The sequence below is a fragment of the Marinobacterium maritimum genome, from assembly GCF_039523155.1.
Lineage (GTDB): Bacteria > Pseudomonadota > Gammaproteobacteria > Pseudomonadales > Balneatricaceae > Marinobacterium > Marinobacterium maritimum.
This window is the reverse complement of record NZ_BAAAET010000002.1, coordinates 982987-1039157: the sequence shown is the minus strand read 5'-3', so window position 1 is coordinate 1039157 and position 56171 is coordinate 982987. Positions and strand designations below refer to the sequence as shown.

Here is a 56171-nt window from a genome sequence, read left to right as displayed (position 1 = left end):
GGATCTGCTCCTGGCAGGCCTTGGGACCGATGGACACGACGACCACTTCAGAGGCCGTGCCGGCTTCCTTCAGGCGTACGGCTTCTTCCACGGCGATTTCACAGAAGGGGTTCAGGGCCATTTTGACGTTGGCCAGATCCACGTCGGTGTTGTCCGACTTGACGCGCACCTTGACGTTGTAGTCGATGACGCGCTTTACAGCTACGAGTACTTTCATCAAATCCTCACTTCAGATTTCATGCGCCCCGGCTCGCGCGGGGCGGGTATTATTGTCGAGCCTGCGAAGGTCAGCGGCCCGGTGCTGACCCCGCATAGAGAGTCTGGACTCAGGCGTAAAAGGGACGGGACTCGGCCGCTCGCTGACGCAGCTCGTCGGTGACCCTATTAAGCTCACCCTGCCCCAGATGGCGGTCGGCCTGCTCACAGAAGACCTCCAGCCCCAGCGTCTGGATATGGCGCAGCGGGCCGCCACGGAAGCGCGGGAAGCCCAGCCCCAGCACCAGACCCATGTCCACTTCAGCCGCGCTGCCGACGATACCGTCCTCCAGACAACGCACGGCTTCCAGGCAAAGTGGCACCATCAGACGCTCGATGATCTCGGCATCGCTGACCTCAACCGGAGCCTGCCGGCACGCCGCCTGGAGTTCGCGCGCCTGGCCATTCGGTTCCTTGAAGCGACGGCCATTGTCGTCAACGCCGTAGAGGTAGAAGCCCTGACCATTTTTCTGGCCCAGACAGCCGGCCGCCAGCAGGCCTTCCATGATCACTTCGCCGTCGTGCAACATCCGCTCGGGGAAACCGGCCTGCAACACCTGATCGGCATGCACCATGGTGTCGATGCCAACCACATCCGCCAGATAGCCCGGCCCCATCGGCCAGCCGAAGGCTTCCATGACACGATCGATGCGCTGGAAGTCGACACCGTCGAGCAGCAGTCGGTTGAAGCCGTTGAAGTACGGGAAAAGGATGCGATTGACCAGAAAGCCCGGGCAGTCGTTGACCACGATCGGCGTCTTGCCCAGAGCCGTCGCATAGGCCACGGTACGGGCAATGGTTGCGTCGCTGGTCTGGCTGCCGCGAATCACTTCCACCAGCGGCATCTGATGCACCGGATTGAAGAAGTGCATGCCACACAGCTGTTGCGGACGTTCCAGCCCCCGAGCCAGCTGATCGATGGAGATGGTCGAAGTGTTTGAGGCCAGCACCGCATCCGCAGGCAGCTGCTGCTCTACCTCGGCCAGCACGCTGGCCTTGATGGCCGGATTTTCCACTACTGCCTCGACCACCAGATCCACCTGATCAAAGCCGTTGTAATCCAGACTTGGAGTGATGCCAGCGAGCACTTTGGCCTTGCCCGACTCGTCCAGGCGTCCCCGCTCCACCTGCTTGTCCAGCAGGCGGGTGGCGGCATCGAAACCCAGATCCAGCGCCTCGGTACGGATATCCTTCATTCGGATAGGAATACCGGAAGATGCTGACTGGTAGGCGATGCCGCCGCCCATGATGCCGGCGCCCAGCACCGCGGCCTGCTTGACCGGGTTGGCCTGTTTGCACCAGTGGCGGGCCTGTTTCTTCAGCAGCTGATCATTCATGAACAGGCCGACCAGGCTAGCGGCAACATCACCCCGGGCCAGTTCGACAAAGCAGTCCGCTTCGATCTCGAGCGCCTGAGTGAACGGCAGGTTGATGTGCCGGACAACACTGTCCAGAATGGCACCAGCCGCCGGGTAGCGAGTGTCCAGTTTCTTGTGCAGTTGTGCCGCACCTGCCTGCAAAGCATCATGCTCCAGCGGTTCCTGTGAAACCGGCGACTGTTTGCGCTGGCGGTATGGGCGGTAGTCGATCTCGCCATCGATCAGGCGCTGCAGCGTTGCCAGCGCCTGCTCATACAATTGATCAGCGGACGCGACCTGGTCGACGGCTCCCGCCGCCAGCGCCTTGGCAGCATTGCGCGGTTTGCCATCCAGCATCCAGTCCAGCGCGGCTTCCGCGCCCAACAGACGGCTCAGGCGTACCGTGCCGCCCCAGCCCGGGCAGATACCCAGACCGACTTCCGGCAGGCCGACACGTGTATCATCGGCCAGTACCCGTACATCCGCCGCCAGCGCCAGCTCGAAGCCGCCACCCAGCGCCATGCCGTTGATCGCCGCCAGCGTCGGAAACGGCAGGTTTTCCAATTGATTGAACAGCGCCTGAGAGGCCAGCACCCAAGCCTTGAGTTCCGCCGCATCACGGCGGAAGTGGTGTTGGAATTCGGTAATATCCGCACCCACGATAAACATCGGCTTACCGCTGGTGATCAGGCAACCGCGAATATCCGACGCGGCTGTCAGCAGATCGAGAACGGTCTTGAGCTCGCCCAACGTCTCGGTATTGAAAGTGTTGACGGAAGCGGATGCAGCATCGAATCGCAACTCGACGATGCCCGCCCCCCTGCGCTGCAGTGTTATTGTTGTTCCAGCAAACATAAGGCTAGCTCTCACATGGCTAAAAAAGAGCCGTCCCTGGCCCCAAGGTCCGCTCACATCATTCTGATGTGCATGAGGATGAAGCAATCGTTGTCACAAGCGTCATGTCAGACGTTTCAGATGCGCTCGATGATCAGCGCGATGCCCTGCCCGCCACCGATACACATGGTGATCAGGCCGTAGCGACCGCCGGTGCGCTGCAGCTCATACAGAGCCTTGACCACCAGAATCGCACCAGTCGCGCCAATCGGGTGTCCCATGGCGATGGCACCGCCGTTGGGATTGACCTTCTCGGCCGGGAATTCCAGGATCGACGCCACCGCACAGGCCTGGGCGGCAAAGGCTTCGTTCGATTCGATCAGGTCGATGTCGGCCAGTGACAGCTGTGCCTTCGCCAGTGCCTGACGCACGGCATCCACCGGCCCCAGCCCCATCACTTCGGGCGCGACGCCGGAGTGGCCGTAAGCCACCACCCGTGCCAGCGGCGTGGCACCCAGGCGGCTAACCGCCTCCTCGGTCGCCAGGGTAACGGCAGCGGCGCCGTCGTTCAGGCCCGAGGCGTTACCGGCAGTCACGCTGCCGTCACGCTCGAACACCGGGCGCAGGCCGCTGAAGTCTTCAATGGAAGCTTCCAGCCGCACATGCTCATCGCGGCTGAACACTTTTCCCGGGCGCTTGGGGTTGATCTCCAGCGGCAGGATCTGGGTATCAAAGTGACCCGCTGCAATCGCAGCCGCCGCACGCTTGTGGCTCTGCAGCGCATAGGCGTCCTGCTGAGTGCGATCGATCTCATACTGGCGCGCCACATTCTCGGCGGTAACCCCCATATGGCCGTTGCCGAAGGGATCGGTCAGTACGCCAGTCATCATGTCGATCGACTGAGCATCCCCCATCCGCTGCCCCCAACGCAGGTTCGGCAGCAGGTAACCGGCCCGGCTCATGCTTTCGGCACCTCCAGCCACGGCTGTTTCAGCGTCGCCCAGCTGCAGCATCTGGCTGGCACTGATGATCGCCTGCAGACCACTGCCGCAGAGGCGGTTGAGCGTCAGCGCACGTGAATGGGGCGACATGCCGGCCTCCAGGGCCGCCACGCGGGACACGTACATGTCCCGGGCTTCGGTGTGGATCACATTGCCGAACACCGCTTGCTCGTATACTTCCGCGTCCACGCCGGAGCGGGCGATAGCTTCACGGGTCACCGCCGCGGCCAGTGTCGAGGGCGCATGATTTTTCAGGCTGCCGCCGTAACTGCCGATGGCGGTACGGTTACCTGACAGGATATAAACAGGATTCAACATGAGGAGTCCTCCGACATTCGAACTCAGGCTTTGACCAGGGCTGCCAGACGCTGATTTATGATCGCCTTGGCATCATTAACGATGCCGGACACCAGCTGATCAACCGTCGGCACGTCATGGATCAGGCCCGCCGAGATACCGGCCCACCAGATGCCGTGTTCCAGGTCACCGCTTTCCAGTACCACCGCGCCACGCTTGCCCGATACCAGCTCGGCCACGTCACCAAACTCGGTCCCTTCGCGGCGCTCGATATTGGCTACTTCGACCGAGACGGTGTTCTTGAACACACGCGCGGTATTGCGGAACTTGCGGAAGATCAGCTGGGTATCCAGCTCGGATGCCTCAACCAGTCGCTGCTTCAGATTGGCGTGGGCCGGGCTTTCCTGGGTGGCAACAAAACGGGTACCCATGCTGATCGCCTCGGCGCCCAGCGACAGCGCAGCCACCAGGCTGCGACCATCACTGAAACCGCCACAGGCGATCACCGGAACGCTGAGCTCTTCCACCGCACGCGGCACCAGCACTAGGGAGGGGATATCGTCCTCACCCGGATGACCGGCAGCTTCGAAGCCATCGATGGTTACCGCGGCACAGCCAACCTGCTCGGCCTTCTTGGCGTGACGAACAGAGGTGCACTTGTGCACTACCTTGACGCCGGCCTCGTTAAACATCGGCATGAAGGGCTCGGGGCTGCGTCCGGCGGTTTCCACCACCTTGACGCCGGACTCGACTATGACACGGGCATACTCTTCATAGGGCGGCGGCGTCATTGATGGCAGAATGGTCAGGTTGACGCCGAACGGCTTGTCGGTCAGCTGCTGAGTACGCTTGATCTCTTGCGCCAGCGCTTCCGGGGTCGGCTGAGTCAGGGCGCTGAGAAAGCCCAGGCCTCCGGCGTTGGCCACAGCCGCCACCAGCTCGGCGGTGGATACGCGCTGCATGCCGCCCTGAATCACCGGATGTTCAATACCGAAAAGTTCGGTTACGCGTGTCTTCAACATGGTTCATTCCTCATGATGCGTGTCCTGGTCAGATCCAGGTTCAATTTATTGTTGTAGTGTTCGTACTCTCAGGCGGACAGGAACCGGGGCGCGCGGCGCTCCAGAAAAGCCGTCACACCCTCGACAAAATCATCGCTCTGGGCACAGTCGGCAAAGCTGTCCAGCTCCGCGTCCAGCACCTTTCTCAATGCATCCAGCCGCTGGCTGCGCAGCAGCATCAGCGTATTGGCCGTGGCCACACCCGGCCCGGCCCCCAGCTGCCCGGCCAGACGAGCCACCTCGGCGTCCAGATCCCCGGCAGCGACACGACTGCTGACAAGGCCCCATTGCTGGGCCTGTTCGGCATCGAAACCGCGGTTATTGAGCAGCAGATCCGCGGCCCGGCCTGCGCCGATCAGCCTTGGCAGGTTGTAGCTCAAGCCACCATCCGGGGTTGCCCCGAGACCGATATAAGCCGGCACAAAACGGCTGTTGTCGCTGGCCACCAGCAGATCGGCCAGACAGCAGAGGCTGAGGCCGAAGCCCGCCGCGGCCCCCTGAACCACCACCAGCAGCGGCACCTTCAGACCCGCCAACAGCTCGACCACCTCATGCGCCAGGCCGATATAGCGGCGCACCGCAGCCGGACGCTGAGACGCCGGCAACCGAATCAACTCAGCAAAAAAAACGATATCGCCGCCGGCACAAAACGCCTTACCGTTGCCTTTCAGAATCACCACGCGCAGATCCGGGTTGTCATGCAGGCCCAGCAGGGCCTGCTTGAGTTCACCGAACGCGGCTTCAGAAATGGCATTGAGCTCGGCTGGACGATCGATCGTCAGGGTGGCAATACCTTGATCGCACACCAGCTGGATACAGTCGTACATGTTCGGCTCCTTCTGTCCCGGTTCAGAGAGTTGGGTTTCAGGCTTCAGCGTTACGCAGCAGCTCACGGGAGATGATGTGGCGCTGAATCTCGGACGTACCCTCCCAGATGCGCTCGATACGGGCATTACGCCAGATACGCTCCAGCGGCAACTCGTCCATCAGGCCCATGCCACCGAAGATCTGCACCGCTTCGTCGGACACCTTGGCCAGGGTTTCGCTGGCAAACAGCTTGGCCATGCCAGCATCGCCGTCGGTCATGGTGCCCAGATCCATCTTCTGCGCGGTGAACAGGGTCAGCAGGTCCGCGGCACGGATGTTGGTGGCCATATCCGCCAGCTTGAAGGAGACACCCTGGTTCTTGCCGATCACCTGACCGAACTGCTTGCGCTCGGCAGCCCAGCCGACCGACAGATCCATGGCACGCTGCGCCTGACCAACACAGTTGGCGGCAACCATCACGCGACCAGCGGTCAGCCAGTCGTTGGCAACAGCCCAGCCCTTGCCGACTTCGCCCAGCACCTTGCTGGCCGGTACGCGGCAGTCATCGAAGAAGAGTTCGTACTGGTGGTAACCACGGTTGCTGACACAGGTCGGGCCACGGCGGATATCCAGCCCCGGAGTGTCGGTGTCGACCAGGAAGGCGGTCACTTCGTTGCGCTGACGACCATTGACTTCATGGGTGCCGGTCACGGCGAACACGATGGCAAAATCGGCATCGCCGGCGTGGCTGATAAAGTGCTTGCTGCCCTTGAGTACGAAATCGTCGCCGTCACGCACCGCACGGGTCTTGATACCGGCCGCATCGGAACCGGCATCCGGCTCGGTCAGGGCAAAGCAGTCGCTGCGTTCACCACGTACGCAGGGCAGCAGGTACTCTTCGATCTGGTGCCCGGTGCAAGCCATCAGGATCTTGCTCGGACGCGCCACGTAGACATGCAGCGCCCAGCTGACCTTGGACAGTTCACGCTCGATCAGCGCCTGAGACACGTAATCCAGACCGGGGCCACCGACCTCTTCCGGCATGTTGAAGGCGTAGAAGCCGGCTTCCAGTGCCTTGTTGCGAATCTGCTCGGCCAGCTCGGGGGAGACTTCACCCTTGGCCTCGACTTCGGCTTCGTATGGCAGCAGCTCTTTCTCGACAAAGGCGCTGACGGAGTCGATCAGCATCTGGTGTTCTTCAGTCAGTTGGAAATCCATGATGGCTTACCTCAAATCAAAAGTGTTTCTTATTGGTGTATGTACGGATGCGCTGACTCAGGCGCCCTGCCATTCCGGCTCACGGCCTTCCTGGAACGCCTTGGCACCTTCGGTGGCGTCGGAGCTGGCCAGCATCTTGCGGAATTCAGGCCAGGTTCCGGCACGCAGCTCGCGGTAGCTTTCGTTGAACGACAGCTTCTCCGTCTCGCGCACCACTTCCTTGATGGCGGCCACGGACAGCGGAGCAGACTTGAGAATGCGCTGGGCCAGCTGGCGCGCTTCGTCCATCAGCTGTGCCTGGGGCACGACGCTGTTGATCAGGCCCAGATCAGCCGCGTCCTGAGCGGTCAGGCGCTTGCCGGTCAGCAGCAGCTCCATCGCCTGTACGCGGGACATCATTTTGGGCAGCAGGAAGGTAGCGATATCCGGCGCCACCCCCACCTGAGCTTCCGGCAGCCAGAACTGGGCATTATCGGAGGCCAATACAAAGTCAGCGCGCAGCAGCATCTCGAAGCCGGCACCCAGGGCGTAACCGTTAACGGCGCAGATCACCGGCTTGAGCAGGCTGTCCATTTCCGGGAAGCCACCGAAGCCGCCTTCCCCGAAGTCACCGGTGTACTCTTCACCCTCGGCCACGGCATTCAGGTCCCAGCCGCCGCAGAAAAACTTCTCGCCGGCACCAGTCAGAATGGCCACGCGCATCTCGGGGTCATCGCGGAACTCGGCGAACACTTTGCCCATTTCGCGGCTCAGCTTGGCATCGATGGCGTTGCCCTTGGGACGGTCCAGGACGATCTCAAGCACCTGTCCGTTGCGGGTTACATGCAGATATTCGTTCATCACTGTTCTCCAGCTAGTGCGTGACCCGCGCCTGTTTGCGGCCACGCAGGGTTGTCTTGCAATCAGTCCAGAATCCGTACCAGGGCATCAGCCGCCACAGCTCCCTGCCCCTTGGCACGAAGCAGCAGCGGATTCACGTCCAGTTCGGCAATACGGTCGAAGTTTTCACGGGTGAAGTGGGCGATCGCCTCGATGGCATCGACCGCCGCTTCGATATCGGCCTCGGCACGACCGCGGAAACCGGTAAACAGGGCGGCACTGCGCAGCTCCATCAGGGCAGTGCGGATCTCTTCGCGGCTTGCCGGCAGCAGCAGCGACTTGCTGTCGCGCAGCAGTTCCACCAGCACGCCACCGGCACCGATCACCAGGTAGGGGCCAAACTGCTCGTCACGCGCTACGCCGACGATTACTTCCGCCACCACCCCATCAACCATCTTCTCGATCAGGAAACGATCGGCCAGAGACGCCATCTGCGCGATGGCCGCCGCCACTTCGTCAGCGCTGTGCAGGTTCAGCTTCACGGCGCCCACGTCGGTCTTGTGCGCTACTCCCAGGCCTTTCGCCACCAGCGGATAGCCCAACTGCTCGGCCGCGACCGCCGCTTCCTCCGCACTGGCGACAATGCGGTTTTCCGGCACGCTCAGGCCGTAGGCCGCCAGCATCTGCTTGGACTCGGCCTCATCCAGCATCTTGAGACGGGTGTCATCGAATTCCGGCGCCGGCTTCAGCAACGGCTGAACCGCTTCGGCAGCCCAAACACGGCCGATATCCGCGGCCGCTTCCACACCTTCCAGGCCAGCACCCAGCCCCGACAACGGTACCACCCCCTGCTTCATCAGCAGTTTGGCGGTGGCTTCGGGCATGTTTTCCGGCAGCATCGCCAGGACCGCCGCCTTGGCACCAGTGCGCTTGACTGCATCAATCAGTGCGTTCTGCGCCGGCTGCCAGGCATGGGCACTGCAGCGCTCAACGTGCGGGTAGTCGAACAGACAGAGGGACAGGTCGAACTCACGGCCGATGAAGGCAGCGAAGGTGTCGGTCAGTCGTGCCTGGTCAGCCCAGTCAAACAGCTGGTAATCGAACGGATTGGAGACGCTGACCAGCTCATGCACGGTGGTTTTCACCTGCTGCATGTGTGCGTCAGACAGTGCGGTCAGCTCCAGTCGGGTGTCCTCTACGGCATCCGCGACCAGCGCCCCGTCACCACCGGACGGGCTCATGGAACCCAGCTTGTAACCATCCAGGGGGCCAAAAAGGTGCAGTACCTTCAGCGCTTCGATCAGCGCCTCCATGGAACGCACTCGACCCACGCCGGCACGGGCGAACAGGGCATTGATCAGCGTGTCGGAGCCGGCCAGAGACGCCGTATGGGACAGCGCCATCTTCTGCGCGGCATCGGAGCGACCGGACTTGATCGCCACCACCGGCTTACCCAGTTCACGGGCATATTTCACTGCGCTCTCGAACGCCACCGGGTCCGCAATGCCTTCGATGTAGAGACCGATCGCGGTCACGCTGTCCTGCTGGGCGAACTCGCGAATGGCATCCTGGAGGTCGAACTTGAGCTTGTTGCCCAGCGACACCACATAGGCCATCGGCAGGCCACGCTGCTGCATGGTGAAGTTGACCGCCACGTTGGAGGACTGGGTGATGATCGCCACACCGGACTCAACCTGCTCGCCACCCTGCTGGTCCGGCCAGAGAATGGCCTGATCCAGATAGTTCAGCAGGCCGTAGCAGTTCGGACCCAGCAGAGGCATGTCGCCGGAGGCTTCGCGCAACCGGGCTTCCAGCTGCTTGCCTTCTTCACCGGACTCGCCGAATCCGGTGGCGTAGCAGATCACGCCACCCGCGCCACGCTCGGCCAGCTCGCCGACGACGGATACGGTAAGCGTGCGGTTGACCGCCACATAGGCCGCATCGGGCGCAGCGGGCAGATCGGCGACGGAGCGATAGACCGGCAGCCCTTCAACCTGATCCTTTTTCGGATGGACCGGCCAGATCTCTCCGGTATAACCCGCCTTGAGACACTGGCGAACAACTTCTTCGGCTTCACGACCGCCGATCACCGCAATGCTGCGGGGCCGAAGAAAACGGGCAAATGACATAGTTTCAGCTCCTGAAATCATCAGTTTTTATCTTTGTTGTGTGCATCGGATCCCAGACCCGTCTGGCCGAGCGTGTCGCCGCAGGAGCGTCCTGTCGGCAGCAGTTGCGTTGCATCATCGCCGAACGGCCGCCGGTCGATGTCGCGCTGACAGCCACAGTTGTCACATTTTTCGCCGAAATATCCTTCCCCCCTTTTGTGGGGGATCATTGTGTGGTCCAGAAAGCGACAATGACTGACGGGCTGAAGGCAGCCCTTGAGCGGGGATTCGGAAAGGGAGAAATGGAAGCGTGAAACACTACTGTTTTGTACTGCTGCCCGAGTACAGCAATCTCTGCCTGTTCAACTCACTGGAACCGCTGCGGGCCGCCAACAGCTTCATCCAGGGGTCGGGCTATCGCTGGACACTGGTGTCCATCGACGGCCAGCCCGCCACCAGCCCCAGCGGCTTTGACATCCAGCCACACTGCAGCCTGGATCAACTGCTGGACGAGGATAAGCCGGATGCCCTCTTCGTGCTGGCCAGCTACAACTACCAACGCCATACCACGCCGCAGGTAATCGCCAGGCTGCGTCAGGCCCGGCAGCAGGTGGGCCTGATCGGCGGCGCAACCCAGGCCAGTGCCGCAGGCCTGGCCAACTGTGCCCTCCGAGCGCCGGCATCCCATACCTGAAACCCTTGGTCCCCGGCCACGTTCATGCCGATAATGCTCTACTTCTGCCCCCCTCGACGGAGAACTCACAATGAAATACTGGCTGTTTCTGTCCATCGCCATTCTGTCCGAAGTCATCGCCACCTCGGCCCTCAGGGCCAGCGAAGGCTTCACCCGACTGGCACCCTCTGCCACGGTGATCATCGGTTACCTGATCTCGTTCTACTTTCTGTCACTGACGCTGAAAGTGATTCCGGTGGGGATCGCCTATGCGATCTGGTCCGGTATCGGCGTGGTGCTGATCGCTGCGGTGGGCTGGTGGCTCTATGGCCAGAAGCTGGATCTGGCCGCCATCTTGGGCATGGGGTTGATTCTGGCGGGCGTGGCGGTAATCAACCTGTTTTCAACTTCGGGCGGGCACTGAGTCCGCCGAGGTAGAAGCGCCTCAATAGCAAAGTTTGGCGCTTTTCCAAACAGGTTCAGCCCATTCCCCCCTGCAGAACTGGCTCTCGACTGATGTAATCCTCCATAAAATCCCTCAGGCAGCGGGCACGCACACTGAGCAATCTGCCATCGGACCAAACGGCAAAGATGTCACGACGCGGCCCCCACCACTCGGGCAAAATGATCTTTAGTAATCCGGCCTGGAGCGGTTGCTGAATCTCGCTATCGGGCAAAAGTGCAATACCCAGACCATCACACGCAAACTGACGCACCAGCGCCAGATCATCCACCCTGGCAGCCGGGGTCAGATGCAAGTCCATCTGCCGTCCACCGTTGATATGCTGCAAGCGCCAGGGTGATAGATGCTTGAACGCCAATGTCTTGTGCTGTTGCAACTGTTCCAGGGTTTCGGGTATTCCGGCACGGCGCAGATATTCGGGTGCGGCCACCAGGTGAGTGCCCACCCAGCCAAGCTTCTTCTGATACAGCCCCGAGTCCGCCTGCGGGCCAATTCGGAGTGCGATATCGATCCGCTTGTCGAGCATGTCTTCAGTACGGTTGCTCACCATAAGCTCCAGCCGTACCTGTGGATACTGACGCATGAAAGCGGTCCACATGGGTCTCAGCACACCGGTGGCAAGGTTGGTCGGTGCCGAGACCCGCAGCAGTCCACTCATCTCCTGATTATCACGGCTCAGCCGGGCACTGGCCTGTTCAAGTTCATCAATCAATCCAGCGTAATGCTGATAACAGACCTCCCCTTCGCTGGTGAGGCTGAAATGACGGGCCGAACGACGTACCAGTTGATAACCCAACTCGCTCTCCAGCCGTTTCAAGCGTCGGGTTACGGTTGCCGGTGGCAGCTGCAGAAATTCGGCGGCAGCAGCCAGACTGCGCTTGCGAGCTACCTGAATGAACAGAGCCAGATCGTCAAATGATGGTTTCATATTTGAAATTTAAGATTACAAACGCGCCAATGTTGAAAGCTTAAGCAATTATATACACTCCTTTCACCTCCACCATCCACAGGAATCCGAAATGAAACAGAGACTCTGGTTTACCGCTCTGATGTCACTTGTCCTTTCCTTTTTCATGACCGCTTATGTGACCTGGCTGAACCTGGGCTTCTCTGACCTGTACGTCACCCAGTGGATGCGGGCTTTCAGCATGGCCTGGCCAGCGGCTGGGGTGATCTCCTTTATCTTTGGTCCAACCGTTCAGCAGTGGTCCCACCGCTTGGCTGGACAACGCTGAACATGCTTAACTACTGGCTGGCACCCAATAACACCAAGAAGAGGCCTATATGAGACTCCACGAAAAGGCAGGCACCCCAAGTGCCGAACGCGTAAACATTTTCCTGCGGGAGCTGGGCATTGAGCTTGAGCGCGTCGATGTCGATATTCGCGCAGCGGAAAACCGAACCGAAGCCTTCATGGACAAGGCACCAAACGGGCTCATACCGGTACTTGAACTGGAGGATGGCACCCATATCTGTGAGAGCGTGGCGATCTGCCGCTACATCGATGCCATCAATCCCAATGAGCTGGCTCTCTTTGGGCAAACGCCAATAGAACAGGCAAAAGTGGAGATGTGGCAGCGGATTCTTGAGTTTCAGGGCGTTGTACCGGCCTTTCAGGCCTTTCGCAACCTCTCGGGTTTCTTCAGTGACCGTGAAACCTGCATCCGGGAATGGGGTGAGGAGTCGCGCCAGCGGCTGAGCGCATTTTTGCCAACCCTCGATAAACAACTCGGCAAGCATAACTGGGTGGCCGGTGAGCACTTTTCGATAGCGGACATCACTCTGTGGGTACTGTGCGGTTTCCTCGGTCGCCTTGAGATCGAACTGGGGGAGCAGCTGCCCAACCTGCAGCGCTGGCATGCACAGATGGCGCAGCGGCCGTCGGTTCAGAAAGGCTGAGCCCGACCACAGCCGTAAACGGGAGCCGACTCGATGCCGGCTCCCTAGAGTGAAACCAGCACCAGCCCCATAAGCATGACGACCAGCCCCTGCAACCTTGGCAGGCTGACCGACTCGCGCAGCCAGAACACGCCGATCAATACCCCCAGCGGAATACTGACCTGGCGCAGCGCCACCACATAGCTGACTTCGCTTACCATCGACATGCTGACCAGGATCAGCAGGTAGGTACCGATAATGAAACAGCCCGCCAGCAGCGTCCAGCCGAAGTCCGGCACGACCCTGAGCGATTCACCAAAGCCCCAGCGGATCAGCGGCAGCATCCACAGCAAACAGGCCGCGGCCTGCAGCACGACAAAACTGCTGCCGGCGGCAAAGGGATCCATCCCCTGCTGCTTCATGATCTGGATTGCGGCGCTGTCGAGCACCGAATAGCCGGCCGTGGCGCAGGCCGCCAGCAGTACCCAGCCGATGGCCGGCGTACAGTAATCACGCCAGTGCCAGTCCCGCCAGCGCACCAGCGGCAAGGCCAGCGAACCGAGCATGATCAGGCCCATACCCAGCAGGTCCTGAGTATTCAGTTGGCTCTGGCCATAGCTGACCAGCACCAGCAGCGGCACGATCACTACCGGCAACGCTCGCGCCAAGGGGTAGACGACATTGAGGTTGCCCTGGCCATAGGCCTTGGCCAGGCCGCTCATATAGAGGGTCTGGCACAACCCTGATGCCAGCAGAAGCCACCAGAAATCGGTGGGCAGGGCCGTGACACTGGACCAGCTGCGTATCAGCAGAGGACTGAACACCAGCATGCCCAGCCCCATGGCCCAGGCATAAAAACGCACCGTCTGAGCGGTGCGCTTGCCGATCAGGTTCCAGCCCGCATGCATCAGGGCTGAAACCAGGATCAAACCGATCGCCGTGGGTGTCACGGCTTCTCGCCGACGGCCAGGCGAGCGGCAATATCTTCCAGGCAGGGAATCACATCGGCGATGCTGTCGATGACGTAATGGGCACCGCTGCCGGTCATACGCTGGTAGGCTGCTGCACGACGGACTTCCTGCTCCGCTTCGCTCATCGCATGCCAGTCTTCCAGGCTCATGCCCACTTCGTTGCCGCTGACGGCGACGCCGATGGTCCACATGCCGGCGTTGAGGCCTTCCTCGATACCGGTCAGGGTGTCATCGATCTTGACGCAGGCACAGAGGTGCTGAACGCCCAGGTCCATGGCATTTTTCAGGCTCATGTGCGGATAGGGACGGCCCTTGGGCACTTCGGTGGCGCAGACATTGCTGTCCGGGGTATAACCCTGCTCGGCGGCACGCGCCAGCAGCCCCTCAATCATCGTAGACGCATAGCCGGTGTTGCCACCGATGCGGATGTCGTTGGTACGCATCCACTCCAGCGCATCGGTCAGACCCGGGATCAGCTCGGCGGTCTGGGCGATGGCGTCGATCTGCAACGGCACGAAATCATCGTACATGCGATCGATATCCGCCTCGGTCGGGTACTCGCCCTTCACCTCTTTCCAGGCATCACGAATACGCGGGTGCGCGCACAGCTGGCGGATATGCTCACGTTTTTCGGTACCCATAGGGCCACGGGCTTCGGCTTCGCTGATCGGCAGGCCTTCTTCGGCGAAGAGGCGCTGGAAGGCGCGGATCGGCGCCATGGAACCAAAGTCCACTGTGGTTCCGGCCCAGTCCATGATCAGGGCTTCGATAGGGCCGACATAGCGGCGTTCAAACTGATAGTTCGGTGTCATAGGATTACTCCTGTCATCAATTCAATCGGTCAGTTTAATCGGTCAATTCAGTCAAGTGTGGGTCAGGCGGTTGCCGCTGGTTCCAGCGCATGGGCCGGAGCACCATCGGCAATGCCCATCTCATCCAACACCGCCGCGACGGCTTCCAGTACGGCATCGATCTGCGCATCGTAGAGCTGGCCAATACAGCCCAGACGGAAGCTCTCCGCTTCGGTCAGCTTGCCTGGATAGATGATGAAACCGCGTGCCTTCATGCGGTCGTAGAAGGCCTGGAAGTCGAAGTTGTCGTGGCCCGGCGAGAAGAAGGTGATGATGATCGGGGACAGCCACTCATCGCTGAGCAGGGTCTCGAAACCGAGCTGGCGCATGCCGGCGACCAGGCGCTGCTGGTTGCGCTGGTAACGGGCGTGACGACCGGCGATACCGCCCTCTTCCGCGTGCTCCTTCAGCGCCTGCAGGAACGCCGCCACCACATGGGTCGGCGGGGTGTAGCGCCATTGGCCGGTCTTGGCCAGGTACTGCCACTGATCCAACAGGTCCATGCTCAGCGAATGGGCGTTACCCTTGGAGGCTTCCAGCGCGCTCTGGCGAATCAGCACGAAACCGAAGCCCGGCACACCCTCGAAGCACTTGTTGGCCGAGGAGATCAGCGCATCGAACGGCACTTCCCTGGCACTGATCGCTACGGCGCCAAAGGCGCTCATGGAGTCGATGATCAGGCGACGGCCCTGACGCGCCACAACCTCGGCGATCTCTTCCACCGGGTTGAGGATGCCGGAGCTGGTTTCACAGTGGACCAGGGCCACATGGGTGATCGCCGGGTCCGCTGCCAGCATCGCTTCCACTTCTTCGCCACGGGGCGGCTCGTAGTCGCCCTTGTCCAGCGCCACATAATCACGACCCAGATAGTCCATGATCTTGCCCATGCGCTGACCGTAGGCACCGTTCATCAGGATCAACAGCTTGCCTTCTTTCGGCACCAGCGTGGCCAGCGTGGCTTCCACGGCAAAGGTGCCGGAGCCCTGCATCGGCACGCAGACGTGACTGTCTTCACCGTCGACCAGCGCCACCAGACGCTGGCACAGCTGAGCGGTCATGGCGCGGAAGTCAGCGTCCCAGGAACCCCAGTCCTGCAGCATCGCCTGTTTGACGCTCAGGGTGGTGGTGATGGGGCCAGGAGTCAGCAGATAGGGCTGTTCAGTTTTCATCTCGTTCTCTCTTTCTGGTCTATACCAGCATTTCGAAGCAAAATTTTTTCGCGAGTTTCAAGCCAGGGCGCCCTCAGGCGCCCGTCCCGTTCAGCGCTGACGCCAGCGCTGGGTGCGTTGCAGAATCTGGTGGCTGATCAGCCAGTGCAGACCCTTGGCAACCAGTGAGGTCAGCATCAGCAGCACCGCCATGGCGGCCGCTGGCGCAATATCCCCCGCCTCGTCCATATGCATCACCGCCACCGACGCCAGCGTGGTTTCGGCGGAATACAGGAACACCACTGCCGATACCGTGGTCATGGCGTTGACGAACAGGTACACCGAGATATCCAGCACCGAAGGCAGTGCCAGCGGCAGCGTTACACGGCGCAGCGTGGTGTAGAACGGTACTTTCAGTGAGGCTGACACTGCCTCGAATTCGCCGTCGATCTGCTTCAGGCTGGTCACGGCTGTCAGGTGACAGACGGTGTAGAAATGCACCAGGGTATTGAGTACCAGGATCGTCATGGTGCCGTAGATCCCGTTAAGCGGGTTCTGCGGGTGGTTGAAGAAAAAGATGTAGGCCAGGCCCAGCACGATGCCCGGCACCGCCATCGGCAGCATCGCCAGCAACTGGAGCAGCTTGCGCGCGGTCGGCATCGGCTTGATCTTCTCGCTCATGTAGGCCACCAGGAACACCACGGCAGTACCGATCACGGCGGTCCAGGCCGACATCTGCAGCGAGTTGAAATAGGACGCCCAGCCACCGCCGTCCATCATGTCGAAGCGGTAGTTGTTGAATGACAGCGCCATGTTGTACGGCCAGAAAGTGATGAAGGAGGCATACACCGCCATGCCGATCACGAGCAGCAGGAAGCCACAGATCAGGGTGCAGAACAGCGCCAGCAAGGCATCACGCAGCGGTGATTTTTGCGGCTGCATCGGCACGGCACGGGATGACAGCTGTGCCGACTGGTGACGCTGCACCCGACGCTCAACGACAAAGGAGATCAGTGCCGGCAGCAGCAGGATTACGCTGACTACAGCCCCCATCTGGAAGTTCTGCTGCCCCACTACCTGCTTGTAGATGTCGGTGGCCAGCACGTTGTACTGCCCGCCGATCACCTTGGCGACGCCGAAATCGGTGATGGTCAGGGTAAAGATAACGAAGATGGTATTGATCAGGCCATAACGCACCGACGGCAGGGTTACGGTCAGGAACACGCGCCAGGGCGGCGTTTTCATCGACTTGGCGGCTTCGTACAGGCGCGCATCACTGTTGCTGAACGCGGTAATCAGGATCATCAGTGCATGGGGGAAGGCCCAGAAACTCAGGCCCATGACGATACCCACCGGACCGTAAATGCTGTCCACGGGCAGCCAGTCCTTGAGAATACCCTGGTTGCCGAACAGGTAGATCATGCTCAACGCCGGCAGCAGCGAAGGCGCAAACAGCGGCAGCATGCTGAGCAGGCGGAAGCCCTTCTTCGCCACCATGCCACTGCGCGTCAGGGCATAGGCAAAGACAAAGGCGGTCGACACCACTATCAGCGTGGTCCAGAAGGCGATATTGAGCGAATTCAGGATCGACCGCGTCAGCGCCGGGTTGCCGAAGTAATCGACAAAGTTGCTGAGGCCGATAAATTCGCCGGCACCGTTCTGCAGACTTTTGACCAGCATGGTCAACAGCGGCGCCAGCAGCGCCAACAGCAGGAAGAGCAATCCGGCCGCAACAATGAATCGTTGCAGCCAGGTTTCGCTATCAAAGCCGCGCTTGTTGGCGGACAGGGTCAGTGTCGCGGACATCATCAGGCTCCTGCCACCTGCATGGCCGCTACACCCATCTGCATGCCGGAGTCGGCCGGACGTGACTGCATCGGCCCATGTCCCTGCTGTTCCGCCGGGTAAAACTTGAGTGATTCAGCCGCAATGCTCAGCCAGAGGCTTTCTCCCACTGCGGGCTTCTGGCTATGCAGCTGCTCCACCGGCAGGTCCACGTGGATCGACGGCAATTCTTCGTCCAAGGTCATTTCCAGACGCACGAAAGCGCCCATGAAATGCACCTGATCCAGACGCGCTTGCAGCACCAGGTGATCATCACGGTTCAGGCCAAAGGGCCCGTTGTGCAGCTGAACGCTCTCCGGACGGAAGCCAAGGGTACCGCGATCGCACACCGGCAGGACCATTGGCACCGGCACCTCCTTGCGACCCAGCATCAGACTGAGACGGTCCAGTACTTCGGCCGGCAACAGGTTCATGCTGCCGACAAAGCGGGCGACAAACTCAGTGGCGGGCTGCTGATAGATCTCTTCCGGAGTGCCCACCTGGGCGATACGGCCATGGTCCATGACCACGATACGGTCGGCCATGGTCAGGGCTTCATCCTGATCGTGGGTCACCATGATGGTAGTGATGCCCAGCTTGCGCTGCAGAGTGCAGATTTCATTGCGCAGATGCAGGCGCACACGGGCATCCAGTGCCGACAGCGGCTCATCAAGCAACAACAGGCCCGGCTCGGTCGCCAGCGCACGGGCCAGCGCCACACGCTGCTGCTGACCACCGGACAGCTGTCCCGGGAACTTGTCGCCGATATCCGGCAGGTGGATCTGCTCCAGCAGGGCTTCCACCCGCTGCTGACGCTCGCGACGCGGCATCTTCATATTGGCCAGACCGTAGGCGATGTTTTCACTCACGGTCAGGTTGGGAAACAGGGCATAGGACTGAAACACGATACCGAAGTCGCGCTGCTGCGGCGGCAGGGTCGAAATATCACCACCGGCCTGCACAATGCGGCCCTCTTCCTGCTGTTCCAGACCGGCAATGGCTCTCAGCAGTGTGGTCTTGCCACAACCGGACGGGCCCAGGAAGCAGACGAATTCGCCTTCCTTGATCTCCAGGGAGATGTCATCCAGTGCGGTGAAGCTGCCAAAGGACTTGCGCAGATGCTGAATCTGCAGATAGGGGGTTGAGGTATTCATGTTCAGTCTCCGTAAAAATAGCGGAAGGGCTGCAGCAGCAACCCTCCCTTGGTAACGGCTGGCGGCTGCTTATTTTTTCGGTTCGCTCTTGCCGTCGTAGCGCTGCTGCCATTCCTTGAGGATGCGGGCACGGTTCACGGCGGCCCATTCAAAGTCGTTGTCGATCATGCGATCAGCGATATCGGTCGGGTAGTTCGGCACCGGCTTGGCTACACCCGGCATGGCAACTACGGCGTAGCTGTCGTTGTAGAGGGTGTTGGCGTCACGGGTAACGGCCCAGTCCATCAGCTTTTTGGCCGCATCCATCTTGTCAGTGCCCTTGACGATGGCCGCTGCTTCCATGTCCCAACCCAGGCCTTCAGACGGGAAGCCCAGATCGATCGGCGCGCCCTTGTTGATCAGCTTGGCGCCACGGTAAGCGAAGGAGATACCGATCGGGGTTTCACCGGCCGCTGCCATCTTGCACGGCTTGGAGCCGGAGTGGGTGTAGCGATCGATGTTCTGGTGCAGATCGTCCATGAACTTCCAGCCATCTTCCTCACCGAAGGTCTGCAGCCAGCTGGCCACATCCAGGTAACCGGTACCGGAAGAGTTCGGGTTCGGCATCACCACATGGCCCTGATAGACCGGCTGGGTCAGATCCTTCCAGCTTTTCGGCATCGGCAGACCATGCTTTTCAGCTTCGATGCGGTTGTAGCAGATGGAAGCAACCCAGGCGTCCATACCGATCCAGGATGGTGTTTCATCCTTATCGATGAACTGGCCGCTCAGCGCTTCTACGCCAGCAGGCTTGTACGGCTGCAGCATTTCCTGGTTCTTCAGTACCAGCAGGCTGGTCGCTGCCACACCCAGAATCGCATCGGCCTGGGGATTCTCTTTCTCGGCCAGCAGGCGCGCGGTGATGATGCCGGTGGAATCACGTACCCAGCGGATCTTCACATCAGGGTTGGCCTTTTCGAACGCTGAGGAATAGGCCTTCAGCTGATCCGCTTCCAGAGCGGTATAAACGGTCAGTTCAGTTGCCGCCTGAGCACCCGTAGCGCTCAGGGCAACAGCAGCAGCCAGCAGGGTCTTTTTCATGTTCAGTTTCATGTTGCGATCCTATTATCCGTTTAACGTGCGTTGAGATGTACAAGGTCTTTCAAACTGGTCTATACCAAACAATTCTCACAGCACTCTGTTGCAGAACGATGAACAAAAGGTTGCATGTTTTTTAACCGGATTGTTTTTTGCTGCGCGCCAGTGCACAGCGAATGCGAAAGGCCTCGCTGAACGGGTCCACATCACCAAAACGATTCAGCGCAAAGGGGGATTGATCACAGAACGGCGCCTGCCCCAGCGCCAGTTCCGCCAGCAAACGCCCAATACCGCCAGACAGTGCAATACCGCCGCCAGAACAGCCGGTCGCCACCAGCAGTCCCGGACGATCGGTCTGGCCCAGCAAGGGTTTGCCATCCGGGGTGTAGCTGGACACACCGGTGAGGTAATGCGCGATACCCAGGTGTTCGATCGCAGGAAACACTTCGGCCAGTTCGGTCCAGCCGGACTCCAGGCATTCCCAGCCGTCCGGGTCGCAGTTGAACAGGTAGCCGTGGATATTTTCAGGCAGGCTGGCCGGGTCGCCATACACCGCCTGCTGATCGCGCAGGCCAAACAGCAGGCCACCCACTTCGGGACGCGCATAAGCGTTGGCGTCAGGAAGGATCACCATCGGCGAGTCTGCGGGGAAGAGGTCGGTATTGTCCTCGGTGATCCAGTAATGGCTGCGTACTGGCGCCATCGCCAGCGATACCCCCTGCTCCGCCAGCAGCTGTGTGGACCAGGGACCGGCGCAGCAGATCACGCAGCCGGCGGCCATGAAACCCTGGTCGGTCTGGACACCGACGACCCGATCCTGCTGCCGGACCAAGGACTGGACACGACAGTGCTGCACCACCTCAACGCCGAGATGACGTGCCGCCGTGATATACCCCTGCGCCAGCTGCACCGGGTCCATATAACCATCTTCAGCCACATAGAGGGCTTCGGCATCAGCCGCCGCAGATAGCCAGGGCGCGCGCTGAATCACGTCATCCAGCTTCAACCGCTCAGTTGTCAGACCCAGGTCGGCCGCCGTCCGTGCCGTTGAATGGAGATACTGACGCCCTGCCTCACGGGTCGCCAGATGCAGACTGCCCACCTGACGCAGCGGCAGAGGTTCATCCAGTACCTTATTAAGCTGATCGATAGCGGAGAAGGTTTGCGCTACCAGCGCAGCCATGGCCGGATCGGGGCGCACCCGGGTCAACAAGGCCGCCGCCTGGCTGGTCGTCGCCGTCGCCAGCATGCCGGCTTCGACCAGACGGATGCGCGTACCCGCCGGCGCCCGCTGCGCCAGAGACCAGGCGGTGGCGGCACCGAGAATGCCGCCACCGATGATCAGGAAATCTGTTGAGGGATACTGCATGTTACGCTCTCCAATCTGGTATATACCAGATTATGCGAGTGCAAAATGACAGACCTGTGACAAATATGTTTCGAAAGGATGTTCTGCCTTAGTGGCGGTCACCGATGCGAACGGCGATCTTCAGTGCATCATGTAACCAGTACTCCCGGTCCAGCTCCAAAAAATCACCGCGTTGATCAAAGCTGAGCCGCTGGATATAAAGCCCGGCCGCACCCTGGTTGACGTTGAGGGATTCGGCTTCCAGCCCCTTCAGCGCCAGCGGATAAATCTCGATATCACGGTGCTCGGGACGCAGGTCGTACTTTTCTCGCAGCATCTGCCAGATCGACATGTCGGTGCTTTCACTGAGCAGTCCGGGGCAGTGCGCCGGGTTGATATAGTTATGCTCCACCAGCAGACCACGCTCATCGACATAGCGTCGACGAAACACATGATAGATCGGTGTGCCCACTTCAAGGCCGCTGATCTCGCTCAGCCAGGGTGGCACTTCGGTCAGTTGCTTGAACAGGGTTTCGGTACGTGGATGAAACCCCTGCTCGGTGACATAGCGATTGAAGCCAACGTCACGGCTGGGGTCATAACGCAACCGCTCCGGGGTGATATACCAGCCACGGCGGTTGGATCTGAAGATCAACCCTTCAGCCTCCAGCTGCGACAGTGCCTGACGGATCGTCACCCGGGTGGTGTGAAAGCGCTCGGAGAGCTCCCGTTCGGAGGGCAGGCGCTGCTGGCTGGACAACTCTTCGGTTTCGATCCAGTCCCAGAGGCGGTCACGGAGCTGAAGGTATACAGGGTAATCAGTGCGGGACATCGGGCAAACTCGGGTTCTTGTCATGCAGTCTTATGAGAGTACAGCAAGGATAAACACAAATACCTGTTTCTGAATACCATCAAGCCAAATCATCATATCCACGTCGGCTCAACGGCGATATTCAAGGGCAGACAGGGGAATGGATAGCCAAAGCCGCTGCCGAGGCCTCAGTTCCAGTGAGGCAGACGTATTTACAGGGTGGCAGGCCTGAAGCATCAGGCCAGAGTCCAGGGTCAGAATCAATCGCCCCTCCTGTTGCCCTGACAGTCGGCCCGACAGAATAAGATGATGGTCAGGATCTGGCCCCCATGGCCCCAGCAACACACCCGTTTCGCCAGGCGAAAAGACCAGCTCACCGCGACTGGAGCAGGGAAAAATCGGCGGGCACACCAAAGGCCTTCCCTCGATCCAGAGCCCCCCTGACGCATCCACCTTCACCGGCATACGGTTCATCCGCTCGGTGGCTTTCAGGCTCACCGGTTTGGCAGGAGCAGGATTTGATACCGATGCATTCAGGGTGAGGTTCATTGCTGTCATCATATTCTTGTTTCGGCCCATCCTAGCTGCCTTCAATGACGTTCCAATGACAGCCCACTCCTTTACACGTCCCCCGCCACTGCTACAATTGCGGACTGTCCAGGCTGTCTGGAAATCCGCCCTAATTTGCAGGATTGTGTGAATGAAATTTCGTTTTCCGGTCGTCGTTATCGACGAAGATTATCGCTCCGAAAACATCTCCGGCTCAGGCATCCGCGACCTGTCTGAAGCGATCAGTCGCGAAGGCATGGAGGTCATTGGCTTTACCAGTTACGGTGACCTGACGTCATTTGCACAACAGGCCAGCCGTGCCTCCTGTTTTATTTTGTCGATTGACGACGAAGAGTTCGGTACCGGCTCCGACGAGGACGTCAACAAGGCACTGGCATCCATTCGCGATTTCATTGGCGAAGTGCGCAAGCGCAATGCCGACATTCCGGTGTTCCTCTACGGCGAAACCCGCACCTCGCGCCATATCTCCAACGATATCCTGCGTGAGCTGCACGGCTTCATCCACATGTTCGAGGATACCCCGGAGTTCGTCGCTCGCCATATCATCCGCGAAGCGACCAAGTATCTGGAAAGCCTGGCACCGCCCTTCTTCAGTGCGCTGATGGATTATGCCAGCGACAGCTCCTATTCATGGCACTGCCCGGGTCACTCCGGTGGCGTCGCCTTCCTGAAGAGCCCGGTGGGCCAGATGTTCCACCAGTTCTTCGGCGAGAACATGCTGAGGGCCGACGTCTGCAATGCGGTAGAAGAGCTCGGCCAGCTGCTGGACCACACCGGCCCGGTATCCGCCAGTGAGGCCAACGCCGCACGCATTTTCAACGCCGACCACCTGTTCTTCGTCACCAACGGCACCTCCACCTCCAACAAGGTGGTCTGGCATTCCACGGTGGCACCGGGTGACATCGTAGTGGTCGACCGTAACTGCCACAAGTCGATCCTGCATTCAATCATCATGACCGGCGCGATCCCCGTGTTCCTGATGCCGACCCGCAACAACTACGGCATCATTGGTCCGATTCCGAAGAGCGAGTTCGATCCGGAAACCATCCGCAAGAAGATCGAGGCTAACCCCTTTGCCCGCGAAGCGAAGAACAAGAAGCCGCGTATTCTGACCATCACCCAGAGCACCTACGACGGCATCGTCTACAACGTTGAGACGATCAAGGAGATGCTGGGCAACACCATCGATACGCTGCATTTCGATGAAGCCTGGCTGCCACACGCCTCCTTCCACGACTTCTACCACAACATGCACGCCATCGGTGAAGGGCGTCCACGTTCGGATGAAACCCTGGTGTTCGCCACCCAGTCTACGCACAAGCTGCTGGCGGGCCTGTCACAGGCCTCACAGATCCTGGTACAGGACGGCAACAACCGCAAGCTGGATACCCATCGCTTCAACGAGTCATACCTGATGCACTCGTCCACCAGCCCGCAGTACGCGATCATCGCCTCCTGCGATGTGGCGGCGGCAATGATGGAGCCGCCGGGGGGCAAGGCCCTGGTAGAAGAATCGCTGCTGGAAGCGATCGACTTCCGTCGCGCCATGCACAAGGTTGACGAGGAGTTCGGCGAGCATGACTGGTGGTTCAAGGTCTGGGGGCCGGATGTTCAAGCCGAGGAAGGCCTGGGCGACCGCGACAACTGGATCATCCACGATGACGACGACTGGCACGGTTTCGGCAAGATCGACTCCGGCTTCAACATGCTGGACCCGATCAAGTCCACCATCATCACCCCGGGACTTAACCTGAAGGGCGAATTTGACGAAGTCGGCATTCCCGCCGCCATCGTCAGCAAGTACCTGGCCGAGCACGGCATCATCATCGAGAAGACCGGCCTGTATTCCTTCTTCATCATGTTCACCATCGGCATCACCAAGGGCCGCTGGAACTCCATGGTGACCGAGCTGCAGCAGTTCAAGGACGACTATGACCATAACCTGCCGATGTGGCGGGTGATGCCGGAGTTCGCCAAGCGCTATCCGCAGTACGAACGCGTCGGCCTGCGTGACCTCTGCACCGAGATCCACAACGTCTATAAACAGTATGACGTGGCGCGCATCACCACCGAGATGTACCTGTCCAACATCGAACCGGCCATGACCCCGGCCGATGCCTGGGCCAAGATGGCGCATCGTGAAGTGGAACGTGTCTCCATCGATGCACTGGAAGGCCGTGTCACCGCCATGCTGGTGACACCTTACCCGCCGGGCATTCCTCTGCTGGTGCCGGGCGAACGCTTCAACAAGACCATCGTGCGCTACCTGCAGTTTGCACGTGATTTCAATTCCCGTTTCCCGGGCTTCGAAACCGATGTGCATGGCCTGGTACGCGAGGATATAAACGGCAAGGATGCGTACTTCGTGGACGTGGTCAAAGACTGACCCTCGCGATAGACGCACCTCACCTGAAAAAGCGGCCTTAAGGTCGCTTTTTTTATACAACCAATAATTTCCACAATTTTTGTGGGTAGTCTATATTGGACGTCACGGATCGATAACCATGGCGACAATAAGGATAAAATGCCCATGAAGAAAAACCTGCCGGTCACCGATCGCGCGGTCGACTTTGCCGACGATACCAACATTCTTTCCACCACTGACCTCAAGGGTCGCATCACCTACGTCAATCAGACCTTTATCAACATTTCGGGCTTCGAGGAAAACGAACTGCTTGGCAAAAGCCATAACATCGTTCGGCATCCCGATATGCCGCCGGCGGCATTCAAGAGCCTGTGGGACAGGATTCAGGATGGACATTCATGGATGGGACTGGTCAAGAACCGCTGCAAGAACGGCGATCATTACTGGGTCAGCGCCTATGTCACACCGATCCAGACCCATGGCGAGACCGTTGAGTACCAGTCGGTGCGCACCCGCCCCAACACGGAGCAGGTGGCGCGTGCAGAAACCCTTTATGCGCGACTGAATGCCGGCAAACAGCTTCCTGGACGCCTGGCTGCCCGTTCCAGCCTGCCCGGCAAATGCCTGGCCTGCGGAGTGCTGACCAGCCTGATCATTGCGGCTGTCCTCCTGTCAGGCGCCTTGCCGGCACAGGCTATATGGCCAACACTAATCGCTGCCCTGCTCACCAGCCTGCTGTGCATGCTGGTCGTCTGGCCGGTGCACAAGATTATCGAAGGCACCCGTCAGCAGATCTCTGACGACCCCATTGCGCGCCATATATTCACCGGCCGCCACGATGAGGCCGGGCAGCTTGAGTTTGCCCTGTTCCGTTTACGCTCAGAGGCCAGTGCCATCGCCGGCCGTATCAACGACTCCGCAGAACAGCTCAGTCAGAATGCTGAGCGCCTGGCACAAGCAGCCCAGCGCAGCAGCGAAGGGTTGCACCACCAGCAGGCCGAAACCGCCGCGATTGCCTCGGCAATGACCGAAATGGTCGCCAGCATCAGCGATGTAGCCCGTCACGCCCAGCTCAGTGCCGACAGCGCCGATGGTTCAACTCAGGTTGCTCAGAATGGCAGCACACTGATGTCGGAGGCACGAGAAGCCCTTCATGTGCTCAGCAACGAGATTGAACAAACGACTGGCGTAATCAACCAGCTGGCCGACAGCAGCAATAGCATCTACCGCATTCTGGACGTGATTACGGCGATCGCCGAGCGCACCAACCTGCTGGCACTCAATGCCGCCATTGAGGCAGCGCGTGCGGGAGAACAGGGGCGTGGCTTTGCCGTCGTGGCGGAAGAAGTACGTAACCTTGCGCTGCAAAGCCAGACCTCAGTTGGCGAGATCCAGCAACTGCTTGAAAACCTGCAACATGGGTCACTGGAAGCGACGGACGCCATGCAGCAAAGCCGCCTCAAGGCCGAGACCACCGTAGCCCGCGCCCTGGAAGCCGCCGAGGCGTTGCAGCAGATTGCAGCGGGCATTACCCAGATCAGCGACATGAACACGCAGATCGCCTCGGCCGTTGAGCAACAACTGGCGGTCAGCAGTGAAGTAGAGCGCAATGTGGACATGATCAAGGATGTGGCTGGCAACAACCTCGAGCATGGCCGCGAAACCGAAGCCTCGGTAGCGCAGATGAGTCAGATGTCGCTTAACCTCAAGCAGCTCTCCGACCACTTCTGGTCATTGCGTGCCTGAAGCCTGAAATACAAAGGGGCGCCGTAGCGCCCCGTCGTTTACGTCCAATCCCCTTTTATCGACTGGAAGCCGCCTGCACCCTGTCCTCAAGGGCGGTCAGCTTATCGACGATTTCGGCCGAGATCTGCGCCACCTGGTCATAGCAGATTTCTGCCTGGCCATGCTCTCCCACCGACTGATGATGAATCGCTTCCTTGACCAACGCATGCAGCTTCTCATGCGGACGCTCGATACTGTTGAACTCCTGCATCTGACCATACTTCTGCTTGCCATCCGAGTAGTACCACTTGCCGAAGGCACAATCAAAGTGCGATACCGCTTCCTTCTCGGTCAGTGAAGACTCACCATCAAGGTAGCTGCGCAGGCGGGTTTTCCAGGACAGGTGTGCCGCTTTGGCGGCGCTGAGATCGATCCCGTGCACGTTAGTCTCGAAGCGATTCACTTCATTGAGCAGATCGTTAACATAACCACTGATCCCCTGGGTGACACCCACGGACTGCTTGGAGTAGATAGAAGTGCGCTTGGCTTCGTCGGCGATGCCGTTAATATGCTGATCCATATCCTGAGCCACCTGGCTCTGTTCTTCCGACGCCGTAGCAATCTGGGTGTTCATGTCAGAGATAACGCTGACCGCATCCACTATGCGTAAAATCACGCTGCGCGCTTCCTCGGCATTAGCCACACTCTCTTCAGCCAGGCGCTGACTGGTGCCGATCGACTCGACCGCTGTTGAAGACTGTCGCTGCAGACGATCGACGATACGGGCGATGCTTTCCGTCGACTGCTGTGTACGCTGCGCCAGAGTGCGCACTTCATCCGCCACCACAGCAAAACCGCGGCCCTGCTCTCCTGCTCGGGCCGCCTCAATGGCGGCATTGAGCGCCAGCAGGTTGGTCTGCTCGGCCACTGCGGTGATCACATCCAGAATCTGGCTGACCTCTTCACTGCCCTTGGCCAGATCATGGATCACATCCACGGAACTGCGTACCTGATCGGCTACTGCGCCAATCTGGTCACTAACTGCGGCAACCAGTTGCTGCCCCCCCTTGGCGGAATCATTGGCCGATTCCGCAGCTGATGCAGCATTGGCAGCACTCTGCGCCACCTCCTGTACCGTGGCTGCCATTTCTGCTACTGCTGCCGCAACCATCTCGATCTGCGCCTGCTGAGACGACACCCCGCGGTCGGTATCCGACAGATCTGCATTGACCTGGCTGATCCCGGTACTGATCCGGCTGGAGGTCTGTGTAACTTTGTGCAGCAGCTCACCGATCTCGCGTATGATCTCGTTGTAGGCGGTATAGTTCTGACCGACTTCGTTGTTAGGGTTGTCGATCTCGATCGGAACGGAGAAATTCCCCTCGGAAAGAACTCTCAGGTGGTCACGCAGGTTCTTGATCTGGCGAAACATCACGGTTAAGCCAAAGGCCCGTCCCATCACAATCAGCAGCAATACCACCACCGTCACGACCAGGGCGATATTCTGCAGCAGGGCCTGTTCGGCAATGGCCTTCTGCTCCATCATGCCGACGACCTTGTTCATTTCGGTCAGCACCTGAAGCGAAGTGGCCTGGAACTGTGTCAGCCCCTCGGGTGTCCCCTGCCCCTGCAGCAACTGCTCAACGCCGCTGCGATAGCTGTGCCACAGCTGCCCCACATATTCCAGCTGAGTGCGGATTTCATCATCTCGAGCGGCCTTGATCCCCATATCGAAATTGCCATCCAGCAGCGCACGGTGTGCTGTTTCAAAGCTGTTCATGGTCGCGCGGGGCAGATCCGGCTGGACGACACCCTGTTGCAACAGGAGGGTTTCCTTGGCAAGACGCTGACTCAGCATCCGCTGCTTGCCGGCCACGTTTATTGCGGTCGCATCATCGCTGCCTGCCATCCACACAGCAACACCGATCACAGCGGTCAGCACAAAGATCAGGATATAGGAAAACATGAACTGCGCATCAAGCGAGCGTAGCCCTATCGCTTCCAATACCTGCTCCAGTGCCTTGCCGATACGATAACGTATTGAATTCCTATCTGGTAAGTACTTGAACATCAATGCCTTCCTGATCTCGATGCTTAAAGTGACAGCATAGTCCGACACTAGAATTAAGGCTATAGCCCGCACGGAGAAACGCCGGGAATTCGATACTGTTTTGATCTCCCCCAGACACCAGCGACAAGTACCGATAAACATAAGCTATTTACAGCAGAACGCTAAGCAAATACCCTGATCGAAAAACCCTTTAATAACAATAACTGCAGGGTCTCGCATGAAACTCTACATCACTCAGCGAATCGCGCTGGGATTATCTGTGCTGGTACTCTTCATCATTCTGGTCGGAGCCAGCGGTCTCTATGCCAGCCGCACACTGGGCCAGGATGTTTCCACGCTCACCGAGGCGGTCATACCGCTGATGGAACGCAGCTACGAACAGACGCTGGCCGTCGGTACGGCAACGACACAACTGTACGGCGCCCTCGCGCAACGTGACGAGGCCTCCTTCGATCAGTATCGCAGTCTCTTTGACAGCAGTAAGCAACAGGTTCTGCAGCAGCTGGACAGCCTTTCGCAGCAAGATGACCTGGATGCCGAGCAGAAGGCATTGGTAGCCAGAATGATCGAACAGGCTGGTGAACTGGAACAGCTGTCCGACAGCCTGTTCACGCTCTATCACCGGTCTCGCAAGCTCGAGGCCGAGGTATCACAGAAGTCGGTCCTGTTTTTCACCCAAAACGATGCTCTCGCCAGCTGGGCTCGCAACTACCTGGCCGATACTGAAAACTCCGCCGGTGTACAGCAGATCCGCCCGGTCACCCGTAGCGCTAACACCTACCGATTCATGATGTTCAATTATCAGCGCAGCCAGAACCTGCAGGCGCTCAACTCCGACGCCGGGGATAATCGCGATGCTCTGCGCACGACCTTCGAACGTTTCAGCAGCATCGAGCCCAAGGCCAAGCAGATCGCCATGCTGGTCGAACAGCTGGAATCAGGCCTCTATGCCGATGACGGCATCATCCAGCTGTATAACCAGGTTCAGGAAACCCGACACAGTATGAATGCGACCCTGGTTGAGCTGTCCACTCAGGCAGGGCAATTCACCGCCACCTCCACACAGCTGGTCGAAAGTGCGCGCGCCAGAGCTCGCCTGGCCCGGGATCAAGGCCACAAGGCCGTCACCTTGAGCAACACGATCATCCTGTCCGTCACCCTGACCGCCATCCTGCTTGCCATCGGCATCGCGATATTGACCATTCAGGCACTGCGCAAGCCGTTGTCGACGATCCGAAATCAGCTGACCATGCTTAGAGAGGGTGACCTCCGGGTGAGCTTCGACCATACGCGCCGCGACGAGTTCGGCGAGCTGGGCCAGACCCTGAATGATGTGGTCGCCGGGTTGCGGGAGATCGTCGCGACCATCACCCGTGGTTCCGGTCAGCTGGCCAACCTGGCCGGTGAAAGTTCGGCGATCAGCGAGCAAACCACCAAGGCGATGGCGCAGCAGAGTGACCAGCTGCAGCAGACCGCCTCGGCGGCGACCGAAATATCCAGCAGCGTTTCCGAAGTGGCCGATCACAGCCAGACCACGCTCAGCGCTGTTCATCAGTGTGAAGAGCTCAGTGTCAGCCTGACGGATAACGTACGCGAGACACTAACCAGCATAGAAACTCAGGCCGAAGGTATCCAGCAGGCGGTCAGCGTCAGTGACCAGTTGGCCGGTTACAGCAGCGAGATCGACAGTATTCTGTCCACTATTCGTGATATTGCCGAACAGACCAACCTGCTGGCACTGAACGCGGCTATTGAGGCGGCACGCGCCGGAGAACATGGCCGCGGCTTTGCGGTCGTGGCGGATGAAGTACGTGAACTGGCCAGCCGAACGCAGAACTCCACCGGCCAGATTCAGAAGATGGTCGAGAACATGCAGGCCAGCATTGCTCAGGTCGTTAATGTCATGCAGTCCAGCTATGGCCAGACACGAACCTGTGTCGACCATGCCCACGCATCGCAGCAATCACTGGACTCGCTGAACGCAGCCATTGCTCATATCGGCAGCCTCAGCACCCAGATTACAGAAGCGGCACAACAGCAAACCGATGCGGTCGAAGAGGTTAGCCGTACACTGAACGGCCTCAACGATACCGCCCAGGAGACGACCCAGGGCGCCAACCAGGCTTCGGCCAGCAGCCATCAGTTGCTTGAATACGCTCAAGAGCAGCAACGCCTGCTGACGCGCTTCTCGCTGTAACAAATAAGGGGGCCTCGAGGCCCCCTTAATGCTTGACGAATTGTAGTAACGTCCGGGCTTATTTCTGTTTCTTGACGAACTTGGTCAGGATAACAATCTGCTGCCCTTCCACTCGCCCTTCGATCTGTTCCGGGTTATCCGGCACCAGAGAGATGTTACGCACTGCCGTACCACGCTTGGCGGTCAGGCTGGAGCCCTTTACGTTCAGATCCTTGATCAGGGTAACGGTATCACCCGCTTCCAGCACGGCACCATTGCTGTCCAGGTGACGCACGACTTCGTCATCTGACAGATGATCACCGGTGGCTTCAGCCCAAGCCTGAGCTTCGTCATCCAGATACATCATGTCCAGCAGATCCTGCGGCCAGCCTTCGCCACGCAGACGGTTGAGCATGCGCCAGGCCAGCACCTGCACCGCCGGCACCTGGCTCCACATGCTATCGTTCAGGCAGCGCCAGTGGTTGGGATCAACCTGTTCGGGGTTCTCAATCTGAGTACGGCAGGTGTCACACAGCAGGACGGACTGGTCGACGCTGTCATCGGAGGATGGCGGCACCGGGAAAACGCTCAGCGCGTCGGTTGCGCCACAGAGTTCGCATTTGGATTCGCTACGGGTATGCAGTGCCTGTTCGATTGTCATGATCGACCCTCCTGTGAATGAAGCCGCGCATTATGCCAGACCCATACGACTTTTGGGGATTTAGCTATAAAAAAAGCCACCCATCGTGCAGGAGCTTGCCTGCAAGCGACCGGTTCATGAAACCCATCGCCTGCACGCGTGCTTGTTTAACGATGATCACTCTTCGAAGAAGAACTTCTCGGCACCGAAAGCCGGCTTCAGGTGGTTCAGCCAAGTCGCTTTCTCGTCATAGGCAGCAAAGAACGGACGCTGTACCCAGTCCGGGTTACGGCCCTGGATGAAGCGCAGCACGAACACCTTCTCACCGTTGATCTCGGTGACCCCCTGAATTTCCACCTTGCCCGGCGTAGCAGACATGGACGGACCGCGCGCCGTACGGGCGATGCCGCTGACCTGCTTCATGGCGTCACGGTAGGTGTTCCAGGCCTGCGCCAGCGGCACTTCGAAGTAGTGCTGGGCGCCGGTATCGCGCTCGACAAACATGTAGTACGGCTGGATCCCCAGCTCCACCTGGGTCTGCCACATCTTCGCCCAGTCGTCGGCTTCGGTGTTGATATGGTTCAGCAGCGGGCCCTGGCTGCGGATATGCGCACCGGTTTCACGGATACGTGCCACCGCCTGACGGTGGATATCGGTTTCCATCTCGCGCCAGTGGTTGTAGTGCGCCATGAAGGCCAGGTGCTTGCCGGCGGCGATGATTTCGCGGAACAGCGCCATCAGATCGTCGCTGTCTTCATCAGTCACGAAGCGGTATGGCCAGAAGGTCAGCGCCTTGGAGCCGATGCGGATGGTGCGGATGTGGTCGAACTCCGGCTCCAGCAGCGGTTCCAGATAGGCACGCAGGTTCTTGGTCTTCATCACCATGGGATCACCACCGGTGATCAGCACGTCGGTCACTTCCGGGTGCTCACGCAGATAATCGCACAGCTGACCGGACTCCTTGGCCGCAATCTTCAGTGACTGGTCACCGACGAACTGGGCCCAGCGGAAGCAAAAGGTGCAGTAGCTGTGGCACACCTGGCCGGAGCTGGGGAAGAACAGCACGGTTTCGTTGTACTTGTGCTGGATGCCATTGACCGGCTCACCGTTAACGCGCGGGATGTTGTGCTCCATCTGACCCGCCGGGTGCGGGTTCAGCTCCTGGCGCACTTCATTGACCACACGCTTGATCTCGGCCTTGTCCTCGGTCGCCAGAGCCGCTTCGACGGCTTCGAAATGCTCCGGCTTGAGCATGCCCCGCTGCGGAAAGGTCAGCTGGAACATGGGATCGTTAATGGCATCATCCCAGTTGATCAATTGCTCGATCACATAGTTGTTGACCCGAAACGGCAGAACGGATGCAACCACTTCCATCTCATGCTTGAGTTGGGATGGAAGTCGTTGCAACTGCTGGATCTGCTGCAGGTGACGGGCGGTGTAAACCTTGAACGCAGGGGCGTCGACTTCGGCTATTTGTACGGCATTGATGGGCGTATGTGAGTTCATGAGCTCCCTTGCAAGCTTGAGTTAATAAACAGTCCACCTTGCCCTCAGCATGAGGCCAAAGTGTTCAATTCGGATGAAAGGGGACACTCAGATGAGACAGGAGCGACAGCGGCACCGGTCATGAAGGAAGTCCAAGTGTAACGGGCGGTTGCACAATGGATCTGTACAGCAAAAAAGCAGCAAACTGGCAGGAAATAAACCTGCAAAAACCGCGATAACCCGCTAAAAGCCTCCAACTAATCCAAGTGATGATTGACCTTATTGTCCTACAGACGAGGAAGAGGGGTCAAGGAAGGGTATTTATGGCCGCGTAATCGGCACCTGAGGTCGGTTACTGACAGAAGCAGCACCTGAACCTGGATACCGGCTCAACTCAGCTGAAGCAATACCTGGGATCGGCAGGTAATGCCCGGGCAACGAAAGCCGCTCACCGGGCTCTATCTGTCGCATTTTTTTATCAAAATCTGTGGCCTGTGTAATGGAATTGAACTTAATGCAATCAGAAATGAAACAGATGTATAAATTTTCAACACCAATAACCATATGATTTACAAGGAAACTGTTACATAAATCTGGCAATCTTCCATAAAAAATCAGCATTCCCGCCCAATCCGTTTTATCTGCTTTACAACCTGTACTAGCCTTCCTACTGCATGTTGACGGTCGATGTAGCAACACCACAACCTGAGGATTTGCACCATTAGAAGGACATTCCTGCTGCATTATTTCCGCCGCGTTTCTTGCATCTGATAAGGACGCTTTCCAGCAAGGGAGATGTATTTATCGGTCGACAAACGCTCACAGTAATAAAGGAAACTTCTCATGCTTTCTCATAAAGATACATCCTGGTCGCTGCTCAAGCACATGAAGACAACCGGAATTGCACTTGCGATGTCGGCAGTTGTCGCCAGCCCTGCGGTCATTGCAGATAATTCAGCTTCAGCATTCTATGATGGTGACGGGGGCATTGCTGGTGCCATGGCGCAAGCCGGTGGTGCTGAATGCATGAACGGCTGGTGCAAGGTATTGACCACCACTCTGACCAACTCCGGTAATTTCAAGGATCTGGTTATCGGCGTCTCCTTCGAAACCATGCTGATGACCGAAACCGTAGTTCGGAGCAAAGGGGGCAACAAATCAACTTCAGTTGCCGATGCAGAGCTCCAGATGAAAGTGCTTGTCGATGGTGTGATGGCCAACCCTGGTGAAGTTGTTTTCGACAAACGTACCCAGACGCTCTGGGCTGAATTGGGCGGTGTACTGGATACCTGTGATGTTGGTGACGATTTGGTCCTTCAACTGGATGAATGCACATTTACCGAGGAAGAGATCGGCTTGATTCTGGACACCAAGCAGGCCAGCACTTTCAACTTTCTTTCAGCTGACATCGGTTCCGGCAGCCACACCATTGACGTATACGCCAAGGTACTGGGTGGTACTGACGCCGATACCACAGATGGCTCGTCTGCCAACTGGAGCGCGGCACTTGGCAAGGGTACCGTGAGCGTTTGGGAGGTTCACAGTGCCATGAGCAAATAAGCTTCACTTTCGCCAAAAGCATCCCCAAGGGTAGCCATCGGCTGCCCTTTCCCTTCTGTAACACCTCATGAGTCAGGCTGTTAGCGCCGTTTAACATTTGCATAATTGTTACAACCATGAGGGTTTCATAAACCGAGTACTTTCAGGCTGTTGGCAATCTGGTGCCAATCTTGCTTTTTCTCCGCACAAGCCTGGGTAAAACGCGATGCCTCTGCTCGCCATACCCGAACCCAATGCGGAGCACAGCCATGAATCAGCTAATCACCACTGAACCCTATCGAATCACGAGCAGGCTGCTATTCCTGCTCGCCTTGCTAATCCTGATAGCCTCGCACGTCTCACATGCAGCTCCGCCTTTCTCTTCACAGGATATTAATCACCCGCAGATTCGAGCTGCCGCCGACACCCGTGACTGGCTGGAAGCCCAATTGACCGCCCAACCGGCCATTTTGGGCAGTGGCATAGGCAACACGGCAGACGGAAAACCGGTAATACGGCTGTTCACTCAACGCGCGGGAATACCCGACATTCCAACTCAGCTTGCCGGTATTCCGATCCGCATTCACGTAACCGGTCTGATTTATGCCCTGGCTGAAGATGAAGATCCTACAGCGCGCCAGCTTCGCCCTGTACCCATAGGCACCTCGGCGGGCCACCCGGATATCACGGCCGGCACCATCGGCGCACGCGTCAGAGATTCCGCCGGTAACGTTTTCGCACTGAGCAACAATCACGTCTTTGCCAACAGTAACGATGCCAGAACCAAACGGGACGTTGTGATCCAGCCCGGCAGCTTTGATGACGGCAGTTCTCCGGCTGATGATATCGGTACACTGTACGACTTTATCCCTCTCGACTTCAGCGGGGGTGACAACCAGGTTGATGCAGCCATCGCCTTAACCGATGCCTCCCTCCTTGGCACAGCCACGCTTTCGAGTGGTTATGGAGCACCCAGCGCTGAAACCGTCAGCGCCTACCTCGGACAACCCGTCCAGAAATGTGGCCGCACCACTGGCTGTACCCAAGGCCAGGTCAGCGAGTTGGCCGTTAACCTAAACGTCTGTTACGAAGGGACACTGCTGATCTGCACCAAGTCGGCCCGCTTTGTGGATCAGATCGCGATCAGCGACAGCGGTTTCAGCAGCAGCGGTGACTCAGGCTCCCTGATCGTGACCGATGATGATCAACGCAACCCGGTCGCCCTGCTCTTTGCCGGCAGCTCTACCCGCACATTCGGTAACCCGATTGACCAGGTGCTGGCGAGCTTCAACGTAGTGATTGATGGGGACGAAACAGCACCGCCGCCCCCTCCTCCGAATACCCTTACCCTCATCGCACAGGGGTACAAAACCAAGGGCGTTCAACACGTGGATCTGAGCTGGAGTGGTGCTGTAGCACCGACTGTCGAAGTCTGGCGTAACGATGCCTTGATCGAGACCTTGAACAATACCGAGCACTATACGGATGCACTGAACGTACGCGGCAAGGGGATGTACCACTATCAAGTGTGCGAAACCGGTACCACATCATGCTCTAACAGAGTCAGCGTCTCTTTTTGAAGCGGTCTACTCGGGCGGAGCGGCCAGCCAGTTGATCTCGATGGCGGTCGCCGAACCGATGGTAACCTGCTCGAGACTGGGCGGCAGCAGCGCCCAGCCGGGACTGACCTGAACCCGCCCGCCCATAATCTCGGCACGTGTCTGGGGGTACAGGGGCGCCTGAGTCGGATCGGCAAAGCCGTCCGGCCAGATCGGCTGGTTTGTCTCAGGGTCGTATTTATCGCTGGCCCCCAGCGTATGCAGGAATTCATGCACCGCGATCAAACTGGTGTGCCCCTGATAGTCGACACCGGCATAAGCATTTACCAGCCCGATCATACCCCGCTGCAAACCCAGTGAATGCTGCGGCGGCATGATGTCACTGTTGGGCAGGTGATAGTTGATAAAGATGCGCGCACCCACCTCACCCTGATAAGCGTCATTCTGCCATACCCAGACACGCATCCTGATCGACCACCAGATCGCATCAAAGATACTGGGAGCGTTCGGCACCTGTGGCGGCACGGCATGGATCTGAGGCGCCAACTGCACCCTGACCGGCTGCTGCACATCAAGCCGATACCGTGTGGCTTCACGATTGAAGAAAGTCTCGATGTCGGCGAAGTGCTCCTGACGCAGCTGGTCGATATACGCCTGAGTCAACGGGTGCTGATCCGCATTGATCGGGTAGATGGCCATAACCACCGGACGCTGCCACCAGACCTGGGAGGCCCTGCCGAGCCAAAGATTGGCCAGCAGCAATAGCAGAATGCTCAGCAGAATCAGCTGGATGATTCTGAGCAGCAGAGTTCGGGTCATGCCTGAATTGCCATAAGAGTTCAGCCAAAAGGTTTAGCCAAAGAGTCCAATGACCACAGCATAGCGCAGCGCCTTGCCCAGGGTAATCATGATAAGACTGGCGACAAAACCGATTCTGAGCCAGCCGGCGACCAGACAGAGAGGGTCTCCGATAATCGGCAACCAGGCCAGCAGCAGCCCCAGGGGGCCGTAGTGTTCCAGCCAGCGACGGGCACGCCGGTGCTGCGGCTTGTCCAGTGCTTTTAACGGATAGCGACCGGCGATCCAGTAGCCCATGCCCCAGGTCAGCAGGCTGCCAAGCACATTGCCCGCAGTGGCGCTGCCCCAGAGCAACCAAATCGAATGCTGTGCTTCGGACACCAGCCAGGCCAGCAGCACCTCCGAGCCGCCCGGCAGAAGCGTGGACGAGATCAGCGCACTGAAGAACAGCCCAACAGGCCCCTGCAGCGCTTCGCTCACATCTCCATTCCCTGACGGATACAGCGCAACAGGCCATATTCGTAGCGTCCTTCCAGCGCCTCATGCACCGACTTGAGCGAATCACCGAACTGCTGACGGCAGAAACGGATGGTGTTTTCGATCTCGGTACGTTCGCTCGCGGGCAGTTCCACTACCTCATCCACACTGATCATGTTCTGGCGGATGCCCTGTGCCAGGTGCCCATAGATCACATTGGGCGATAGCTTCTGCTGCCGCGCCACCTGTTCCACCGTCATGCCGCTACGGTAAAGCAGCAGCGACTGCTCTGCCTGATCACTGCCGCTGTCATTGCCATCCGCATGCTCGGCGATCAGATCGAGGAACGGCTGGCCATAAAGGTCCAGCTTACGCTCCCCAACGCCACTGAGGCGGCGCAGCTGTTCGGCTGTCAGCGGTCGATAGAGCACCATCTCCATCAGGGTGGCATCGTGGAAGATGACGTAAGGCGGCACGTCCTGATCCTGAGCCAGTTGCTTGCGCAAGGCACGCAGCGCATCCCAAAGTCGGCTTTCGTCTGCATCCAGGCGTTGCTGAGCCACATTGCTGCGCCCCTTGCCACTGCCGGCCGAAGGAGCCTTCTGGCGCAGGTCACGACGCAGCTCCAGGGTTTCCTCCCCCTTCAGCAATGGACGGCACTTCTCGCTCAGGTGCAGCACCCCAAACCCCTGAGGGTCCACGTTCAGGTAGCCTCGCGCCACCAGTTGGCGGAATACCGAACGCCACTGCTGCTGATCCAGATCCTGGCCAATCCCCCAGACTGAAAGCTGTTCATGGCCGCGCTGACGAGTCTTGTCGTTGGATTGCCCCTGAAGGATATCGATGATGTAATTGACGCCATACTGCTGGCCACTGCGGTAGACCGCTGACAGGGCCTTGCGCGCCGCCTCGGTACCATCCCAGACCGGCACCGGCTCGAGACAGGTATCACAGTTGCCACAGGGCTCATGCTCGGTTTCTCCAAAATACTCCAGCAGCGCCTGACGACGACAGCTGGTGATTTCGCACAGCCCCAGCATCGCTTCCAGCTTTTGCCGCTCGACCTGCTTCTGCGCATCTTCAGCGCCCGAGCCTTCCAGCATCTGACGCAGGAAGATCACGTCCTGCAGGCCGTAAACCATCCAGGCATCCGCCGGCAGACCATCTCGACCGGCACGCCCCGTCTCCTGATAGTAGGCTTCGATGGAACGTGGCAGATCCAGGTGCGCCACAAAGCGCACGTTGGGCTTGTCGATGCCCATGCCGAAGGCGATGGTCGCTACCATGATCACCGGCTCCTCGGTCAGGAAGCGGTGCTGATGATGCTGACGCAGATTGGCATCCAGGCCGGCATGGTAGGGCAAGGCATTGAAACCGCGCTCACAAAGCCAGGCGGCAGTCTCTTCCACCCGCTTGCGTGACAGGCAGTAGATCACGCCGACATCCTGCGGGTGCTCCTCACGAATGAATCTGAGCAACTGTTCGCGCGCCCGGTTCTTCTGGCCGATGCGGTAGCGGATATTGGGCCGGTCGAAGCCGCAGATGAAGGCACGGGCATCCACCAGTTCCAGCCGATCCAGGATCTCCTGCTGAGTGCGGGCATCGGCGGTGGCGGTCAGCGCAATGCGTGGAACGCCGGGGAACAGGTGGCGCAGCTGATTCAGCTGCATGTATTCAGGACGGAAGTCGTGCCCCCACTGGGACACGCAGTGCGCCTCATCGATAGCAAACAGGGCCAGCTTGCACTGACTCAGCAACTGCTGGGTACGAGGCTGCTGCAGGCGTTCCGGTGCCACGTAGAGCAAATCCAGCTCACCCGTGCGCAGCTGATGCTCAGTCTCCTGCAGCGCTTCCAGCGTCATTGACGAATTCAGGCACCCGGCTCTGATACCCAGTTGTGACAGGGCGCTGACCTGATCCTGCATCAAGGCGATCAGCGGTGAGACCACGATGCCGCAGCCTTCGCGCACCAGTGCGGGCAACTGGTAACAGAGCGACTTGCCACCACCAGTCGGCATGATGACCAGTGCATCCCGGCCTTCAATCAGCGTAGCCACCACCTCATCCTGGGGGTGACGGAAGGACTCAAAGCCGAACACATCGGCGAGTATTTGTCGGGCGCGTTCAATCATGCGCGGCATTATCCGTGATCACCTGCCTGAAGTCATCCCGCAGCCATATCCCTGTGCCTCGCTTCGGGGTAGAATCACCGTTGTTTCCTTCGCTGCGGATAAGCTGCCATGACTGCCAATATTGCCCTCATCACTGAAGAAGAACTGGATCGCCTGGAAGAATTCCTGTTTTCGCCGGCGGTTTCCGACGAAGCCCTGGACCTGATCGGCGCTCACGGTTTCCTCTGCGCACTGAATATCAGCCCGGAGCAAATCGCTGAAGCGGAATGGCTGGAGCAGCTGTTCGACGGCGAGCCGGAATGGTCATCCGAAGCGGAGAAGAACGAGATCGTCGAGCTGCTGCGCAAGCTTTACCGCACCATCGGCAATGACCTCTACAACGATCAGGAGATCCTGCTGCCCTGCGAGCTGACCCTGGAACCGGAAGATGATGAAGAGATGACCGAGCTGACCATCTGGGCTCAGTCGTTCATGGAGGGTGTTTTCCTCAAGGAGGACGCCTGGTTCGGTCAGGACGAAGAAACCGTGGCTGGCCTGCTGCTGCCCGTTATGGTCGCTTCAGACCTGTTCGAGGACGAAGAAGTACGCGACATCAGCCAGGACCGTTCATTGCGGGAAGAAATGTGTGTCCAGATCCCGGAAGTTTTGGTCGACCTGTACCTGCACTTCCACGCCCCGGACAAGTAAAGCCCAGCTCGGTGAGGCCGTCGCTGACCGCCTCACCAAATGGCATGACACCCTGCACGGACTCACCCGCCATGCCTGGCAACAACATCAGACCCGCCCAAGGCCGGGCACGAAGCCTATCAGTAGGTCACCTTCAGCGACCGGCCCTGCCCCAGTACCCGAATGCGGTCACCAGGGCGGAAGAACTGCCCGTTATCCACTTCCTGCACCACCGACAACACCTGTCCGTTATCAAGGCGAATGGTAATCTCCTGCCCCTGACGTTCGGTTGAAGCCTGCTCCACGCGCTGTCCGATCAAACCACCGGCGACCGCACCAACCACAGTTGCCAAGGTACGACCACTGCCACCGCCGATCTGGTTGCCGGCGATGCCACCGACCACCGCACCTGTACCACTGCCGACGATGCCATCTGTCCGGCCTTCGATCCGTACCGGCGTAGACGATTCCACGGTGCCATACCGCACCGTCTGTGCCTGCCCAACCTGACTGCGGCTGTAGCTGGTCCCGTATAATCCCTGCTGGGCACAACCGCCCAAAACTGTGACCGTTGACAAGGCCACCACGGCAATAAGTTTTTTCATATCCATATCTCTATTTGATCTTCAAAACCAGTTGACTGATCAGCGCCCAGATCAGTTCCTTCAGTTTGCGATGCCAGGGCCGTTTTGACCACTCTTCAGCAGTAATTTCTACACACTGTTCCAGATCGGCCAGCATCAGTTGCTCAACCTGCTCGGTCATCTCGGGCTCGATCACTTCCACGTTTGCTTCGAGGTTCCAGCGCAGGTTCCAGTGATCCAGATTACAGGAGCCCAGCGATACCCAGTCATCCACCAGACCTACCTTGGCATGCAGAAAGCGGGGCTGGTATTCGAAGATACGTACACCGGCGTTGAGCAACCGACGATAATAGCGCTTGGAAGCATGATAGACCCAAAACTGGTCGGTGTAGGGTCCCGCCACCAGCATGCGCACATCCACTCCGCGCCGTGCAGCCCGCCGCAAAGCCGAGCGGATGGAGAAGGATGGCATGAAATAGGCCGTTGCCAGCCAGATGCGATCGTTGGCGCCGTTAACATGGTTGAGGAAGGCAACCTTGATATCCTGCTGGTAAAGCCCCTGCACCGTCGTCACCCGCATCAATGCATTGCCCTTTTCCGGTTGCGGTGACGGCGGCGACAACCGCTGAGCCGTACAGCGGTACCAGAGGCGGTTATACAAGCTGACCAGATCCGCGACCACCGGCCCCTCAACCTGGCACATCACCTCATGCCAGGGACAACCGGCCCTTTCCGAAAGCCAGTATTCGTCTGCCAGACCCGTGCCGCCAATAAAGGCGATGCGCTCATCCACCAGCATCAGCTTGCGGTGATCACGGGCAAAATTGCGAGTCAGCTTGTTCAGTTGCAACGGGTTGTAAATCACCAGTTTCACGCCCGAGGCTTCCAGGCGTTGACGATCCGCTCGACTCAGATGACGACCGCCAAAACCATCGATGATCAGGCGGACGCTGACCCCTCTGCGAGTCGCATCGGACAATGCCTGAGCAAAGCGATCCATGATCTTGCCGGAGATCACCAGGTAAAACTCCAGCAGCAGGCTCGACTGGGCCTGCTCGATCCCTCTCAACATCGCCGGAAAGAAGTTCTCCCCGTCGACCATCAGTTCGACCCGGTTACCACCGTGCCAATTGAAGTGCTGTCGCATGCTTCAGTCGCTTTCCTCTACACTTGCCGCTGGCCATACAGCCGTGCATACAGACCCTGCTGGTCCAGCAGCTCATCATGACTGCCCTGCTCAATGATCTGACCATCCTCGAACACATAGACGCGGTCAGCCTGCTTTACTGCACTGAGACGGTGAGCCACGATCACCGTGGTCCGACCCTGCAGAAACTCGGACATCGCCCGGTGCAGCGCATACTCGGTCTGGGTATCCAGCGCCGAAGTCGCTTCATCGAGGATCACCACTGCCGGGTCAGACAACACCATGCGCGCAATTGCCAGACGCTGACGTTGCCCCCCCGACAAACGAACGCCCTGCCGCCCTACCATGGTATCCAGCCCCTGTTCCAACCCTGTGACAAAGGTTTTCAGCTGGGCCACTGCCAGCGCATCCCATAACTGCCGGTCATCAAACCGACGCCCCATAGTCAGGTTATCGCGTACCGTGCCATTAAACAGGGCCGGCTGCTGCAGCACCGTAGCGACATGCTCGCGCACCCGCTCCAGACCGATCCGCTGCACCGGAACGTCATCAAAGCAGACCTCTCCCTGCTGCGGCGGATAAAGGCCCAGCAGCACCTGTACCAGCGTCGACTTGCCGCCACCACTGGCCCCGACCAGTGCCACCTTCTGCCCTGCCGGGATCTCCAGTGAGATTCCTCGCAACACTTCCTGGCCCGGAAAGTAACTGAAATGCAGGTTACGCAAACTGATGCTGACGGTCTTTCTGTCGACAAAGGGGTTTTGCAGTTGCGGGTAACGTGGTTCGGCGTGCAACGCCAGCAGCCGGTTGACCCTTTCCAGCGCCGCCCGGGCCCCGAACCAGGCATACTGCATGCCCAGCACTTCCTGCACCGGCCCCATCATGAACCAGAGATAGCCAAATACCGCCATCATCTGCCCCACCGACAGATCGGAGAACACCACCATCAGCATGGAAACGGCACGGAACAGGTCCACCCCGATCATGAACAGCATGAAACTCAGGCGGTTCGCCGCATCTGAACGCCACTCATAGCTGGTGGAATGATCCCGCACCGCCCGCGCCCGTTCGGTCAATTGCGTCAGGTAGTGCTTTTCCCGGTTGGATGCGCGAATCTGCTGGATCGCATCCAGCGTCTCTGTCAACGCGGCCTGAAACAGCTCGTAGGCGGAGTTTTCCCTGGCCTTGAGATGCTTGACCTTCTTGCCGGTCGCCATGGTCAGCCAGATAACGAAAGGATTCAGGAACAGAATGAACAGGGCCAGCTGCCAGTGCATCCAGATCAGGATCAGCGCCGTACCGAGGATCGACAGCACCGCCACCAGAAAGCGACTGACCGAGCTGCCAACGAAACGGTCAACGGTATCCAGGTCGGTGACGAAATGGGACGCCACACTGCCACTGCCCAGCGTTTCGTATTCAGCCATGGAGATGCGCTGTAATCGTTCCAGTAGCCCGGCACGGATACGATAGATAATGTCCTTGGAAATAATGGTGAACTGGCGAGCCTGAAGCACATTGAGCCCCAGCGCCATCAGCCGAAGCGCCACAGTCAGCAACAGCACCGAACCGATATAGAGCGGCGCACCCTGCCAGTCAGCCGGAAACAGGGCATTCACGCTGGCCACCACCACACCCGGCTGGTTTAGCAGAACCTCATCGACCAGTAACGGCATCAGCAACGGCAAGGGCACACTCAGCACGGCAGCGCCGATGGCGATCAGGTTCGCCAGTATCAGCTCTCGCTTGTGCTCTAAGGCAATATTGAAGATGTAACGCCAGGTATAACTGGGCGGTGTGGATAGAGACACCCGAAGCTCCTTGCAACAGAGAACATCAAGGCAATTGCGGCGCAAACATTCGCCTGCCTGATATTCAATGTACGCCAGCCCCGGATAGAAAAACACCCGCAGATGCGGGTGTTATTTGGAACCAGGATGGAACGATCAGTTACCAGCTTCTTTCAGCATGGCGTACAGCTGATCCTTCAGTTGCAACCGCTTCAGTTTGAATTCCTCTTCGGTCTTGGTCGCAACCGGCTCGATTTCCGCTTCCATGCGCTCCACTTCTTTGGTGATCACGTGATACTCGTCGAACAAGCGGGCGAAGTGGCTGTTTTCCACTTTCAGGGTATGGATCTGTTCACGGTATTCCGGCAGTTCGTGGACCAGGTCATGGTGTTCGATTGTCATGCGTTCTATCTTCCTGAAGTTGTTGTCGCTTTGCACTTTCACTATCCTGCAACCATGACCTAACGTCATTGATGCGTATCAACACCTGCGGGGAAGTTACAAATGATCCACACCCACGTCATGCTCAACACCCCTGTGGGTCCGCTCACCCTGCAGGCCGACGCCCAGGGGTTGTGTCGTGTCGACTTCGGCCAGCGTGCACCTGTGGGACCTGACGTACCCAACCAGCCGGTACTGAAACAGGCCGTCGAACAGCTCGAGGCTTATTTCCGGGGCGAACGTACCCGCTTCGACCTGCCGCTGGCACCGGTCGGCACGCCCTTTCAAGGCCGGGTCTGGGAAGCCCTTCAGGCGATCCCCTACGGCGAAGTCCGCAGCTATGTCGACATTGCCAGAGCCATCAATAGCCCCCAGGCCTGTCGAGCTGTAGGCATGGCCAACAATCGCAACCCGATCTCCATCATCATTCCCTGCCACCGCGTGGTCGGCGCCAACGGCTCGCTGACCGGCTACGGCGGTGGACTGGAGACCAAGATTCGCCTACTGCAGCTGGAACAGGTTCCACTCAAAACTGCGCCTGAACCTGAGCAATACCGAGTCATCCAATCGAGCAATACACCATAGGAGACTCGACCTCAGCGCCGATAAACGGTAGCTTATGCAGCCCACGACCTGCGTAGAGTGAAGCTGCCACCCATGGATACCCTGACCCTGCAGCCGCTGGCCCATGCCGACGGCCAAGTTCAGATTCCGGGCTCCAAGAGCCTGTCCAACCGAATTCTGCTGCTCGCCGCCCTGGCCAAGGGCACGACCCGCATCACCAACCTGCTCGACAGCGATGACGTCCGTCATATGCTCAATGCACTGCAGGCACTGGGGGTTCGCTACACCCTGGCGGAAGACCGTCGCAGCTGCGAGCTGGAAGGGCTGGGTCAGGCCTTCAACGTCGACCAGGCACTGGAACTCTTCCTCGGCAACGCCGGCACCGCCATGCGCCCACTCTGCGCCGCACTCTGTGCCAGCCAGGGCGAATTCACCCTGACCGGTGAGCCGCGCATGTACGAGCGCCCCATCGCTGACCTGGTCGATGCACTGCTGCCTCTGGGGGCCAATGTCGAATACCTGGGTGAGCCTGGCTACCCACCGCTGCGCATCCGCGCCAACGGCTTAAAGGGTGGCGAAGTTGGCATCAAGGGTAATATCTCCAGCCAGTTCCTGACCGCACTGCTGATGGCGGCACCGCTGGCCAGTGGTGACCTGGTAATCAACGTCGAGGGCGAGCTGGTTTCCAAGCCCTATATCGATATCACCCTGCACACGATGAAGCTGTTCGGGGTTGAGGTAGAAAACCAGAACTACCAGCGCTTCCTGGTCAAGGCCGGTCAGCAGTACCAGTCACCGGGTGAAGTGATGGTCGAGGGTGATGCCTCTTCCGCCTCCTACTTCCTGGCCGCAGCCGCCATCGCCGGCGGTACCGTACGCGTATACGGTGTCGGCGCTGACAGTGTTCAGGGCGACAAGGCCTTTGCCGAGGTACTGGGCAAGATGGGTGCGAAGATCAGCTATGGCCCGACCTGGATCGAGGTGAGCAAGGGCGAGCTCAAGGGTGTAGACCTGGACCTGAACGCCATTCCAGATGCGGCGATGACCATCGCTACCACGGCGCTGTTTGCCGAAGGGCCGACCGCCATTCGCAACGTGTATAACTGGCGTGTAAAGGAAACTGACCGCCTCAGCGCCATGGCGACCGAACTGCGCAAGGTGGGCGCGGAAGTGGTTGAGGGTGAGGATTTCATCGAGATCACGCCGCCGGCGCAGGTACAGAGCGCCGCCATCGACACCTACGACGACCACCGCATGGCAATGTGTTTCTCGCTGGCTGCCTTTGGTGATTCACCGATCACCATCAACGATCCCGGCTGCACCCGCAAGACCTTCCCGGAATATTTCGAACTGTTCGCGCAGATTACGCGCTGACAGCGCTTATTCGCCAGCAGACTGGCTCCTACAAGGCACAAATGACCGCTGTAGGAGCCTGCCCGCTGGCGATACCTGTGCCTTATCCCTGATCCGCTTTGGAACCACCTTTACAGGTCGGAGACAACGGCACTTCACCATTGCGAGCCACCCACTCCTCCGGCGTGTGCAGGTGCAGCGCCAGGGCATGGATCGGATTCTGCATCAGCTCGGCCACCAGACCGTAGACCTGCTGGTGACGCTGCACCAGACGCTTGCCCTCGAAGTCCGGGCTGACCAGTACCAGTTTAAAGTGGCTCTCGGTCGCCGGGCCTGAGTGCATGTGACTCTCGTTCTCCAGCTGAATATGCTGGACGTTCAGGCCTGCCTGCAGCAGGCTTTCCAGTTGTTCTGCAACGCTCATGTATACTCCGCTCATGTAACGCTCACGCCTGAAGCCGGATCAGTCTCGAATCCGGTCCTTGCGCGCCATCTGAATGAAATGATGATGGATTCGACGGGTCGCCAGCCAGACGCTAAAGGCAACCACTGGGACGGATATGCCGGTGGCCAGCGATTTGTCGATCGGTATACCGGCATCATACACCGCCTCGAACACATACTTCAGCAATCCGATCAGGTAGTAGCTGATCGCCACCACTGACAGGCCTTCGACGGTATGCTGCATCATCAGCTGAATGCGGGAACGACGATCCATGGAACTGAGCAGTTGCTGGTTCTGCTGATGAATACTCAGTTCAACCCGAGTACGCATCATATCGGAGACACGATCCACTCGCCGTGACAGGTCCTCCAGCCGCTCACCGCTGGCCTGACAGGTACGTACCGCCGGGGTCAGGCGACGCGTCATGAATTCAGTCATGGTTAAATGACCGGACACCTCATCTTCACGCAGCTCATCCAGGCGCGTCAGTACCAATGCATGGTAGGCCTTGGTCGCGCCGAAGCGGAAGGTCAACCGGGCTCGCCAGGACTCGATATTGGCGGCCATATCGATCAGGTCGGCCAGCAATGCAGGCTCATCGACCTCTCCATCGCCAGCCAGCTGCTGGGTCAGTTGCGCCAGGCGATCATCCATACGCACCAGTTCGGGTGATACAGAACGTGCCAGCGGCAATGCCAGCAGTGCCATCAGACGATAGGTTTCGATCTCCATCAAGCGTTGGGTCAATCGGCCCAACTGGCTGTCACTCATCTGCTTGTTGACTACCATCAGGCGGCCAAAGCCATCCGAGTGCAGCTGAAAACTGGCCCAGACTCGAGCGTCGCCATTCTGCGGGCTGCTGCCTACCAGGCGCATATCCTCGAACGCCCGCTTCACATACGGAAGGTCCGGCTCCGGTGACTGACGAGCATCCTTGATACTGACGTGAAACGCGGCCACCACCTCGCCCGGCAGGGACTCAATCCACCCCTCAGGCAAGGGGGTCAAACCGGTCACTTCGAAAGGCTCACTGCCTTCAGGTATATCCAGATTGATGAAGGTGTAGGCGGTGAACTCGGTATGCTTTTCACGTCGCAGCCGAAAGTTGCCGCAGTCATACTCGTAGCAGTTTTGGTCCTGATGGTTTATCGGACAGCCAAAAACACTATGCAGCTCCTGCAGATGGTCATACTGGGCCTGTTTCTCGGACTCTGAACAGAGTACTGCAATATGCGTAACCCGTGCAGGACTGGGAATGACCTGGAAGGGTCGGGAGTGCAATTCGTCGTAAAGATGTGAGCGCAGCGGATGGATATTCATCACGGAATCCGGGCAAAAGAAACCAACCTTAATGAATTGTTTCGGCGATGAACACCCCCGGTGGATCGTCAATCCGTCGGCCTTTGCCTTATACTTGCGGCCTATACCAATTCGAGTCGCCTATGATTGTCCGTGTCCTGCCACAACTGGAAAGCCGTGACGAGTGGATCACCTTCTGCCGCCGTGAAGTCCCCTATTGTCTGGTGGATACTCCGGCCTGTCTGGTCGATTTTCAGAGCCACTTCCTGCAGCTGACCCTGTTCAATCAGGCAGAACCGGTACGCTACACGCTGGGGTCTCGGCGCTCCATTGACCCGGCCTGGCAGCTGGTCAAGCGCTGCAACTGGAGCCTGAAAAGGCTGGTGGCAGGACTGGATACACTGGACTTCGGTGGCAATGTGCGCGACAACGAGCTTCTGGGCGTCCACAGCGACTTGAGTGCTCGCCGCTCCCAGCCGCGCGACCCACACCTGCATGCGCCCACGAGCAGCGAACGGCTGGCACCGCTACAGGGATTGCCGGCACAGTGGAATTGCCTGAGCCTTAAGCGACTGCTGGCCAACCATCAGTATCGCGACTGGCGCAGCGAGCAGGATGAAGTGGTTTTAGGTCCGGCCGCAGTACTGCTGGACCTGCTGGATCATGGTGGTGACTGGCAAGCCAGACCTTACGGCCCTCGGCTACAGCTGAGTTGTCGCGGACAGGTGCTGGTCAGCCTGATCGCCGACCTGAACCCCGTTTCGACAGCCACGACACCGGGACTGACCTCCTTGCCAGCCCCGGTTCGCTGAGCCATCAGACCGGGAGGGACTCATCCTCGGCTTCAGCCGCCAGGATCTTGTAAGGATGATCCGAAGCCAGCAGCTCCTTGCCCAGCTCAGTGGGGAACTCCACATCCAGGTCAACCACACGGCCGTCACGACAGACGTTGATGATGGTGTCCATGCAGGAAGAGAGCAGCGAGTATTTCTCGTCCGGCGCCGCGATGATGGTCTGCAGCCCCAGGTCTGACATGAAGCCCAGTGATGTCACGGTGTTCTCGGAGTCGAGTTTGTTGAACGCCTCATCGAATACCGACAGGCTCATGCCGCCCACCGGCTGACCATCACCCCCTTCCTTCAGACGGTAGGTCGCGCCAAGTGCCGCGGCCATCGCCACGTAAAAAGGCACCTGGTGCTCACCACCGGAACCAGTCTTGATACGCTGGGTCAGGGTGGTCTTGCGGTTACCTTCCAGATCCTTCACCACCAGTTCGAAGTTGTAGAAGTTACGGTAGTCCTGCAGCAGACTGCTTTCGCCCTCATCGCTGAGCACATCGTGGATCTTGTTCAGCGCTTCGCGGTGGTCGTTGTCGCCCTGGTGCTGGATATCGAACAGTGTACCGACGTTGGCCTGATCCAAACGTGTGTAGGCCTCGACCAGCTCGAGGATATCCTTGAGCTCCGGGTTGGGCATCATCTCGAAACTGTACATCTCCTGATGGAACGGACGGTTCTTCAGGTGGCTGTTCAGCTCGCGGATCAGATCCTTGATCTTGTTGATCTGGTCGTTCAGGTGCGCCACGAAGTCGGAACGGAAAGTCGTTTCCGCCTCCAGGCGTGCACGTTCGGCCCGCTGGGTATATTCCGCCAGTTCGGAATCACGCAGCGCCTGCACCGTCTGGTTAACGTAGAACTCCAGGTCTTCATGGCTGGACTCGGCACTGATGTTGTCCAGTTCCTGGTGGCTCATGCCACCGCCATGATAGCGCGCCTTGTACTGGGCCACGGCATCACGGACAGCGTTCTTTTTCTTCTCGTGCAGCTGAATTTCGGACTGGGCGCGCTTGGCCGCTTCGAAAATGACACGTTCCAGCTCGCCACCACAGCTTTCGTCCAGATAATCGCGCTTTTCCTGTGCCGACTGGGCATCGAAGTGCGACTTCTCTTCGCAACGGGTACGTGCCTGAGCATGCTCGACCAGCTCCTGCTCCAGAACTTCCAGGCTGGCGTTGTCCTTGATCATGCCGGTACGTACTTTCTGCAGTTTGTCCATCAGCGACTTCTGCTTGGCGTCGATCTGTTTCTGCTGCTCGGCCAGTTCGGCAATACGCTGCTGGATGCCGCTATCGTCGTGGTTGCGCAGGTCAACGACCGCCTGTTCGTAACCGGCCACCTCAGAGGCCAGCTGCTCACGCTGGTTGACCAGGTTGAACACACTTTCGGTCATCTGGGTCAGGCCGGTCGTCATGTTGATCAGCGCATCACGCAACTTCTCCAGCGACTCGTGACGACGCCCCAACGTCGTGAACTCGGCGATCAGCTCGTCTACCTGACGACCCTGCACTTCCAGCTGGTCCTGACGACGGCGGATGCCCATGATAGGGCTCAGCTCGTTGATGGAGGTGGTGGAGCCTTCGGTCTGCAGCATGCAGTCGTAGGTCAGAGCCCGCTCCTGACGCAGCAGCTCATGCTCGGTTTCCACCGCCATCACGCCACCCAGCGCACGGTTCAGGTAGGCACGGGCATGCTCGTTATCCGTATCGATGAACTCGGCCAGCGAGCCACGCTTGCTGCGGTGTAGCCAGTCACCGGACTTGGTGGTGTTGATGATACGGCACCCCTTGAGGTGACGCCCCTTGCGGCGGTACAGCGTAATCGCTTCCTTGACCCGATCCGGTGACACCACCAGTGCTTCACGGCGGGCACCGAGGAAGGATTCGATGGCGATACGCCACTTGTCGTCATTGATATCGGCCAGCTCACAAATCGGCGTCGATTCGATACCGTACTCGTTGAGCAGTTCCATCAGCTCGCGGGTGTTGTGGCGAATGGGCGCCCGGCCCTGCTGCAGCTGTTCCACCGCACTCTTCTGATTCTGGATCAGGCTGCGCAGGTCGTTGATGCGGATCACCGACTCTTCGTAGCGGCGGGCGATCGCCTTGCGCACGTCATCGACCTGCCCCTTGAGCTGCTCGATCACCTTATCGACGCTGACCGGTTCCGCCGGCCACTGATCCGCCGGCAGACTTTCACCGGAGCGCCAGAGTTCAACCGAGCGCTCGACCAGCGGGCGAAAATCATCCGGCAGTAGGTCATTGTAGCTGGCAAAGCTGACCGTGGTCCGCAGCAGGCTGTAGGCCTGCTGGATCTTGTCACGCACCACGCTCTGCTCGTGCTGACGCGCCTTGATAGTGGATTCCAGCGCGCTGATCTTGTGAGCGGAGTCACTGGTGTTCAGTTCGGCACGCGCATCGGCAAGATCCTGCATCGCCTGGTTAAGACGGGCACTGTTCTCCTCAAGCTGCTGCTGCAGGGTCTCTTCCTGCTCGGCAGCCTCTTCCAGGCGTTCAGCGGTATCTTCCTTGCGCAGGTCGGCATTCTCAAAGCGGCTTTCGTGTACCACCCATTCGTATTCGACCGCATTCTTGATATTGCGGCTGATGCCACCACACAGCTCCTGGACCTTTTCCAGTTCGCCGATACGGTTGGCCACTTCCTGAGTTTTCTGCTCCATCGCCCGGTATTCGTCAAGCGATTTACGGAAGGCGCCGACGTGAACGATGTTCTCGTCGAGCACGAACTCACGGATAAAGCGGGTCGGGCTGTCGATCGGCACGAACTTGAGCGCGTTCTTGAAGTTCTTGATGAACTTGTCATCGTCGTTCGGCATCTGCGGATCGTGACTCAGGTGGGTCACCATATCGCGGATAAAACGGTTGGCGCGCTTTTCCATGATCATGTCAGGGCACTGCTTGAGCAGACTGTCACGCACCTCATTCCAGGGGCGCGGCATGCGACCACTCCCCTCTTTTACCGAGAAATCATCCAGCGAGACGGAAAATTCCGGCAGGATGAAGCGACCCAACACATCTTCTTCGGCACTGGCCGTGGAGGCACTGATGGCAATACCGATACAACTCTCCTTGGCGGTTTCGGTATCGAAGAAGCTCAGGGCCATGTAGGTCAGGGAGTCTTCACGGGCCGTGGCTTTCTTGCCCTGATCATCCATGAAACCCAGACAGTAGGTGCGCAGGGAGCGTTCACTTTTCTCGCCGGCCGAGGCATTGAAGCTCAGGTGGCGTTTGTGGCCGCCCATCAATACGGTCTGGATCGCATCCAGCAGCGAGGATTTGCCGGAGCCGTTGGGGCCCACGATGGCAACATTGCCCTTGATCGGAATTTCGACGGCACCCAGTACATACCAGTTGACCAGAACGATGCGGTTAAGCTGTTTCATGACGGGGTGTCCTCCGCTTTGTCGGCGGCTTGTTCATCTTCTTGGTTGGACTCGGCTGCTGAACCGCCGGTCTCCACGGCCGTTACTTCAGCGTCGGTCTCTGCCGTACCTGCGGTCTCGGTCTCGGTCTCGACGGCAGCTTCGGACTGCTCCTCTGCAGTGGTCACGTCATCCCCCTGCTCGGATTCCTCAACCTCTTCGCCCCCCTCGATACGGTCACGAATATCCATATCACACAGGGCTTCCAGCTGGCCGATATAGTCCTCAACCACTACCTGACGGATGGTCGGGTTAATGCGCAACGGGATGTTTTTCGGATCAGTTTCTTCCACCTTGCCACGCTCCACCAGTCCGTGGCGGGTGAACAGCGACAGAATCTCCTTCAGGCGCGTCTCGTTGGGAATATCCTTGCCGGTCAGGCTGGCAAACAGGCGCAGCAGGTCATCGGTGGTCGTGTAGGCCTTGCCGCTTTCCACCTCGAAGTTTTCCAGCTTCTGCTCGTACTGCTGACGCAGGCAGAGCATCAGAAGGGACTCATCCAGCTTGAGCTTCAGTACTCGTTCTTCACCCTGAGGGATGATGCCGAGGAAAGCCTCATCCGGCTGATAAGCCAGGGTCCAGCCGATCGCTTCGAACAGGTTGCGGAAGTAGTCCAGATTGCTCGCGATCAGGAAGTAGCTGTCACGGTGTACCGGGCGGTCCGCATAGAGGAACTGGCTGCTCAGCAACAGACCGGCGGCGCGGATGAAATCATCGGCGTCGTGCTGTTCATTGCGGGAGACGATTTTCTGCAGATCACCAAGCATTTAGGTATTCCTGTGGATGATAAAACCACGACACTCCACCATATCGGAGACGTTGACGTAGTGGTCTTCAAATTGAATTCGGTAACGTTTGCGCATCTGCTGCGCCTTCTTGCCCAGCGAGTTCAGGTGGCGGACGTAGCTGAAACAGATGTACTCCTCCACCGTGCTGATGCGGAAGTCCGTGGCCTTGAGTTGGTCGCGACCGGCCAGCTGGCTTTCCAGATAGGTCTCGATCCGGTCAACATTGACTTCACGGCGCTCCTTCCATTCTTTGAACAGACGACGCAACTCCAGCACCTTGGGATCGATCTCCTGCTGGGTGATGACGCGGGGCTTAGCCTCAATACGGCGACGGATGGGGGCACGCACACTGGCGGGCGAAATGAAGCCCACTTCTTCCAGTGTATCCAGGCGCGGAATGACATGATCCGGCAACTTGCTGGCCGCCGCGATCAGGCGCGACAGGCGCGCCGCCATACCCGGCGTGGTCTTGTCCATATAACGCACGGTATCCGCCACGCGCTTCTCCAGCTGATAGCGGAAATCGTCGATCGACGCCAAACGCTGATCCACCGAGTCGAAGATACGGATGATGCGGTTGATGTGCTGATGGACCTGGGCTTCAGCCACATCGTAGGACACATCCAGCTGCAGCTGGTAATGCTCGGTCAGTTGCTTGAGCTTGAGCGGATCAAACTGCAGGTCCCGCAGCATCGACAGAATCTGGCGACGGAAACGGAAGGGGTTGTTGCGTGTCTTCAGTGTCTTGTAGTCCGACACCAGCACCTGCTCAACGAAGCGGTCGAAGAAGCCACGCACGATCTCCTGAGGGTTGTTGCTCTCAGACAGGTTGATCTTCAATTCACGCAGACTGAGCATCATGTCGGTCAGGTGGGCACTGAAGTCCGCTGCCGTCTGGGCCGCCTCAGCCAGGGTGATACCGCGCCCTTCGGGGTCGTTAACCGCCGATTCCAGCGAGCTGAGCACGTTGAGCACGGCACCACCATAACTGCGCTTTTCCAGCTTGGCGATACTGACCAGCGAACGCAGCAGATGGCTCACCGATGGCGACAGCAGCACATAGGTCCGATAGACCTTCTGCTCCTCTTCCAGCCAGCCGGTCTGAACCAGGCGACGATAGATGCGATTGGTATATTCAGCCGTCGACCTGGGCAGCTCGGCCGCATCCTCTCCGACCTCGTGCTCCCAGCGTCGCACACCCAGCCGTACCACGGCATTCTCGATGGTAGAACGTACCAGGTCACGCGGAATAAAGGGGTCGATCAGGTCTTCATCAAAGAAGAGGTCCGCCAATTCCAGCAGGACCGACTGGTAGACCTGCCGGTTCTGCCCCGAGAGCGGGAGAAATATATCTTCAGGAAGCTTGTTGAACAGCACAGAGTCGTCCGGTTGTCGTCGGTTTGCATAAGCGGGTTATGTTAGCGAAAAACCGGGTGCGAGATAAGGGGAATGGTTGGCAGAGTTGAGTAGAAGCAAAAAGCCCGCCGGATGGCGGGCTTTCAGGTTAGCTAAAGCAAGGACCAGCCGTTAGCTGTTGTCGACAACAATAGTGCCGTTATCAACCAGCATATTCAGGTCGGTGGCCAGATCACCGTTGACGACAATGACCTGATCCGGTGTTGCTGCCGGGTCAGTAGCATCACCACCGCTGAACACAGAGATCGTAGTCTGTCCGGTACCGTTATCGAAGCTGGCATCCAGATAGTCACCGATATTGGTACTGTCGATCACGTTGCTGCCGGAAGGATCCAGCAGGTCGGAGATGTCGAGCACATCGTTACCGTGACCATTGGCATTACCGATGTCGAAGTCAGTAATGGTATCAGTAGAGCCATCGGCATCACCGACATCAAAGCGGAAGATGTCATCACCCTCACCGCCGCTCAGGATATCATTACCTTTACCGCCGACCAGGACATCATTTCCTGTGCCACCGGCAAGGCTGTCATTACCGAGGCCACCGAACAGCAGATCGTTATCGGCACCGCCGTTTATGGTGTCATCGCCGTACCCGCCGAAGATAACGTCATCCCCTTCGTCCCCAAGGAGCGTATCAGTACCTGCACGACCATCGATAATGTCACTACCAGCTCCACCGGAAATAACATCGTTGGACACATCAGCGGAATCTATGCCTGGATCCCCGAAAATGATGTCATTGCCTGCACCACCGTCGATGGTTTCACCAGGCTCGGTAATTGGAATGGCTTGAACGAACTCCTGACCATTTGGATCACTGGAAGCCCAGATCAAATCGACTCCACTATTGTCGGCAGCGGGGTCATAGGCATCAAACGTATTACCTGGACCGGTTATCAATGGTGCACTATTACCATCGTTGTTCAGCAGCACATATTCGTCAGAGTTAATAAAACCAACCTCACTGAGGTTTTTGCTTACATTTGCCCACTCAAGCCCAACCTTCTGGCTGTTATCTATAACAACAGCGCCGTCTGTCGTATTGGTAACGGAAACCCTGAAAAAGGTTGTGTTATTTGAACCATCGCGGACCTCTGTGATGGAAACATCCAGCCCCAGTGCGTTGAGGGCAGCCAGGTCATCAGGTGTGATGCTGAGCTGTGCATCAGGATCTGTAACATAAAAATCGAAGTGAATTTTACCTCCAGCAGTGAAAGTAATATTCCCGGTTCCCTTAGGCTGAATCAGCTTGCTTCCCACCTGCCAGTCAGAACCATCATAAATGACCGGAGGATCAAGGACCTCATTAACATTAATGGTCAAGGTAGAGGTATCAGTATCCGTACCATCGGTAACCGTATAGGTTGCCACCGGTACCGGGCCACTGTAGTTCGCCAGGGGCACGAAACTATAGCTACCATCGCTGTTGATGGTCAGACTGCCTACACCATCCATCTCAACTGTTTGCCCCGCCTGATACACAGTCGTATCACCTTCAACCTGGAACTGAGTGATGCTGTGAGTATCACTCGCCTCCGGATCGACCACGTTGGCCAACAGATTCGGACCGGTAGCCGTGGTGTCTTCATCAATGGTGACGACCTCGTCACCGTCGCTCAGGTCGTTAGCACCACTAATCACAACGTTGTACGGCTGGGTTACCAGCGCATCATCCCCGTCGCTGACGCTGAAGGTGAACTGCTCGGTGAAGGTCTCGCCGTCATCCCAGCCTTCAATGTTGCTGGTCAGCACATACTCGTAAGCGCCGGTGGCGGAGTTCAGGTACAGGGTACCGTGGGTGCCCGCCACGGAGGTGTCGAAGCCGGTCCGGCTGGTGTCGGACACGCTGCCGCTCGCACCGTAGGTCAGGGTCTCGACATCCACGTCGTCGCCCTGCAGGGTGC

The 56171-nt window shown here is 58.7% G+C and carries 49 protein-coding genes; 13 read left to right on the top strand and 36 right to left on the bottom strand.

Going from position 1 to position 56171, the window contains the following annotated elements:
* From ABD013_RS10945 to ABD013_RS10905, 9 genes are all read right to left on the bottom strand, one after another.
* A partial coding sequence (locus ABD013_RS10945) for an electron transfer flavoprotein subunit beta/FixA family protein (RefSeq protein ID WP_425543402.1) occupies positions 1 to 217 on the bottom strand: 217 nt, incomplete at its 3' end.
* Positions 218 to 326: 109 nt separating this feature from the next.
* Positions 327 to 2468, bottom strand: a complete 2142-nt coding sequence (fadB, locus tag ABD013_RS10940; RefSeq protein WP_343805759.1) for a fatty acid oxidation complex subunit alpha FadB — start codon at positions 2466 to 2468, stop codon at positions 327 to 329.
* A 116-nt stretch (positions 2469 to 2584) separates the two neighbouring features.
* Positions 2585 to 3766, bottom strand: coding sequence for a beta-ketothiolase BktB (gene bktB / locus ABD013_RS10935; protein WP_343805757.1), 1182 nt, complete (start codon positions 3764 to 3766; stop codon positions 2585 to 2587).
* A gap of 23 nt (positions 3767 to 3789) precedes the next feature.
* On the bottom strand, positions 3790 to 4767 hold the full coding sequence (locus tag ABD013_RS10930) for an NAD(P)H-dependent flavin oxidoreductase (RefSeq protein ID WP_343805755.1): 978 nt from the start codon (positions 4765 to 4767) through the stop codon (positions 3790 to 3792).
* 68 nt (positions 4768 to 4835) lie between these two features.
* Positions 4836 to 5633 (bottom strand): enoyl-CoA hydratase/isomerase family protein, encoded by a 798-nt coding sequence (locus ABD013_RS10925; RefSeq protein ID WP_343805753.1) that lies wholly within the window; start codon positions 5631 to 5633, stop codon positions 4836 to 4838.
* Between the two features lie 37 nt (positions 5634 to 5670).
* The gene (locus tag ABD013_RS10920) at positions 5671 to 6831 is read right to left on the bottom strand and encodes an acyl-CoA dehydrogenase family protein (RefSeq protein WP_343805751.1); all 1161 of its coding nucleotides are present in this window, start codon (positions 6829 to 6831) and stop codon (positions 5671 to 5673) included.
* A gap of 57 nt (positions 6832 to 6888) precedes the next feature.
* Positions 6889 to 7671, bottom strand: coding sequence for an enoyl-CoA hydratase-related protein (locus tag ABD013_RS10915; RefSeq protein WP_343805749.1), 783 nt, complete (start codon positions 7669 to 7671; stop codon positions 6889 to 6891).
* A gap of 62 nt (positions 7672 to 7733) precedes the next feature.
* Positions 7734 to 9779: an acetate--CoA ligase family protein gene (locus ABD013_RS10910; RefSeq protein ID WP_343805747.1), complete on the bottom strand. Its 2046-nt coding sequence runs from the start codon at positions 9777 to 9779 to the stop codon at positions 7734 to 7736.
* Between the two features lie 20 nt (positions 9780 to 9799).
* Positions 9800 to 9988 carry a hypothetical protein gene (locus ABD013_RS10905; RefSeq protein WP_343805746.1) on the bottom strand — a complete coding sequence of 63 codons (189 nt, stop codon included), beginning with the start codon at positions 9986 to 9988 and terminating at the stop codon, positions 9800 to 9802.
* A gap of 80 nt (positions 9989 to 10068) precedes the next feature.
* On the opposite strand from ABD013_RS10905, the gene ABD013_RS10900 reads away from it, so the two are divergent.
* Positions 10069 to 10452: a type 1 glutamine amidotransferase family protein gene (locus ABD013_RS10900; protein ID WP_343805745.1), complete on the top strand. Its 384-nt coding sequence runs from the start codon at positions 10069 to 10071 to the stop codon at positions 10450 to 10452.
* Positions 10453 to 10522: 70 nt separating this feature from the next.
* A complete protein-coding gene (locus tag ABD013_RS10895; RefSeq protein ID WP_343805743.1) occupies positions 10523 to 10855 on the top strand; it encodes a DMT family transporter in 333 nt (110 codons plus the stop codon).
* 55 nt (positions 10856 to 10910) lie between these two features.
* Here the strand turns inward: ABD013_RS10895 and ABD013_RS10890 are convergent, their stop codons facing one another.
* On the bottom strand, positions 10911 to 11822 hold the full coding sequence (locus ABD013_RS10890; RefSeq protein ID WP_343805741.1) for a LysR family transcriptional regulator: 912 nt from the start codon (positions 11820 to 11822) through the stop codon (positions 10911 to 10913).
* Between the two features lie 91 nt (positions 11823 to 11913).
* Here ABD013_RS10890 and ABD013_RS10885 point away from each other — a divergent pair, with 91 nt between their 5' ends.
* A complete protein-coding gene (locus ABD013_RS10885) occupies positions 11914 to 12129 on the top strand; it encodes a DUF2798 domain-containing protein (RefSeq protein WP_343805739.1) in 216 nt (71 codons plus the stop codon).
* A gap of 49 nt (positions 12130 to 12178) precedes the next feature.
* The gene (locus ABD013_RS10880; protein WP_343805736.1) at positions 12179 to 12793 is read left to right on the top strand and encodes a glutathione S-transferase family protein; all 615 of its coding nucleotides are present in this window, start codon (positions 12179 to 12181) and stop codon (positions 12791 to 12793) included.
* Positions 12794 to 12837: 44 nt separating this feature from the next.
* On the opposite strand, the gene ABD013_RS10875 is transcribed toward ABD013_RS10880, so the two are convergent.
* The 9 genes from ABD013_RS10875 to ABD013_RS10835 all read right to left on the bottom strand — a co-directional run bounded on the left by ABD013_RS10875 (position 12838) and on the right by ABD013_RS10835 (position 22505).
* Positions 12838 to 13722: an EamA family transporter gene (locus tag ABD013_RS10875; RefSeq protein ID WP_343805734.1), complete on the bottom strand. Its 885-nt coding sequence runs from the start codon at positions 13720 to 13722 to the stop codon at positions 12838 to 12840.
* Positions 13719 to 14555, bottom strand: a complete 837-nt coding sequence (gene phnX, locus ABD013_RS10870; RefSeq protein WP_343805733.1) for a phosphonoacetaldehyde hydrolase — start codon at positions 14553 to 14555, stop codon at positions 13719 to 13721. The genes ABD013_RS10875 and phnX overlap by 4 nt, the downstream gene beginning before the upstream one ends.
* Before the next feature lie 62 nt (positions 14556 to 14617).
* The gene (locus ABD013_RS10865; RefSeq protein WP_343805731.1) at positions 14618 to 15763 is read right to left on the bottom strand and encodes a 2-aminoethylphosphonate--pyruvate transaminase; all 1146 of its coding nucleotides are present in this window, start codon (positions 15761 to 15763) and stop codon (positions 14618 to 14620) included.
* A gap of 90 nt (positions 15764 to 15853) precedes the next feature.
* Positions 15854 to 17551 carry a putative 2-aminoethylphosphonate ABC transporter permease subunit gene (locus tag ABD013_RS10860; RefSeq protein ID WP_343805728.1) on the bottom strand — a complete coding sequence of 566 codons (1698 nt, stop codon included), beginning with the start codon at positions 17549 to 17551 and terminating at the stop codon, positions 15854 to 15856.
* Positions 17551 to 18720, bottom strand: a complete 1170-nt coding sequence (locus ABD013_RS10855; protein ID WP_343805726.1) for a putative 2-aminoethylphosphonate ABC transporter ATP-binding protein — start codon at positions 18718 to 18720, stop codon at positions 17551 to 17553. Before ABD013_RS10855 ends, ABD013_RS10860 begins: the two co-directional genes overlap by 1 nt.
* Positions 18721 to 18789: 69 nt before the next feature.
* On the bottom strand, positions 18790 to 19812 hold the full coding sequence (locus ABD013_RS10850) for a putative 2-aminoethylphosphonate ABC transporter substrate-binding protein (protein WP_343805724.1): 1023 nt from the start codon (positions 19810 to 19812) through the stop codon (positions 18790 to 18792).
* 121 nt (positions 19813 to 19933) lie between these two features.
* The gene (locus ABD013_RS10845) at positions 19934 to 21166 is read right to left on the bottom strand and encodes an NAD(P)/FAD-dependent oxidoreductase (RefSeq protein ID WP_343805722.1); all 1233 of its coding nucleotides are present in this window, start codon (positions 21164 to 21166) and stop codon (positions 19934 to 19936) included.
* An 88-nt stretch (positions 21167 to 21254) separates the two neighbouring features.
* On the bottom strand, positions 21255 to 21977 hold the full coding sequence (locus ABD013_RS10840) for a UTRA domain-containing protein (protein ID WP_343805720.1): 723 nt from the start codon (positions 21975 to 21977) through the stop codon (positions 21255 to 21257).
* 108 nt (positions 21978 to 22085) lie between these two features.
* A complete protein-coding gene (locus tag ABD013_RS10835) occupies positions 22086 to 22505 on the bottom strand; it encodes a hypothetical protein (RefSeq protein WP_343805718.1) in 420 nt (139 codons plus the stop codon).
* A gap of 151 nt (positions 22506 to 22656) precedes the next feature.
* Here ABD013_RS10835 and ABD013_RS10830 point away from each other — a divergent pair, with 151 nt between their 5' ends.
* Together ABD013_RS10830 and ABD013_RS10825 are read left to right on the top strand one after the other, a co-directional pair.
* Positions 22657 to 24912, top strand: a complete 2256-nt coding sequence (locus tag ABD013_RS10830; RefSeq protein ID WP_343805716.1) for an Orn/Lys/Arg family decarboxylase — start codon at positions 22657 to 22659, stop codon at positions 24910 to 24912.
* A gap of 144 nt (positions 24913 to 25056) precedes the next feature.
* Positions 25057 to 26637 carry a methyl-accepting chemotaxis protein gene (locus ABD013_RS10825; protein WP_343805714.1) on the top strand — a complete coding sequence of 527 codons (1581 nt, stop codon included), beginning with the start codon at positions 25057 to 25059 and terminating at the stop codon, positions 26635 to 26637.
* Positions 26638 to 26692: 55 nt separating this feature from the next.
* Here the strand turns inward: ABD013_RS10825 and ABD013_RS10820 are convergent, their stop codons facing one another.
* Positions 26693 to 28687, bottom strand: a complete 1995-nt coding sequence (locus ABD013_RS10820; RefSeq protein WP_343805711.1) for a methyl-accepting chemotaxis protein — start codon at positions 28685 to 28687, stop codon at positions 26693 to 26695.
* 217 nt (positions 28688 to 28904) lie between these two features.
* On the opposite strand from ABD013_RS10820, the gene ABD013_RS10815 reads away from it, so the two are divergent.
* Complete coding sequence (locus ABD013_RS10815) at positions 28905 to 30884, top strand: methyl-accepting chemotaxis protein (protein WP_343805709.1); 1980 nt, start codon at positions 28905 to 28907, stop codon at positions 30882 to 30884.
* Positions 30885 to 30942: 58 nt separating this feature from the next.
* Here ABD013_RS10815 and ABD013_RS10810 read toward each other — a convergent pair whose 3' ends face one another.
* From ABD013_RS10810 to ABD013_RS10800, 3 genes are all read right to left on the bottom strand, one after another.
* Positions 30943 to 31524: a PhnA domain-containing protein gene (locus ABD013_RS10810; RefSeq protein ID WP_343805707.1), complete on the bottom strand. Its 582-nt coding sequence runs from the start codon at positions 31522 to 31524 to the stop codon at positions 30943 to 30945.
* A gap of 156 nt (positions 31525 to 31680) precedes the next feature.
* On the bottom strand, positions 31681 to 33009 hold the full coding sequence (locus tag ABD013_RS10805) for a KamA family radical SAM protein (RefSeq protein WP_343805705.1): 1329 nt from the start codon (positions 33007 to 33009) through the stop codon (positions 31681 to 31683).
* A gap of 300 nt (positions 33010 to 33309) precedes the next feature.
* Complete coding sequence (locus tag ABD013_RS10800) at positions 33310 to 33609, bottom strand: hypothetical protein (protein WP_343805703.1); 300 nt, start codon at positions 33607 to 33609, stop codon at positions 33310 to 33312.
* Between the two features lie 222 nt (positions 33610 to 33831).
* Between ABD013_RS10800 and ABD013_RS10795 the strand changes: the two genes are divergently transcribed.
* Positions 33832 to 34548 carry a hypothetical protein gene (locus ABD013_RS10795; protein ID WP_343805701.1) on the top strand — a complete coding sequence of 239 codons (717 nt, stop codon included), beginning with the start codon at positions 33832 to 33834 and terminating at the stop codon, positions 34546 to 34548.
* 248 nt (positions 34549 to 34796) lie between these two features.
* Positions 34797 to 36107: a Nal1-like putative serine protease gene (locus ABD013_RS10790; RefSeq protein WP_343805699.1), complete on the top strand. Its 1311-nt coding sequence runs from the start codon at positions 34797 to 34799 to the stop codon at positions 36105 to 36107.
* A 6-nt stretch (positions 36108 to 36113) separates the two neighbouring features.
* On the opposite strand, the gene ABD013_RS10785 is transcribed toward ABD013_RS10790, so the two are convergent.
* Genes ABD013_RS10785 through recQ form a run of 3 tightly spaced genes read right to left on the bottom strand, consistent with a single transcriptional unit; the run spans position 36114 to position 39493 of the window.
* A complete protein-coding gene (locus ABD013_RS10785) occupies positions 36114 to 36905 on the bottom strand; it encodes a hypothetical protein (RefSeq protein ID WP_343805697.1) in 792 nt (263 codons plus the stop codon).
* A 33-nt stretch (positions 36906 to 36938) separates the two neighbouring features.
* Positions 36939 to 37364: a YqaA family protein gene (locus ABD013_RS10780; protein ID WP_343805695.1), complete on the bottom strand. Its 426-nt coding sequence runs from the start codon at positions 37362 to 37364 to the stop codon at positions 36939 to 36941.
* A complete protein-coding gene (gene recQ / locus ABD013_RS10775) occupies positions 37361 to 39493 on the bottom strand; it encodes a DNA helicase RecQ (RefSeq protein ID WP_343805802.1) in 2133 nt (710 codons plus the stop codon). Before recQ ends, ABD013_RS10780 begins: the two co-directional genes overlap by 4 nt.
* Before the next feature lie 108 nt (positions 39494 to 39601).
* Here recQ and ABD013_RS10770 point away from each other — a divergent pair, with 108 nt between their 5' ends.
* Positions 39602 to 40180: a YecA/YgfB family protein gene (locus ABD013_RS10770; RefSeq protein WP_343805693.1), complete on the top strand. Its 579-nt coding sequence runs from the start codon at positions 39602 to 39604 to the stop codon at positions 40178 to 40180.
* 119 nt (positions 40181 to 40299) lie between these two features.
* Here ABD013_RS10770 and ABD013_RS10765 read toward each other — a convergent pair whose 3' ends face one another.
* The 4 genes from ABD013_RS10765 to ABD013_RS10750 form a co-directional block, all read right to left on the bottom strand.
* Positions 40300 to 40764: an outer membrane lipoprotein gene (locus ABD013_RS10765; protein ID WP_343805691.1), complete on the bottom strand. Its 465-nt coding sequence runs from the start codon at positions 40762 to 40764 to the stop codon at positions 40300 to 40302.
* Between the two features lie 10 nt (positions 40765 to 40774).
* A complete protein-coding gene (locus tag ABD013_RS10760; protein WP_343805689.1) occupies positions 40775 to 41890 on the bottom strand; it encodes a phospholipase D-like domain-containing protein in 1116 nt (371 codons plus the stop codon).
* Between the two features lie 17 nt (positions 41891 to 41907).
* Complete coding sequence (locus ABD013_RS10755) at positions 41908 to 43701, bottom strand: ABC transporter ATP-binding protein (protein ID WP_343805687.1); 1794 nt, start codon at positions 43699 to 43701, stop codon at positions 41908 to 41910.
* Positions 43702 to 43836: 135 nt separating this feature from the next.
* Positions 43837 to 44082, bottom strand: coding sequence for an HP1242/YdcH family protein (locus tag ABD013_RS10750; RefSeq protein WP_343805685.1), 246 nt, complete (start codon positions 44080 to 44082; stop codon positions 43837 to 43839).
* A 102-nt stretch (positions 44083 to 44184) separates the two neighbouring features.
* Here ABD013_RS10750 and ABD013_RS10745 point away from each other — a divergent pair, with 102 nt between their 5' ends.
* Positions 44185 to 44706: a methylated-DNA--[protein]-cysteine S-methyltransferase gene (locus ABD013_RS10745; protein WP_343805684.1), complete on the top strand. Its 522-nt coding sequence runs from the start codon at positions 44185 to 44187 to the stop codon at positions 44704 to 44706.
* A gap of 72 nt (positions 44707 to 44778) precedes the next feature.
* Positions 44779 to 46059, top strand: coding sequence for a 3-phosphoshikimate 1-carboxyvinyltransferase (gene aroA / locus ABD013_RS10740; protein WP_343805681.1), 1281 nt, complete (start codon positions 44779 to 44781; stop codon positions 46057 to 46059).
* A gap of 82 nt (positions 46060 to 46141) precedes the next feature.
* On the opposite strand, the gene ABD013_RS10735 is transcribed toward aroA, so the two are convergent.
* Positions 46142 to 46462 (bottom strand): BolA family protein, encoded by a 321-nt coding sequence (locus ABD013_RS10735; protein ID WP_343805679.1) that lies wholly within the window; start codon positions 46460 to 46462, stop codon positions 46142 to 46144.
* Positions 46463 to 46501: 39 nt separating this feature from the next.
* Entirely contained in the window at positions 46502 to 47803 is a 1302-nt protein-coding gene (locus ABD013_RS10730; RefSeq protein ID WP_343805677.1) for a DUF3422 family protein, read from the bottom strand.
* Between the two features lie 122 nt (positions 47804 to 47925).
* Here ABD013_RS10730 and ABD013_RS10725 point away from each other — a divergent pair, with 122 nt between their 5' ends.
* Complete coding sequence (locus ABD013_RS10725; protein ID WP_343805675.1) at positions 47926 to 48594, top strand: hypothetical protein; 669 nt, start codon at positions 47926 to 47928, stop codon at positions 48592 to 48594.
* 4 nt (positions 48595 to 48598) lie between these two features.
* Here the strand turns inward: ABD013_RS10725 and ABD013_RS10720 are convergent, their stop codons facing one another.
* The 4 genes from ABD013_RS10720 to ABD013_RS10705 form a co-directional block, all read right to left on the bottom strand.
* Positions 48599 to 52021, bottom strand: coding sequence for an SbcC/MukB-like Walker B domain-containing protein (locus ABD013_RS10720; RefSeq protein ID WP_343805673.1), 3423 nt, complete (start codon positions 52019 to 52021; stop codon positions 48599 to 48601).
* Complete coding sequence (locus tag ABD013_RS10715) at positions 52018 to 52827, bottom strand: DUF4194 domain-containing protein (protein WP_343805671.1); 810 nt, start codon at positions 52825 to 52827, stop codon at positions 52018 to 52020. The genes ABD013_RS10720 and ABD013_RS10715 overlap by 4 nt, the downstream gene beginning before the upstream one ends.
* On the bottom strand, positions 52828 to 54225 hold the full coding sequence (locus ABD013_RS10710) for a Wadjet anti-phage system protein JetA family protein (protein ID WP_343805669.1): 1398 nt from the start codon (positions 54223 to 54225) through the stop codon (positions 52828 to 52830).
* Between the two features lie 150 nt (positions 54226 to 54375).
* A complete protein-coding gene (locus ABD013_RS10705; protein ID WP_343805667.1) occupies positions 54376 to 56151 on the bottom strand; it encodes a calcium-binding protein in 1776 nt (591 codons plus the stop codon).
* Positions 56152 to 56171 lie beyond the last annotated feature (20 nt).

Coding starts and splice junctions, on each gene's coding strand:
- ABD013_RS10915 (WP_343805749.1), bottom strand. CDS start 7,671: ATGAACGAATATCTGCATGTAACCCGCAACGGACAGGTGCTTGAGATC.
- ABD013_RS10815 (WP_343805709.1), top strand. CDS start 28,905: ATGAAACTCTACATCACTCAGCGAATCGCGCTGGGATTATCTGTGCTG.
- ABD013_RS10865 (WP_343805731.1), bottom strand. CDS start 15,763: ATGAAAACTGAACAGCCCTATCTGCTGACTCCTGGCCCCATCACCACC.
- ABD013_RS10845 (WP_343805722.1), bottom strand. CDS start 21,166: ATGCAGTATCCCTCAACAGATTTCCTGATCATCGGTGGCGGCATTCTC.
- ABD013_RS10760 (WP_343805689.1), bottom strand. CDS start 41,890: ATGCGACAGCACTTCAATTGGCACGGTGGTAACCGGGTCGAACTGATG.
- aroA (WP_343805681.1), top strand. CDS start 44,779: ATGGATACCCTGACCCTGCAGCCGCTGGCCCATGCCGACGGCCAAGTT.
- ABD013_RS10810 (WP_343805707.1), bottom strand. CDS start 31,524: ATGACAATCGAACAGGCACTGCATACCCGTAGCGAATCCAAATGCGAA.
- ABD013_RS10765 (WP_343805691.1), bottom strand. CDS start 40,764: ATGAAAAAACTTATTGCCGTGGTGGCCTTGTCAACGGTCACAGTTTTG.
- ABD013_RS10855 (WP_343805726.1), bottom strand. CDS start 18,720: ATGAATACCTCAACCCCCTATCTGCAGATTCAGCATCTGCGCAAGTCC.
- ABD013_RS10910 (WP_343805747.1), bottom strand. CDS start 9,779: ATGTCATTTGCCCGTTTTCTTCGGCCCCGCAGCATTGCGGTGATCGGC.
- ABD013_RS10840 (WP_343805720.1), bottom strand. CDS start 21,977: ATGTCCCGCACTGATTACCCTGTATACCTTCAGCTCCGTGACCGCCTC.
- ABD013_RS10905 (WP_343805746.1), bottom strand. CDS start 9,988: ATGATCCCCCACAAAAGGGGGGAAGGATATTTCGGCGAAAAATGTGAC.
- ABD013_RS10745 (WP_343805684.1), top strand. CDS start 44,185: ATGATCCACACCCACGTCATGCTCAACACCCCTGTGGGTCCGCTCACC.
- ABD013_RS10850 (WP_343805724.1), bottom strand. CDS start 19,812: ATGAAACTGAACATGAAAAAGACCCTGCTGGCTGCTGCTGTTGCCCTG.
- ABD013_RS10715 (WP_343805671.1), bottom strand. CDS start 52,827: ATGCTTGGTGATCTGCAGAAAATCGTCTCCCGCAATGAACAGCACGAC.
- ABD013_RS10820 (WP_343805711.1), bottom strand. CDS start 28,687: ATGTTCAAGTACTTACCAGATAGGAATTCAATACGTTATCGTATCGGC.
- ABD013_RS10920 (WP_343805751.1), bottom strand. CDS start 6,831: ATGGATTTCCAACTGACTGAAGAACACCAGATGCTGATCGACTCCGTC.
- ABD013_RS10790 (WP_343805699.1), top strand. CDS start 34,797: ATGAATCAGCTAATCACCACTGAACCCTATCGAATCACGAGCAGGCTG.
- ABD013_RS10785 (WP_343805697.1), bottom strand. CDS start 36,905: ATGACCCGAACTCTGCTGCTCAGAATCATCCAGCTGATTCTGCTGAGC.
- recQ (WP_343805802.1), bottom strand. CDS start 39,493: ATGATTGAACGCGCCCGACAAATACTCGCCGATGTGTTCGGCTTTGAG.
- ABD013_RS10930 (WP_343805755.1), bottom strand. CDS start 4,767: ATGTTGAAGACACGCGTAACCGAACTTTTCGGTATTGAACATCCGGTG.
- ABD013_RS10825 (WP_343805714.1), top strand. CDS start 25,057: ATGAAGAAAAACCTGCCGGTCACCGATCGCGCGGTCGACTTTGCCGAC.
- ABD013_RS10880 (WP_343805736.1), top strand. CDS start 12,179: ATGAGACTCCACGAAAAGGCAGGCACCCCAAGTGCCGAACGCGTAAAC.
- ABD013_RS10770 (WP_343805693.1), top strand. CDS start 39,602: ATGACTGCCAATATTGCCCTCATCACTGAAGAAGAACTGGATCGCCTG.
- ABD013_RS10835 (WP_343805718.1), bottom strand. CDS start 22,505: ATGAACCTCACCCTGAATGCATCGGTATCAAATCCTGCTCCTGCCAAA.
- ABD013_RS10735 (WP_343805679.1), bottom strand. CDS start 46,462: ATGAGCGTTGCAGAACAACTGGAAAGCCTGCTGCAGGCAGGCCTGAAC.
- ABD013_RS10725 (WP_343805675.1), top strand. CDS start 47,926: ATGATTGTCCGTGTCCTGCCACAACTGGAAAGCCGTGACGAGTGGATC.
- ABD013_RS10795 (WP_343805701.1), top strand. CDS start 33,832: ATGCTTTCTCATAAAGATACATCCTGGTCGCTGCTCAAGCACATGAAG.
- ABD013_RS10805 (WP_343805705.1), bottom strand. CDS start 33,009: ATGAACTCACATACGCCCATCAATGCCGTACAAATAGCCGAAGTCGAC.
- ABD013_RS10800 (WP_343805703.1), bottom strand. CDS start 33,609: ATGCTGATTTTTTATGGAAGATTGCCAGATTTATGTAACAGTTTCCTT.
- ABD013_RS10720 (WP_343805673.1), bottom strand. CDS start 52,021: ATGAAACAGCTTAACCGCATCGTTCTGGTCAACTGGTATGTACTGGGT.
- fadB (WP_343805759.1), bottom strand. CDS start 2,468: ATGTTTGCTGGAACAACAATAACACTGCAGCGCAGGGGGGCGGGCATC.
- bktB (WP_343805757.1), bottom strand. CDS start 3,766: ATGTTGAATCCTGTTTATATCCTGTCAGGTAACCGTACCGCCATCGGC.
- ABD013_RS10730 (WP_343805677.1), bottom strand. CDS start 47,803: ATGAATATCCATCCGCTGCGCTCACATCTTTACGACGAATTGCACTCC.
- ABD013_RS10830 (WP_343805716.1), top strand. CDS start 22,657: ATGAAATTTCGTTTTCCGGTCGTCGTTATCGACGAAGATTATCGCTCC.
- ABD013_RS10885 (WP_343805739.1), top strand. CDS start 11,914: ATGAAACAGAGACTCTGGTTTACCGCTCTGATGTCACTTGTCCTTTCC.
- ABD013_RS10895 (WP_343805743.1), top strand. CDS start 10,523: ATGAAATACTGGCTGTTTCTGTCCATCGCCATTCTGTCCGAAGTCATC.
- ABD013_RS10750 (WP_343805685.1), bottom strand. CDS start 44,082: ATGACAATCGAACACCATGACCTGGTCCACGAACTGCCGGAATACCGT.
- phnX (WP_343805733.1), bottom strand. CDS start 14,555: ATGACACCGAACTATCAGTTTGAACGCCGCTATGTCGGCCCTATCGAA.
- ABD013_RS10860 (WP_343805728.1), bottom strand. CDS start 17,551: ATGATGTCCGCGACACTGACCCTGTCCGCCAACAAGCGCGGCTTTGAT.
- ABD013_RS10890 (WP_343805741.1), bottom strand. CDS start 11,822: ATGAAACCATCATTTGACGATCTGGCTCTGTTCATTCAGGTAGCTCGC.
- ABD013_RS10925 (WP_343805753.1), bottom strand. CDS start 5,633: ATGTACGACTGTATCCAGCTGGTGTGCGATCAAGGTATTGCCACCCTG.